Source organism: Paenibacillus thiaminolyticus, from assembly GCF_003591545.1.
In the GTDB taxonomy this organism is placed as follows: Bacteria; Bacillota; Bacilli; order Paenibacillales; family Paenibacillaceae; genus Paenibacillus_B; species Paenibacillus_B thiaminolyticus_A.
Genome location: NZ_QYZD01000038.1, coordinates 1 through 51,430, shown reverse-complemented (window position 1 = coordinate 51,430; position 51,430 = coordinate 1). Strand labels below are relative to the sequence as shown.

66 protein-coding genes, 1 pseudogene and 1 other annotated feature are annotated in these 51,430 nt (G+C 52.6%); of the genes and pseudogenes, 2 read left to right on the top strand and 65 right to left on the bottom strand.

What is annotated here, in order from left to right:
- Positions 1–340 precede the first annotated feature (340 nt).
- Both DQX05_RS25950 and DQX05_RS25945 read right to left on the bottom strand, forming a co-directional pair.
- Positions 341–565, bottom strand: a complete 225-nt coding sequence (locus DQX05_RS25950) for a hypothetical protein (protein WP_119796211.1) — start codon at positions 563–565, stop codon at positions 341–343.
- Between the two features lie 200 nt (positions 566–765).
- Complete coding sequence (locus tag DQX05_RS25945) at positions 766–1,371, bottom strand: stage II sporulation protein M (protein ID WP_182914904.1); 606 nt, start codon at positions 1,369–1,371, stop codon at positions 766–768.
- A 176-nt stretch (positions 1,372–1,547) separates the two neighbouring features.
- Here DQX05_RS25945 and pdaB point away from each other — a divergent pair, with 176 nt between their 5' ends.
- Positions 1,548–2,351 (top strand): polysaccharide deacetylase family sporulation protein PdaB, encoded by an 804-nt coding sequence (pdaB, locus tag DQX05_RS25940; protein WP_119796209.1) that lies wholly within the window; start codon positions 1,548–1,550, stop codon positions 2,349–2,351.
- A 48-nt stretch (positions 2,352–2,399) separates the two neighbouring features.
- On the opposite strand, the gene DQX05_RS25935 is transcribed toward pdaB, so the two are convergent.
- Positions 2,400–3,002: a KinB-signaling pathway activation protein gene (locus DQX05_RS25935; protein ID WP_119796208.1), complete on the bottom strand. Its 603-nt coding sequence runs from the start codon at positions 3,000–3,002 to the stop codon at positions 2,400–2,402.
- Positions 3,003–3,137: 135 nt separating this feature from the next.
- On the opposite strand from DQX05_RS25935, the gene gerD reads away from it, so the two are divergent.
- Positions 3,138–3,833 carry a spore germination lipoprotein GerD gene (gene gerD, locus DQX05_RS25930; RefSeq protein WP_119796207.1) on the top strand — a complete coding sequence of 232 codons (696 nt, stop codon included), beginning with the start codon at positions 3,138–3,140 and terminating at the stop codon, positions 3,831–3,833.
- A 68-nt stretch (positions 3,834–3,901) separates the two neighbouring features.
- On the opposite strand, the gene DQX05_RS25925 is transcribed toward gerD, so the two are convergent.
- The 62 genes and pseudogenes from DQX05_RS25925 to cysE all read right to left on the bottom strand — a co-directional run bounded on the left by DQX05_RS25925 (position 3,902) and on the right by cysE (position 51,133).
- A complete protein-coding gene (locus tag DQX05_RS25925; protein ID WP_119796206.1) occupies positions 3,902–5,008 on the bottom strand; it encodes an Mrp/NBP35 family ATP-binding protein in 1,107 nt (368 codons plus the stop codon).
- 76 nt (positions 5,009–5,084) lie between these two features.
- On the bottom strand, positions 5,085–5,855 hold the full coding sequence (gene cwlD, locus DQX05_RS25920) for an N-acetylmuramoyl-L-alanine amidase CwlD (protein ID WP_119796205.1): 771 nt from the start codon (positions 5,853–5,855) through the stop codon (positions 5,085–5,087).
- 108 nt (positions 5,856–5,963) lie between these two features.
- Entirely contained in the window at positions 5,964–7,139 is a 1,176-nt protein-coding gene (gene sat, locus DQX05_RS25915; protein WP_119796204.1) for a sulfate adenylyltransferase, read from the bottom strand.
- A gap of 18 nt (positions 7,140–7,157) precedes the next feature.
- Positions 7,158–7,853 (bottom strand): phosphoadenylyl-sulfate reductase, encoded by a 696-nt coding sequence (locus DQX05_RS25910; protein WP_119796203.1) that lies wholly within the window; start codon positions 7,851–7,853, stop codon positions 7,158–7,160.
- A gap of 240 nt (positions 7,854–8,093) precedes the next feature.
- A pseudogene (locus DQX05_RS25905) lies at positions 8,094–9,333 on the bottom strand (DUF2264 domain-containing protein).
- A 156-nt stretch (positions 9,334–9,489) separates the two neighbouring features.
- Positions 9,490–10,071, bottom strand: coding sequence for a cupin domain-containing protein (locus DQX05_RS25900; protein WP_397336068.1), 582 nt, complete (start codon positions 10,069–10,071; stop codon positions 9,490–9,492).
- A 145-nt stretch (positions 10,072–10,216) separates the two neighbouring features.
- Positions 10,217–10,609 carry a 30S ribosomal protein S9 gene (gene rpsI, locus DQX05_RS25895; protein WP_087444246.1) on the bottom strand — a complete coding sequence of 131 codons (393 nt, stop codon included), beginning with the start codon at positions 10,607–10,609 and terminating at the stop codon, positions 10,217–10,219.
- A 21-nt stretch (positions 10,610–10,630) separates the two neighbouring features.
- On the bottom strand, positions 10,631–11,068 hold the full coding sequence (gene rplM / locus DQX05_RS25890; protein WP_006676520.1) for a 50S ribosomal protein L13: 438 nt from the start codon (positions 11,066–11,068) through the stop codon (positions 10,631–10,633).
- A gap of 236 nt (positions 11,069–11,304) precedes the next feature.
- A complete protein-coding gene (gene truA / locus DQX05_RS25885; RefSeq protein WP_119796201.1) occupies positions 11,305–12,126 on the bottom strand; it encodes a tRNA pseudouridine(38-40) synthase TruA in 822 nt (273 codons plus the stop codon).
- A 154-nt stretch (positions 12,127–12,280) separates the two neighbouring features.
- The gene (gene rplQ / locus DQX05_RS25880) at positions 12,281–12,646 is read right to left on the bottom strand and encodes a 50S ribosomal protein L17 (RefSeq protein ID WP_119796200.1); all 366 of its coding nucleotides are present in this window, start codon (positions 12,644–12,646) and stop codon (positions 12,281–12,283) included.
- A 33-nt stretch (positions 12,647–12,679) separates the two neighbouring features.
- Positions 12,680–13,624 carry a DNA-directed RNA polymerase subunit alpha gene (locus DQX05_RS25875; protein ID WP_006676517.1) on the bottom strand — a complete coding sequence of 315 codons (945 nt, stop codon included), beginning with the start codon at positions 13,622–13,624 and terminating at the stop codon, positions 12,680–12,682.
- 137 nt (positions 13,625–13,761) lie between these two features.
- Positions 13,762–14,157 (bottom strand): 30S ribosomal protein S11, encoded by a 396-nt coding sequence (gene rpsK, locus DQX05_RS25870; protein WP_087444243.1) that lies wholly within the window; start codon positions 14,155–14,157, stop codon positions 13,762–13,764.
- Positions 14,158–14,176: 19 nt separating this feature from the next.
- Positions 14,177–14,545, bottom strand: a complete 369-nt coding sequence (gene rpsM / locus DQX05_RS25865; protein ID WP_087444242.1) for a 30S ribosomal protein S13 — start codon at positions 14,543–14,545, stop codon at positions 14,177–14,179.
- 20 nt (positions 14,546–14,565) lie between these two features.
- A complete protein-coding gene (gene rpmJ, locus DQX05_RS25860) occupies positions 14,566–14,679 on the bottom strand; it encodes a 50S ribosomal protein L36 (RefSeq protein ID WP_003333770.1) in 114 nt (37 codons plus the stop codon).
- An 87-nt stretch (positions 14,680–14,766) separates the two neighbouring features.
- Positions 14,767–14,982 carry a translation initiation factor IF-1 gene (infA, locus tag DQX05_RS25855; RefSeq protein ID WP_006676514.1) on the bottom strand — a complete coding sequence of 72 codons (216 nt, stop codon included), beginning with the start codon at positions 14,980–14,982 and terminating at the stop codon, positions 14,767–14,769.
- Between the two features lie 2 nt (positions 14,983–14,984).
- Positions 14,985–15,296 (bottom strand): KOW domain-containing RNA-binding protein, encoded by a 312-nt coding sequence (locus tag DQX05_RS25850; protein WP_119796199.1) that lies wholly within the window; start codon positions 15,294–15,296, stop codon positions 14,985–14,987.
- 10 nt (positions 15,297–15,306) lie between these two features.
- Positions 15,307–16,059 (bottom strand): type I methionyl aminopeptidase, encoded by a 753-nt coding sequence (map, locus tag DQX05_RS25845; RefSeq protein WP_119796198.1) that lies wholly within the window; start codon positions 16,057–16,059, stop codon positions 15,307–15,309.
- Positions 16,060–16,064: 5 nt separating this feature from the next.
- On the bottom strand, positions 16,065–16,709 hold the full coding sequence (locus tag DQX05_RS25840) for an adenylate kinase (RefSeq protein ID WP_119796197.1): 645 nt from the start codon (positions 16,707–16,709) through the stop codon (positions 16,065–16,067).
- Positions 16,710–16,850: 141 nt separating this feature from the next.
- Positions 16,851–18,146: a preprotein translocase subunit SecY gene (gene secY / locus DQX05_RS25835; RefSeq protein ID WP_119796196.1), complete on the bottom strand. Its 1,296-nt coding sequence runs from the start codon at positions 18,144–18,146 to the stop codon at positions 16,851–16,853.
- A complete protein-coding gene (gene rplO / locus DQX05_RS25830; RefSeq protein ID WP_119796195.1) occupies positions 18,146–18,589 on the bottom strand; it encodes a 50S ribosomal protein L15 in 444 nt (147 codons plus the stop codon). Before rplO ends, secY begins: the two co-directional genes overlap by 1 nt.
- A gap of 89 nt (positions 18,590–18,678) precedes the next feature.
- Positions 18,679–18,864, bottom strand: a complete 186-nt coding sequence (gene rpmD / locus DQX05_RS25825; RefSeq protein ID WP_006676507.1) for a 50S ribosomal protein L30 — start codon at positions 18,862–18,864, stop codon at positions 18,679–18,681.
- Positions 18,865–18,877: 13 nt separating this feature from the next.
- Positions 18,878–19,375, bottom strand: a complete 498-nt coding sequence (gene rpsE / locus DQX05_RS25820; protein WP_006284361.1) for a 30S ribosomal protein S5 — start codon at positions 19,373–19,375, stop codon at positions 18,878–18,880.
- Between the two features lie 26 nt (positions 19,376–19,401).
- Positions 19,402–19,770 (bottom strand): 50S ribosomal protein L18, encoded by a 369-nt coding sequence (rplR, locus tag DQX05_RS25815; protein ID WP_119796194.1) that lies wholly within the window; start codon positions 19,768–19,770, stop codon positions 19,402–19,404.
- A 64-nt stretch (positions 19,771–19,834) separates the two neighbouring features.
- Positions 19,835–20,377 carry a 50S ribosomal protein L6 gene (rplF, locus tag DQX05_RS25810; RefSeq protein ID WP_087444237.1) on the bottom strand — a complete coding sequence of 181 codons (543 nt, stop codon included), beginning with the start codon at positions 20,375–20,377 and terminating at the stop codon, positions 19,835–19,837.
- A gap of 33 nt (positions 20,378–20,410) precedes the next feature.
- A complete protein-coding gene (gene rpsH, locus DQX05_RS25805; protein ID WP_006676504.1) occupies positions 20,411–20,809 on the bottom strand; it encodes a 30S ribosomal protein S8 in 399 nt (132 codons plus the stop codon).
- Between the two features lie 32 nt (positions 20,810–20,841).
- Positions 20,842–21,027 carry a type Z 30S ribosomal protein S14 gene (locus tag DQX05_RS25800; protein ID WP_006676503.1) on the bottom strand — a complete coding sequence of 62 codons (186 nt, stop codon included), beginning with the start codon at positions 21,025–21,027 and terminating at the stop codon, positions 20,842–20,844.
- 86 nt (positions 21,028–21,113) lie between these two features.
- On the bottom strand, positions 21,114–21,656 hold the full coding sequence (gene rplE / locus DQX05_RS25795; protein ID WP_111154672.1) for a 50S ribosomal protein L5: 543 nt from the start codon (positions 21,654–21,656) through the stop codon (positions 21,114–21,116).
- 26 nt (positions 21,657–21,682) lie between these two features.
- Positions 21,683–22,033, bottom strand: coding sequence for a 50S ribosomal protein L24 (gene rplX / locus DQX05_RS25790; RefSeq protein WP_087444235.1), 351 nt, complete (start codon positions 22,031–22,033; stop codon positions 21,683–21,685).
- Positions 22,034–22,072: 39 nt separating this feature from the next.
- Positions 22,073–22,441: a 50S ribosomal protein L14 gene (gene rplN, locus DQX05_RS25785; RefSeq protein ID WP_006284354.1), complete on the bottom strand. Its 369-nt coding sequence runs from the start codon at positions 22,439–22,441 to the stop codon at positions 22,073–22,075.
- Positions 22,442–22,476: 35 nt separating this feature from the next.
- Complete coding sequence (rpsQ, locus tag DQX05_RS25780; protein WP_006676499.1) at positions 22,477–22,743, bottom strand: 30S ribosomal protein S17; 267 nt, start codon at positions 22,741–22,743, stop codon at positions 22,477–22,479.
- 61 nt (positions 22,744–22,804) lie between these two features.
- Positions 22,805–23,005, bottom strand: coding sequence for a 50S ribosomal protein L29 (rpmC, locus tag DQX05_RS25775; RefSeq protein WP_119796193.1), 201 nt, complete (start codon positions 23,003–23,005; stop codon positions 22,805–22,807).
- On the bottom strand, positions 23,005–23,430 hold the full coding sequence (rplP, locus tag DQX05_RS25770) for a 50S ribosomal protein L16 (protein WP_006676497.1): 426 nt from the start codon (positions 23,428–23,430) through the stop codon (positions 23,005–23,007). The genes rpmC and rplP overlap by 1 nt, the downstream gene beginning before the upstream one ends.
- Positions 23,431–23,432: 2 nt before the next feature.
- A complete protein-coding gene (gene rpsC, locus DQX05_RS25765) occupies positions 23,433–24,098 on the bottom strand; it encodes a 30S ribosomal protein S3 (protein ID WP_006676496.1) in 666 nt (221 codons plus the stop codon).
- 13 nt (positions 24,099–24,111) lie between these two features.
- On the bottom strand, positions 24,112–24,444 hold the full coding sequence (gene rplV, locus DQX05_RS25760) for a 50S ribosomal protein L22 (RefSeq protein WP_087444234.1): 333 nt from the start codon (positions 24,442–24,444) through the stop codon (positions 24,112–24,114).
- Between the two features lie 35 nt (positions 24,445–24,479).
- Positions 24,480–24,758, bottom strand: coding sequence for a 30S ribosomal protein S19 (rpsS, locus tag DQX05_RS25755; protein ID WP_006284347.1), 279 nt, complete (start codon positions 24,756–24,758; stop codon positions 24,480–24,482).
- Between the two features lie 71 nt (positions 24,759–24,829).
- Complete coding sequence (gene rplB / locus DQX05_RS25750; RefSeq protein ID WP_119796192.1) at positions 24,830–25,660, bottom strand: 50S ribosomal protein L2; 831 nt, start codon at positions 25,658–25,660, stop codon at positions 24,830–24,832.
- Positions 25,661–25,692: 32 nt separating this feature from the next.
- A complete protein-coding gene (rplW, locus tag DQX05_RS25745) occupies positions 25,693–25,983 on the bottom strand; it encodes a 50S ribosomal protein L23 (protein ID WP_006676493.1) in 291 nt (96 codons plus the stop codon).
- Complete coding sequence (gene rplD / locus DQX05_RS25740; protein ID WP_006676492.1) at positions 25,983–26,606, bottom strand: 50S ribosomal protein L4; 624 nt, start codon at positions 26,604–26,606, stop codon at positions 25,983–25,985. The genes rplW and rplD overlap by 1 nt, the downstream gene beginning before the upstream one ends.
- 25 nt (positions 26,607–26,631) lie before the next feature.
- Positions 26,632–27,255, bottom strand: coding sequence for a 50S ribosomal protein L3 (gene rplC, locus DQX05_RS25735; protein WP_087444233.1), 624 nt, complete (start codon positions 27,253–27,255; stop codon positions 26,632–26,634).
- Positions 27,256–27,303: 48 nt separating this feature from the next.
- On the bottom strand, positions 27,304–27,612 hold the full coding sequence (rpsJ, locus tag DQX05_RS25730) for a 30S ribosomal protein S10 (RefSeq protein ID WP_006676490.1): 309 nt from the start codon (positions 27,610–27,612) through the stop codon (positions 27,304–27,306).
- A 314-nt stretch (positions 27,613–27,926) separates the two neighbouring features.
- Positions 27,927–28,481: a methyl-accepting chemotaxis protein gene (locus DQX05_RS25725; RefSeq protein ID WP_259392230.1), complete on the bottom strand. Its 555-nt coding sequence runs from the start codon at positions 28,479–28,481 to the stop codon at positions 27,927–27,929.
- A 61-nt stretch (positions 28,482–28,542) separates the two neighbouring features.
- On the bottom strand, positions 28,543–29,736 hold the full coding sequence (gene tuf / locus DQX05_RS25720; RefSeq protein WP_119796191.1) for an elongation factor Tu: 1,194 nt from the start codon (positions 29,734–29,736) through the stop codon (positions 28,543–28,545).
- Positions 29,737–29,832: 96 nt separating this feature from the next.
- Positions 29,833–31,908, bottom strand: coding sequence for an elongation factor G (gene fusA, locus DQX05_RS25715; protein ID WP_119796190.1), 2,076 nt, complete (start codon positions 31,906–31,908; stop codon positions 29,833–29,835).
- A 62-nt stretch (positions 31,909–31,970) separates the two neighbouring features.
- Positions 31,971–32,441 (bottom strand): 30S ribosomal protein S7, encoded by a 471-nt coding sequence (gene rpsG, locus DQX05_RS25710; protein ID WP_087444229.1) that lies wholly within the window; start codon positions 32,439–32,441, stop codon positions 31,971–31,973.
- Positions 32,442–32,563: 122 nt separating this feature from the next.
- Positions 32,564–32,986 (bottom strand): 30S ribosomal protein S12, encoded by a 423-nt coding sequence (gene rpsL, locus DQX05_RS25705; RefSeq protein WP_006676485.1) that lies wholly within the window; start codon positions 32,984–32,986, stop codon positions 32,564–32,566.
- Positions 32,987–33,122: 136 nt separating this feature from the next.
- A complete protein-coding gene (locus tag DQX05_RS25700) occupies positions 33,123–33,383 on the bottom strand; it encodes a ribosomal L7Ae/L30e/S12e/Gadd45 family protein (RefSeq protein ID WP_119796189.1) in 261 nt (86 codons plus the stop codon).
- Positions 33,384–33,563: 180 nt separating this feature from the next.
- Positions 33,564–37,187 carry a DNA-directed RNA polymerase subunit beta' gene (rpoC, locus tag DQX05_RS25695; RefSeq protein ID WP_119796188.1) on the bottom strand — a complete coding sequence of 1,208 codons (3,624 nt, stop codon included), beginning with the start codon at positions 37,185–37,187 and terminating at the stop codon, positions 33,564–33,566.
- 168 nt (positions 37,188–37,355) lie between these two features.
- Positions 37,356–40,898 (bottom strand): DNA-directed RNA polymerase subunit beta, encoded by a 3,543-nt coding sequence (gene rpoB, locus DQX05_RS25690; RefSeq protein WP_119796187.1) that lies wholly within the window; start codon positions 40,896–40,898, stop codon positions 37,356–37,358.
- 379 nt (positions 40,899–41,277) lie between these two features.
- Positions 41,278–41,883 (bottom strand): class I SAM-dependent methyltransferase, encoded by a 606-nt coding sequence (locus DQX05_RS25685; RefSeq protein WP_119796186.1) that lies wholly within the window; start codon positions 41,881–41,883, stop codon positions 41,278–41,280.
- Between the two features lie 196 nt (positions 41,884–42,079).
- On the bottom strand, positions 42,080–42,445 hold the full coding sequence (rplL, locus tag DQX05_RS25680) for a 50S ribosomal protein L7/L12 (protein WP_119796185.1): 366 nt from the start codon (positions 42,443–42,445) through the stop codon (positions 42,080–42,082).
- Between the two features lie 69 nt (positions 42,446–42,514).
- On the bottom strand, positions 42,515–43,018 hold the full coding sequence (gene rplJ, locus DQX05_RS25675) for a 50S ribosomal protein L10 (RefSeq protein WP_087444223.1): 504 nt from the start codon (positions 43,016–43,018) through the stop codon (positions 42,515–42,517).
- Between the two features lie 60 nt (positions 43,019–43,078).
- Positions 43,079–43,243: a sequence feature (ribosomal protein L10 leader region), on the bottom strand.
- Between the two features lie 104 nt (positions 43,244–43,347).
- On the bottom strand, positions 43,348–44,040 hold the full coding sequence (gene rplA / locus DQX05_RS25670) for a 50S ribosomal protein L1 (protein WP_006676478.1): 693 nt from the start codon (positions 44,038–44,040) through the stop codon (positions 43,348–43,350).
- A 62-nt stretch (positions 44,041–44,102) separates the two neighbouring features.
- Positions 44,103–44,528 carry a 50S ribosomal protein L11 gene (gene rplK, locus DQX05_RS25665; protein ID WP_006676477.1) on the bottom strand — a complete coding sequence of 142 codons (426 nt, stop codon included), beginning with the start codon at positions 44,526–44,528 and terminating at the stop codon, positions 44,103–44,105.
- Between the two features lie 79 nt (positions 44,529–44,607).
- Positions 44,608–45,141, bottom strand: coding sequence for a transcription termination/antitermination protein NusG (nusG, locus tag DQX05_RS25660; protein WP_119796184.1), 534 nt, complete (start codon positions 45,139–45,141; stop codon positions 44,608–44,610).
- A gap of 23 nt (positions 45,142–45,164) precedes the next feature.
- Complete coding sequence (gene secE / locus DQX05_RS25655) at positions 45,165–45,374, bottom strand: preprotein translocase subunit SecE (RefSeq protein ID WP_119796183.1); 210 nt, start codon at positions 45,372–45,374, stop codon at positions 45,165–45,167.
- Between the two features lie 20 nt (positions 45,375–45,394).
- Positions 45,395–45,544, bottom strand: a complete 150-nt coding sequence (rpmG, locus tag DQX05_RS25650) for a 50S ribosomal protein L33 (protein WP_119796182.1) — start codon at positions 45,542–45,544, stop codon at positions 45,395–45,397.
- A 673-nt stretch (positions 45,545–46,217) separates the two neighbouring features.
- A complete protein-coding gene (gene sigH / locus DQX05_RS25645) occupies positions 46,218–46,877 on the bottom strand; it encodes an RNA polymerase sporulation sigma factor SigH (RefSeq protein WP_087444219.1) in 660 nt (219 codons plus the stop codon).
- Positions 46,878–47,013: 136 nt separating this feature from the next.
- Positions 47,014–47,553: an NYN domain-containing protein gene (locus DQX05_RS25640; RefSeq protein WP_119796181.1), complete on the bottom strand. Its 540-nt coding sequence runs from the start codon at positions 47,551–47,553 to the stop codon at positions 47,014–47,016.
- A gap of 2 nt (positions 47,554–47,555) precedes the next feature.
- Positions 47,556–48,293, bottom strand: coding sequence for a 23S rRNA (guanosine(2251)-2'-O)-methyltransferase RlmB (rlmB, locus tag DQX05_RS25635; RefSeq protein WP_119796180.1), 738 nt, complete (start codon positions 48,291–48,293; stop codon positions 47,556–47,558).
- A gap of 105 nt (positions 48,294–48,398) precedes the next feature.
- Positions 48,399–48,917: a Mini-ribonuclease 3 gene (locus tag DQX05_RS25630; RefSeq protein WP_119796212.1), complete on the bottom strand. Its 519-nt coding sequence runs from the start codon at positions 48,915–48,917 to the stop codon at positions 48,399–48,401.
- Positions 48,918–48,988: 71 nt separating this feature from the next.
- Positions 48,989–50,407 (bottom strand): cysteine--tRNA ligase, encoded by a 1,419-nt coding sequence (gene cysS / locus DQX05_RS25625; RefSeq protein WP_119796179.1) that lies wholly within the window; start codon positions 50,405–50,407, stop codon positions 48,989–48,991.
- Positions 50,408–50,443: 36 nt separating this feature from the next.
- Positions 50,444–51,133: a serine O-acetyltransferase gene (gene cysE / locus DQX05_RS25620; protein WP_119796178.1), complete on the bottom strand. Its 690-nt coding sequence runs from the start codon at positions 51,131–51,133 to the stop codon at positions 50,444–50,446.
- Positions 51,134–51,430: the final 297 nt, after the last annotated feature.

Sequence of the window (51,430 nt, the reverse complement as noted above, 5' to 3'; positions counted from 1 at the left end):
TCTTGCACAAACATCACTCGTTGTTCAGTTTTCAAAGAACAATCCGGCAACCAACTTCATCAGTAAGTTGCTTTCTTTTTTTCACCGCCGTTCAGCGGCGACTTTTATAATATATCATACTCTCGAACCGAACGCAATACCTTTTTTTTAAAAAAGTTTTTCGATTCATGTTTTCACCTTATCTATCATGCGATACCACGCATAAAACGACAGGGGAACGAAAAATAATTTATCATATTTCCGCTGTCCAGTCAACACTTTTCCTGGCTTTTTGTCCGATGCGGCCGGATGCTTCCCTTTCCTCTCGGCCAAGCCTCCCCTACTCGGGGCGGCATCACGGTCACATCGGAACGATCCGGTGATTGCGTGCGTATTTCGACAAGTCCTTCGGCGACGCTATGCGCGCATACATGCGGAATACCGTGCGATACCGGCGGGAAATCGCCTGGCGCACCTCCGAATCCAAGCGGTTATCACTCAAATCGAACAACATCTCATCCAATTCCTTGCGAAGCATATATTCTAATTCTCGGCATTCATTATCATTAAACAGGAAACCCAACATCGCAACAAAACCTCCCTCACCGACAGTTCAACGCTTATCCTGCAGCAGTGTAACAGCGGTCCATTCCTCAATGGCATATCCTTCCCCGGAAGCCAAAGGATGCCGCTTTACTGTTATGCTCAAATTTGCGAAGTTTTATCACAAGTCGATGCGAACTCTCGCTGCCGATGCATGTCTCCTACTCTGCCCGTCATCTGTTGCTACGGGGACATCAACCATAACGTAACGGTGCTCTCGATAATAGCCGCGATCAACAAGACAACCGTCACCCATACCGCTCCCGCTCCGGTCCGCTTTGCCCATTCAATGAGAGAGATGTTCGACCGTCGAAGCCTTGAACCGAACAGCTTCTGCATTACGAGAACGCCGAACTTCAATCCATAGGCCGCAGCGATAAGGATAGCCGGGATTTCCAATATCCCATGCGGAAGCAGTCCTTTGAACACCATCTCCGTGATATTCTGCCCCATCACATCCATCATGCGCAGGAGAAAACCGATAACCATCCCGTTGACCACAAGGAAGAAAGCAGGAAGCAATCCGAACAGAAATCCGGCAAACATGATCATAACCGCTTTGATCGCATTATTGTAAAAGATGAATACGAAGAACGACAGCTCCTGATTGTCAGACTTCATCAGCTGCTCCTTCACCTGTCCGAGTCCAGCCAGTTGATCAGTTACGAACTTCTGTAGAACATCAAGCCGGTTCCCGAGCACATAGCCAACTGCGAACAGCAACACGGACGCTAGCAAATACCAGCGCAATTCGGCCAATGTCTTCCACCATGAACGCAATGACAACATAAGTTCTATCCTTTCCCGCTCCGCGCCAGACCGTTGCACCCGATCGAATTCGGGTTGCTGCCCGGTAAGAGCTGTCATATTTTAATACCCCAAGCATACAGTGTACTAAACAAGCGTGACAAGCTTGCAGCTTATGATCCGTATCCTATTCATCGTAACGAGAGGAGCGCACTTGCATGAGTTCTTTTTACGTATTTAGCGGCAAAAAAATCAAACGCGTCTTTTTCATCATTGCTGCTGCACTGCTGGCCGCCGGTGTGGTATATGTGGAAAGCGACAACATTACCGTCTTCTCCGAATCCAACCCTTCCGCGATTTACAGTGTGCCGACTGACAAAAAAGTCATTGCTCTGACCTTCGATATCAGCTGGGGCGATAAGCGTGCTGAGCCGATCCTTCAGATACTAAAGGAAAAGGGCGTGAACAAAGCGACATTCTTCCTGTCCTCCCCATGGAGCAAGACGCATCCCGATATTGTGAAAAAAATGGTGAGCGCCGGTTATGAAATCGGAAGTCACGGCCATAAGCATGTCAACTACAGCAGCCTAAGCGATGAGGAGATTCGCAAGCAAATCACGACCGCCCATCATCATCTCAAGGAGGTTACTGGTCAGGATGCCAATCTGATCCGGATGCCGAACGGCGATTTCGACAAGCGGGTGCTCCGGATCGCCGACAAGCTGAACTACAAAGTCATTCAATGGGATACCGACTCATTGGATTGGAAAAACCCGGGCGTCGATACGATCGTCAAGCGCGTCGTCGGCAAAGCCCACCCCGGAGATATCGTCTTGCTCCATGCCAGCGATTCATGCAAGCAGACCCATCTCGCTCTTCCCAACATCATCGACAGTCTGCGGGCCAAAGGATATGAATTCGTCACCGTATCGGAGCTGATTCAGCAGACCGACATGAAGAGCAAGCCGATCGAGGACAAGACGACGATGAGCGAGCACCTGCATAAGGCTGTTGGAATGTAGCATATGCACCTTTGCCTTGCCGCATGAAAAAAAGCTGACGGAATTCCGTCAGCTTTTTGGTGTTCCCAGTATCCGGTTCAGCATCAGCACCTGATAGGCGTTGCATGCCGCGAGCGGCAGATAGACGTACCAGGTCGCAATCCCGCTAATATTCAAGGCAGACAGCGTCTCGACCGTCGTAATGGCGATCATGAAGAATAAGGTAGGAATGAATGCGGTCCTGTTGGTTGCCTTGACTTTAAAATAACCGACGATCAGGGCAACTGCGAGCACGGCCAGACCAAGCAAAATATCGTTCATCGCGTCTCCGCCCCGCTGCGATCCATTATCCGCAAGCAGCATGCGCAGGAACATCAAATCGAGCAGAGCAATGACGGTGAGCACCACTTGTATGTACGGCCAAGCTTTTTTGAACAACCCGATGGCAATGAAATTCAACGTAAGATACGCGAAAAAACCCATCTGCGAGTATACGCTTACAGTAAAGCCGCTCAAAATCAGCTGCACTACATTCAATACCCCGTCCATCGGGCCAGTGAAATTTTGGAACTCCCCCTGAATGATTTGCAGGGACAGACCCATCACTAATGTGATTCCGCCTCCGATAAGGAGCGTGGTCCAAAACAAATAAAACCATTTTTTCAACGTCAAGGCACTGCACCTCCGCAATGTTCATTATTTTACCAAGGTTCTCAGCAAAAAACTATAACTGTCAAACATAATTCACAATTCGTCCTGCCATACTACGCGTGAAGGCATGAATGGGACAGAAAGGAGTGCCGTGCCATGAAGACATCATTTATCCGTCTCGCAATGGTTGGCGCCATGATGATGCTGCTCCTTACCAGCTGCGGGGCCGAACAGCCCGCTGCTCAGAGCACCATGGATTATAAAGAAATAAAAAGCATGGTTATCGATATTCTCAAGAGCGAAGAAGGCCAAAAAGCCGTGCAATCGGCATCATCCGGAGGATCTGGCGGCGGCATGCAGATGCAGGCGATGACGATGCAACAGCAGGAGCAGATTCGTACGGCAGTGAAGGATACGCTCGTATCTCCCGAGTATGAGAAGGTGATCGAGGAGGTTATGAAGGATCCCAAATTCGCCGGAGAATTCGCCAAAGCCGTCAATAAAGAAAATAAGGAGCTCCATAAAGCGTTAATTAAAGATCCGACATACCAGCAGTCGTTCGGCGAAATGCTGAAATCTCCCGATATGACGAAGGCTTACCTTGAGATGATGAAGACCCCGGAATATCGCAAGCAGATGATGACGCTTGTCAAGGATGCCATGGGCAGCCCGCTGTTCAAGCTTGAAGTCATGGATTTATTAAGCAAAGTCGTCAAGGAAGAGCTTCAGCCGGAAGAAAAGAAAAAGCAGGAAGGTGAAGGCGGCAAGGGTGGTCAAGAAGGCGGAGGTGGAGGCGGAGGCGGAAAAGAAGAGGGCGGAGGCGAATCCGGCGGCGGCAGCTCCGGTTCATAGGCTTCCCCTCCCCTGTAAATGCAAAGGACTCCACACGGGAGTCCTTTTGTATGCAGCGATGATGCCGTTCAGGACAAGCGCCGAACGACTTCTTCGGCTAGCTCGGTATACAGCTTCCCGATAGCCGAATCCGCCTTGTATACCGAAGGCGAGAAGTCCGGCTCTGCCGGGTGATTGTCCGGCGAACCGAGCGGAATCTGGGCCAGCAGATCGGCGTGAAGCGCTTCCGCGAGCTTGCCCCCGCCTCCGCGGCCGAATACGTACTGCTTGTCTCCGCATTGCCCGCACTCGACGTAAGCCATATTTTCCACGACGCCGAGGATGTCATGCTTCGTATGGAGCGCCATCGAACCGGCCCGGGCTGCGACGAAGGCAGCTGTCGAATGAGGGGTCGTGACGATAATCTCCTTGCTGTGAGGAATCATCTGGTGAATGTCCAGCGCAATATCTCCAGTTCCCGGAGGGAGATCAAGCAGCACGATATCAAGCTCGCCCCACTCCACCTCCTGGAAGAAATTGCGAAGCATTTTGCCCAGCATCGGGCCGCGCCATACAACCGGACTATTGTCTTCCACGAAAAAGCCCATCGACATCACTTTGACGCCGAACCGTTCAATCGGGATCACCATGTTGTCCTGGACGATCGGGCGGTCTTCAATCCCCATCATATCAGGGACACTGAAGCCATAGATGTCGGCATCGATGAGTCCGACCCGCTTGCCCAGCCGGGCCAGAGCAACCGCCAGATTGACGGTGACGGTCGATTTGCCGACGCCGCCCTTGCCGCTGGCGACGGCGATGAATTGTACGCCTGAAGCCGGATTGAGCAGCGGATGCCGCTCCATCCCCGCTCCATGCCCTGCGGGCTCTGCGCCTGATCCCTGTGTTTCTTCGGCTGGCTGCACGCCGATGGCTTGCAGCTCCGCCGCCGTCGCCAGGCGGATGCGGACATGGACATCGTCCAGGCCAAGTGATGACAAACGTGTCTTAATCTCGCGGGTAAGCCGCTCTCGCGCTTCTGCATCCGCAGCCTGGGGAGCGATCAGGGCGGTTAGCTTCACCTCTCCCGGCTTGATCATCAGATCGCGAATCCATTGAATATGAGTCAATTCCTGGCCTGTCACGGGCTCTGTTAATCCATGCAGCGCTTGCAAAATATCTTCTTTCGTGATCATGATGGCACCTCGTCTCTATCAAGGTCAGCAGGCGGACATGCTGCTTCGTTACGCAGTCTATTATATCATAGGAACTCTATTTACCAATGTTTTCCCCCGCCATAAAGCGGAGTATTCCTTTGTAGACCGAGGCTGCGACCTTGCGCTGATACTGTTCGTCGGCCAGCTTCCGGGATTCTTCCAGATTCGAGAGGAATCCCACCTCCACGAGCGCCGACGGAATCTCGATGTGATCCATCAGATATAAGCGCCGATCTACCGGCTTGGCCACCCGATCCGTATTTTCGAGATTGTTCCGGATCTCGGACTGGATCCATTTGGCCAGACGCTCGCTCTCCGGGTGCCGCTTCGTATAGAACGATTGGGCGCCGCTCCACTTGCCCGACGGGATGCTATTCATATGCAGACTAATCAGAATGTCTGCTTTCCTTTCCTGAACGAAGCTGACGCGCCGCTTCAAGTCTTCTGCCTTGCGCTTCGAATATCCTTTTGTGTCCGGGGCAGCCAGATCGTAGTCCCCTTCCCGGGTCATAAAGACGACTGCTCCCGCCTGCTGCAAATAATCGCGCAAATATAAAGCGATAGAGAGATTAATATCTTTCTCAATCACCCCTTGTTTGCTGACCGCGCCGCCATCCGGACCTCCATGACCCGCATCAATGATGACGACCTTGCCGGATAACGGAATCGTCCAATAGGTCCATGTCTTCGTGGCCGGCATTTCGGCGGTCATGATGGCGATGACAGCCAGCACAAGGCAGATGCTGACGAGCCATTTACGCACGCTTCCCAGCGGTATCCATAGAATTGTTGTTTTTTTGCTTCGCTTTTCATTCCATTTGATCATACAAAAAGTCCACCTCCGTTCCCATACAGACACTAATCATCTATATGGGACAAGGTGGACAAATATACATCGATTTATACTAACCATAGCTAGGTGGAGGGATCGGGTCTACGCCTTCAGATTGGCCGGTTCCGACATGCCTTCGATCAGGATCCGGGCCACTTCCGGACGCGAAAATTCAGGCGGCGGGCAAATGCCGTTCCGCAGCATCTCGCGTACCTTCGTCCCGGACAAGGCGACATGCCGCTCCTTCGGATGTGGGCATGTCTTGCTGGATGCCATATTGCCGCAAGCGGTGCAATAGAAGCTGTGCTCGAAGAAGAGCGGCATGATGCCGAGCTCTTCCGGCTCGAATTCACGGAAAATATGCTGCGCTTCATAAGTTCCGTAATAATCGCCTACGCCGGCGTGATCGCGGCCGACGATGAAGTGGGTACAGCCGTAATTTTTGCGGACAATGGCGTGAAAAATCGCCTCTCTCGGGCCCGCGTACCGCATCGCGGCGGGGAAGACGCCGAGAAAGACCCGATCTCTCGGATAGTAATGCTCCAGCAGACTAACATAACTGAGCATACGTACATCCGCAGGCACATCGTCGGACTTCGTCTCGCCTACGAGCGGATTGAGGAACAGCGCATCGACAATCTCCATCGCACTCTTCTGGATATACTCGTGAGCCCGATGAACCGGATTGCGGGTCTGGAAGCCGACGACGGTTCGCCAGCCGCGTTCCCGGAAGATCTGTCGCGTCTCGGCCGGATCGAAGTAATACTCGCCGAAGCGTTCTGGCTTCGGCCTGCGCAGCAAGCGAATGCTTCCGCCGACACAGAACGTCGGGCGCTCCAGCAGCTTCTGGACGCCGGGATGAGCGGTATCGGTCGTGCGGAACACCTGCTCCGCCTCTTGATATGGATCGATCTCGAAGATGCTCTGCACCTCGATCGTTCCGTACAATACGTCATCCTCTTCACCAATGAGGGCGGCTTCTTCGCCGATGCGCAAGGCGTGTGCGGTCTCCGCCTGGACCGGGAGCGTAATCGGAAGGCTCCACATTGTACCGTCCGCGAGTCTCATCCGTTCCACGACATGACGGTAATCTTCTTCGTTCATGAAGCCCTGTAAGGGAGAAAATGCCCCTATGGCAATGAGATCGGCATCGGACAGCGTTCGTCGGTTGATTCGTATGGCGGGAAGCCCCGCAGCCTCCTGCTCGATTCGCCCGGCCTCCGCTTCCGGGACGAGTCTGGAGATGAGTTGTCCGCCATGCGGCAGGATTGTAGTCATTATTCGTTCTCCCTTCGCTTATTGCTGATGAAGCCCGCATTCCACCTTCCCGGTTCCGGACCAGCGACCGGCGCGCGGATCTTCTCCAGGCAGCACCTGACGCGTGCAGTAGCTGCAGCCGATGCTGGGGTAATTCAGGTCATGCAGCGGATTGTAGACGACGTCATGCGAATGAATGTAGTTCCACACGTCTTCGGAGGTCCACGCGGCAAGCGGATTGAACTTCATCAGGCCGAACTTCGTATCATACTCGACCTTCTTGGCATTGGCCCGGGTTGGTGCCTGTTCGCGGCGAATTCCGGTAATCCAGGCATCATATTGCCCGAGAATGCCGGTCAACGGCTCGACCTTCCGTATACTGCAGCATAGATTCGGCTCTCGCTCCCATAGCGCATCCCCATGCAGTTCGACCTGCTCCTCCGGCGAGATCGCCGAAGCAACGCGGACGAACTCCAGATTGTAACGCTCGCTCAGCCGGTCGCGCGTCTCATAAGTCTCCCGGAAGTGAAAGTCAGTATCCAAATAGAATATATCGGTTGACGGGCTGATGCGCTGCAGCATATCCACCAGGACAACGTCTTCCGCGCCGAAGCTGCATGCGAAGGTCAATTTCGGAAATGTCTCGACCGCCCAGGCAATCAGTTCTTCCGGAGCTGTATGCTCGAATTGCTCTGCTTTTTCCTGCGCCAACGCTTCCTTTTCCAACAGATTCATGTGTCGCTCCTCCACTTATGAATTATTCCGAGTTTTTCAATGTGTTTTGTTTATTTAATTATAATTACTTTCCTATCTTTGTCAATTTATTTTTCCGCATCGATATGCAACGTCTCGATGTTACAGCATATACCGGGACATTGCCCCAGGTGAATGTTTACAGACAACAAAAATCGGGCTTGCCGTTCAAGCCCGATCCCCAATGCTGATTCTATTCTGTAAGACGACTGCTTCTGCTTGCTAATCCGCTATTGCCTCATCCATGGGGAACGCTTCTCCGGACCATGCCTTGCGCGAGGTCCAAGCTCCCTCCCCTTGCCAGAATGAATGAACGGGAGAGAGACCGAGCGGCAGCAAGACCGTCGAGCATAAATAAAGACTGCCCGGCGATATGTAGGCTTCTCCGATACTTGGCTGATGGCCGCAGAAGCCGATGGTCAGCCACCCATCCGCAGTGAAGGTTCCTTCCGCCTCCAGCATGCGCCTCATGACGGCTGTCAAGCCGCAGCGCACCTGCGCCGGCGACAATGAGGGCGGCAGCCGATCCAGCCAGGTCAGCTGTGTCAACAACTGGAACACGCCGCAGCGGTAAGCGAGCGATCGTCCGAGAGACGGGAAGGTCCCTCCGGCGAGATCATTCGTTCCAATTACCCGGCATGCCGCTTGGCGCGCTTCCATACCGCCGCCTTCATACGTTCCCAGTCCGGGTAGCGATGGCCGACCGCCGTCAAGATGTCCACCAGCATCGGCTGGATGACAAAGCTGTTGTAATAGTCGGCGTGATAGGCCGGACCGTCTCCATAGGCGCCATCGCCCGCATACCATGACTCGTGCTGCTTCAAGGCGTAATCGATCCGCATCGCATCCCAATCGGCTTCACCCGCTTGGTGCAGGAACGCCTCGATAGCCCCAGAGAACAGCAGCCAATTGTTATAGTGCGGCCGGATGCGCCGCGTCTCTCGCAATGCATGAATGAGCTGGTGGCGGACTCTATCGCCCAGCGGAAGCCACAGTGCTTCCGGGGCCCTTAGCAGCGCCTGAGCCAGAAAAGCCGCATCCACAGCGGTTGATACCCTTCGCTGAAGTTCAGCCGGTCCGGTGAATCCGGCGCGGTGCCCGCATCGATCGCCTGCATATACCATCCCTTCATCCGCTCCCGCAGTGCCGCCTCCTCCGGGAGACCGTCCGTCAGCGCCAGCCAAGGCGAGATGCCGGCCATCAAGCGGCCGAACACCTCCAGCCCGGCGAACTGGCCGCGACCGTCACCGCTGCTCTCCAGCGGCATATCCCGTTGCAAGCGCCGCTCTGCAAGCGCCTTCAAGACTGGCGTCGCCAATCGCTCCAGCGAATGCAGCCAATAGGCCCGATCCCGAACGCCCGGATCGAAGACAGATCCGCTCGTGCCACTCGTCTCCTCGTTCCGCTGACAATTCTCGCTTGCGGAGAGCAAGCGCTGCTCCGTCCTCTTTTGTGATCTCATCGCCTTTCCTCCTGTCCCACCATTGCAAGACTTGAATTGAGAACTTCTCATTATAACGGATGCAACCGTCCGCATATATAACAAAACCCCTGTTTCCCTGTGCGGAAAGAGGGGGAGTCGGGAATATAGGGTTCCGGCGGCAGGCACAAGGAGGGTTCAATAATAGGGCCTTGCGTCGTGATGCATGCCCGTCGGATCATACGATCGCTGCATACACCCGGGAGGAGGGCCGAGAATCAGCGATTCCGTAATCGGAGCGACCGCTTTTGCATAGTCCTCTGCGTTCACGCAATAGGCGCGCTGCATCACTTCCTTGGGCACGGCCCGCAGGAAATCCGATCCAAACACAATATCCGGAGTTGGATGATCGAAAATTGTAAGGATATGAGCTTGGTTGGATTCGGCAATAATCCAATGAAACCAGCCTTTCGGGAAGATGGAGATTTGGCCTGGCCTCAGATGATAGACCATCAGCTTACGCGCAAACGGGTTAAACACCGCCGTAATGACTTCACCGCTAATAACAAACACCGTTTCCGTCACATTCGTATGCCAATGCGGCTGTATAATAATGCCCCTGGTCATATGGACATTGAAAAGTCCATTTCTTATCGCAGGGAGCTGTTCCCCGAACAGCTGCGTAATGTAATTGTACGGATCACGCTTATAAGTGAGTACCTGATTGGAATCGGCGGCCAACGTCACATCCGCTGCTTGCAGCACGGTATCGTTCATCATGGCTTCCTCCTTCTTGGGTAAACATCTATACACTGTATGCCCGGAAGAAAGGTTGGTGACGAACGGTTCTTGAGGCCTCTGGAACAAATGAAAAGCCCCTGACCAGCAAGGGCCAAGGGCGATAATCGTTGATATAACAGGCTTCTTAACGCTTCGAGAACTGAGGCGCGCGGCGAGCCGCTTTGAGGCCGTATTTTTTACGCTCTTTCATGCGTGGATCACGAGTCAGGAATCCTGCTTTCTTCAAGGAAGAACGCAGTTCCGGATCTGCCTTAAGGAGCGCACGGGAAATCCCGTGACGGATAGCTCCTGCTTGTCCGGAGGTTCCACCTCCGTGAGCCAATACGATTACATCATATTTGCCAAGAGTCTCAGTAAGGTTCAGCGGCTGCTTTACAATCAGCTTCAACGTTTCCAAACCGAAGTATTCGTTAATGTCACGTTTATTAATCACGATGCGGCCTTCGCCCGGTACGAGACGAACACGTGCTACCGAGTGCTTGCGACGACCTGTCCCATAGTATTGTACTTGTGCCATGAAACTGTCCTCCCCTTTCTATTATCCGCGAAGTTCGTAAACTTCAGGTTGTTGTGCTTGATGCGGGTGTTCTGCGCCGGCATATGCTTTGATGCGAAGCTTCATTTTGTTGCCCATGCGCGTTTTTGGCAGCATGCCTTGAACCGCAAGTTCAATCATACGCTCAGGCTTCTTGTTCAGCATTTCCTGTGCGCTTGTCACTTTCAGACCGCCTGGATAGAGGGAGTGACGATAGTATTTCTTGTCTTGCAACTTGTTGCCGGACAAGACGATTTTCTCTGCGTTGATAACAACGACGAAGTCGCCGCCGTCAACATGTGGTGTAAATGTCGGCTTGTGCTTGCCGCGGATAAGAGCCGCTGCTTCAGAAGCAAGGCGACCGAGTGTCTTGCCAGTTGCGTCGATAACGAACCATTTGCGCTCAACTTCAGCTGGCTTCGCCATATATGTGGTACGCATGAAACATCCTCCTCTGATGACCTTCGATACAGTGTGAACGGCACACTGCGTCGCATATCACAATCTTTATTCATTACCATCGTTACGATAGTTCGTGTGTATATTCGTTCAGTACGTTCTTTCTCTTGATCTGTCACAAAATCTGTCAAAAACTGCCCATAGGCAGCGTGATTTCTTTGCGGGGCCGTGGGAAAGCCTAAAGAAACACAGATGTTATTTTACCGTATTCGGTGCTATTATGCAAGGTCTTTTTTCCCTTCGGCAAGAACCGGGACGGCCTGAACCAACCGGTCTTCTCCGTCATATTCAACACTCCACAGCGTCAGGCCGTGAGGCACTGCCGTCGGTCCTGCGGACTCCCGGTTTTTCGCTGCAAGAATGGGTACAATATCATCAGGAGAGAACTTACCCTCGCCCACCCAGATCAAGGTACCCGCAATGATGCGTACCATGTTGTACAAGAAGCCGTTCCCCGTCACGAACACATGAATCCGGCCCCGGCCAGGCTCATGGTTCGCGTTCGGTTCATGCTCCAAGCGCACCTCGTAAATCATGCGCACATTGGTTAGTTTCGGTGATTTGGGCGATGCGACTGACGTAAAGTCATGCTCTCCAACGAAGTGCTGAAGCGCCTGCCGCATCGCCTCAATATCAAGCGGTGCGGGATGATGGAATTCCACATTGCGCCGGAAAACATCACGCGTCCGCTCCGCCAGGATTGAATAACGATACGTCTTGCGCTTCGCTGAGAATCGGGCATGGAACGATTCGGGAGCTTCCCATGCATCCCGGATGACAATGTCATCGGGCAGACGCGAATTCATCGCGGCGCACCAACGTTCGATGGGTATCGATGACTCGGTCGCGAAGTTAACCACTTGCCCGAGCGCATGCACGCCGGCATCCGTACGCCCGGAAGCCGTAACGGCCGCATGCTCCTTCGTCAACATGTGAATCGCTTCTTCGATACGTCCTTGTATCGTATCCCGACCCGGCTGCGTCTGGTAACCGCTGTATCCCGTGCCGTCATAGCTCAACAGCATTCCAATGTTACGCATATAGCACCTCCGTGGTGAACCGCATGCATGGCATCGGGGTGCCTGGTCCGCTGACGACCGCGTCCCGAGGCGATTAAAAAGAAAAGCTCCTCATGGGAGCCTTCTTTCACGCCGCTGCTGCGTCGTTATCGTATCGCTAAACAGGACCGCGAACTTACGCGCGGTCAACCAGTTCCAAGTACACCATAGGCGCAGAATCGCCGCGGCGCGGTCCCAATTTCATGATGCGGGTGTATCCGCCTGGACGTTCTGCGTAGCGTGGAGCAATATCCGAGAACAACTTCTGGATTGCATCCTGTTCTCCGTTCAGAGTCTCGCGACGAACGAATGCAGCCACCTGACGGCGAGCATGCAGATCACCACGTTTCGCCAGCGTAATGAGCTTCTCCGCGATGGAGCGAACTTCTTTCGCTTTCGCTTCCGTCGTCTGAATGCGCTCATACAAGAACAAATCAGTTACCAAGTCGCGGAACAATGCTTTACGGGCACTGGAATCACGACCCAACTTTTGGTATGCCATTGCTATTTCCCCTCCTTCTAAGCCAAGTTCCTGTTAGTCTTCCATGCGAAGGCCCAAGCCGAGTTCTTCGAGCTTCTCTTGAACTTCCTCCAAAGATTTGCGGCCCAGGTTCCGGACCTTCATCATATCTTCTTCGGTCTTCGTAATCAGCTCTTGAACCGTATTGATGCCTGCACGCTTCAAGCAGTTGTAGGAACGAACGGAGAGATCGAGCTCTTCGATTGTCATCTCAAGCACTTTCTCTTTTTTGTCTTCCTCTTTTTCAACCATAATTTCCGCGTCTTTCGCTTCATCCGTCAATCCTACGAACAGCATCAAGTGCTCCGTCAAAATCTTCGCACCGAGGCTCACCGCTTCTTCCGGTCGAATGCTTCCATCCGTCCACACTTCAAGGGTTAACTTGTCGTAGTTCGTCACTTGGCCGACACGCGTATTCTCCACGTTGTAATTCACGCGGGAGATCGGCGTGTATATCGAGTCAACCGGGATCACACCAATCGGTTGGTCTTCCCGTTTGTTCCCGTCAGCCTGCACATACCCACGACCACGATTTGCGAAGATTCGCATATGGAGTCTGGAACCTTGCGCTAAAGTTGCAATGCGGAGATCCGGGTTCAAAATTTCCACATCGCTGTCCGCTCGAATATCGCCAGCCGTTACAATCCCTTCGCCATCCGCATCGATTTCGAGAACTTTCTCTTCATCGGAGTGGATTTTGAGCGACAGGGCCTTCAAGTTCAAGATGATTTCCGTTACGTCTTCATAGACGCCTGGAATTGTCGAGAACTCGTGCAGGACACCGTCGATTTGGACGGACGTCACCGCAGCACCGGGCAAGGAGGAGAGCAGAATACGGCGCAGGGAGTTACCTAGCGTCGTTCCGTATCCTCGCTCCAGCGGTTCTACGACAAATTTGCCGTATGTGCCTTCCTCATTGACGTCCACGGTCTCAATTTTCGGCTTTTCGATCTCAATCACTGTATAACCCTCCTTCAAACGTCGCTGGCGTTTATCAACGTCAAACACCTACGGTCGGTCGATTCATGCAGTATGCCTAAACAACCATTATTCCCAACAGGCGCTAGCTTAATACTACACGCATCGGTGTGCCATCATTATACGCGACGACGTTTTGGCGGGCGGCAGCCGTTATGCGGGATTGGCGTAACGTCTTTGATCATGCTGACTTCCAAGCCTGCAGCTTGCAGGGATCGGATGGCAGCTTCACGACCTGCGCCAGGGCCCTTAACCATTACCTCAACCGACTTCATGCCGTGTTCCATTGCCGTTTTGGCAGCGGACTCCGCAGCCATTTGCGCAGCGAACGGAGTCGATTTACGGGAACCTTTGTAGCCCAAATTCCCGGAGCTTGCCCAAGAGATTGCGTTGCCGTGCGGGTCAGTAATCGTCACGATCGTGTTGTTGAACGTAGAACGAATGTGAGCCACACCAGTCTCAATATTTTTACGATCACGACGTTTTGTGCGTACGACTTTTTTCGCTTTAGCCATTGCTAGTTATCCCCCCTTATTACTTCTTCTTGTTCGCTACAGTACGACGAGGGCCTTTACGCGTACGAGCATTTGTCTTCGTACGTTGCCCACGAACAGGCAATCCGCGGCGATGGCGGATTCCGCGATAGGATCCGATTTCGACCAAACGTTTGATGTTCAAAGAGATCTCGCGGCGGAGGTCACCTTCTACTTTTACATTTTTGTCAATCGCCTCACGGATTTTGTTCACTTCGTCTTCCGTCAAATCGCGAACGCGAGTATCCGGGTTCACACCAGCTTGCGCAATGACTTTCTGAGAAGTCGATTTTCCGATACCGAAAATGTATGTTAAGGCGATCTCAACGCGTTTATCACGTGGCAAGTCCACACCAGCTATACGAGCCATTAACGCTACACCCCCTTCTTTTATCCTTGTTTTTGTTTATGCTTCGGATTTTCACAGATTACCATAACGTTGCCTTTGCGTCGAATGACTTTGCATTTCTCGCAAATCGGCTTAACAGAAGGTCTTACCTTCATGCTGAATACCTCCTAGTTATCAAGTTGCACCCGTATCTCCAGCCCGCGTCTGACGGCCTGCAAGTGCTCCTCGGCGATAGCCGGGCGCTACTTCCGATATGTGATGCGACCTTTGCTCAAATCGTATGGCGAAAGTTGCACGACCACTTTGTCCCCTGTCAGTATACGGATGAAGTGCATCCGCAGCTTGCCGGAAACATGGGCTAAAATTTGATGACCGTTCTCCAACTCAACTCGAAACGTTGCATTCGGCAACGGCTCAATGACCGTGCCCTCCACCTCAATTACATCTTCCTTGGCCAACGTCATTCTCCTTTCTGTTCAACATCTGCAGCGGCTGACTCTTCCGCAAATTTCGTCAGGACGTACCGGAGCTTACTGTTCGTAACCCGGCCGCTCTCCTGTAAACTTCGGACAACTTCATGGCTAGTCTCGGGTAGCACCTCGAGATGAAGCAAGTTTTTTCGCTTAGGCTGGTCAAACTTCCGTTTGTCCCCATCCGCTATATTGACGTAGCGCGATTCTTCAATGCCGATGATGACTGCGAGCTTGCCCGCATCACGACCTCGAAGCACCTTGACGAATTGGCCGAGACGAGGGGTTGATTGTTCACTCATCGTCCATCACCTACTCAACCAGCTTCGTCAAAATTTCGCAACCTTCCGGCGTTACGGCTACCGTATGCTCGAAGTGAGCGCACAGCGTTCCGTCCGCCGTCACTACCGTCCAGTTGTCTGCGAGCGTCTTGACATACCGCTCACCGACAATGACCATCGGCTCTATCGCAAGCGTCATGCCCGGTTTGAGACGCGGGCCGCGGTCCGGAATCCCGTAGTTCGGGATTTGCGGTTCTTCGTGAAGATCCGTTCCAATCCCGTGCCCAACGTATTCTCGCACGACGGAAAAACCTGCATCCTCGATTACGCGCTGGATCGCATGGGATATCGTAAAAAGACGCGTATCCGGCTTGACCAGGGCGAGCCCTGCATAGAGCGATTGCTCCGTAACCTCGAGCAGCCGCTGGGCTGTCTCCGAGATCGTGCCGACGCCATAGGTCCAGGCCGAGTCTCCATGATATCCACGGTATTCCGCACCGATATCGATGCTGATGATGTCGCCTTCGTTTAACTTGCGTGTGCCGGGAATGCCGTGCACCAGTTCTTCGTTGACTGATACGCAGATGCTGCCGGGGAATCCGTTATACCCTTTGAACGAAGGTGTCGCCCCTTGGCTGCGAATGAACGTCTCTGCAATAGAATCGAGTTCACGAGTCGTGATCCCTGGCTTAATGGATTGGGCCAGAAGACGATGCGTTTCCGCAACAATTCGCCCAGCTTCTCTCATGAAGCCTAATTCTACCTCGGACTTACAGATGATCATCTTTTTTAACCTCGCAGTAAAGATACGATTTCAGACGTCACCGTATCGATTTCCTTCTCACCGTCAACCTCACGCAACAAGCCCTTGTTCCCATAGTATTCGAGTAAAGGAGCCGTTTTGTTGATATATTCGTCAAGGCGCGTGCCGACCTTCTCCTCGGTATCGTCCGAGCGCTGGTACAGCTCGCCTTGGCACTTATCGCAAACGCCTGCTTGTGTAGGCGGGTTAAATATGACATGGTACGTCGCGCCGCAAGACTTGCAGATACGTCGTCCCGTAAGACGAGCCAGCAATAAATCACGGTCAACGCTCAGATTAATGACGTGGTCCAGCTTGCGGTGGAGCTCCGTCAGGATGCCGTCCAGCGCCTCGGCTTGCGCCAACGTGCGCGGGAAGCCGTCCAGCAGGAAGCCGGCTTCGCAATCCGGCTGCGTGAGCCGTTCGCGAACGATGCCCACAGTCACGTCATCGGGAACGAGCAGACCTTGATCAATGTACTGCTTGGCTTTCAACCCGATAGGGGTGCCTTCGTTCATCGCTTTGCGGAACGCATCACCCGTAGAAATATGGGGGATACCGAACTCGGCAACAATGCGTTCGGCCTGCGTCCCTTTCCCTGCCCCAGGAGGCCCCATGAATAGAATGTTCATCGAATGTCACTCCCCTTTATGCAAGCACAGGCTTAACTTCGCCGGAAGTGGGGTGCTTCGATGCCATTCGTTAAGCCTCTGCTATACAAGAAACAGCACAATAGGTGCCGATGAGCACAAGGCTTCATCAGAACCTATTGCCTATTTATTGATGAAACCTTTGTAATGGCGTTTAATCAATTGGCTTTCAATTTGCTTCATCGTGTCAAGCGCGACGCCGACGACGATGAGAAGCGAAGTTCCGCCGATTTGAACGGAACGAGGCAATCCGGCGAGTGATCCGAAGAACACCGGTATAATGGATACCACCGCCAGGAAGATGGCGCCGGCCAGCGTGATGCGAGTCATGACTCGCGTCAAATATGTGGCTGTCGCTTTCCCTGGACGGATGCCCGGGATATAACCACCGTTCTTTTTCATTTGATCCGCCATTTGTTGCGGGTTCAACTGCACGAACGTGTAGAAGAACGTGAAGCCGATAATCATGAGCACGTACAATACCATGCCCAGCGGTTTATCGATCATCATATGGGTGATTATCCATTGAGCCCACGTTTTATCTGCCCAGAACTGGGCGATCGTAGCAGGGAACATCAGCAGCGATGACGCAAAGATGACCGGAATAACCCCTGCCCCGTTGACTTTCAACGGAATATGCGTATTTTGTCCGCCGTACATTTTGTTCCCGACCACACGCTTCGCGTATTGGACCGGAATTTTACGGTTACCTTGCTGAATGTAGATAACCCCGACGATGATGAGAACGATGAACAACGCAATGATGATCATCTTAATGATGTTTAAGAACAGCTGATTGCCATCAATGAACTGGCTCTGCGCGATCTCCTGGATATGCATTGGAATACCTGCCACGATACCCGCGAAGATGATAATGGAAATCCCGTTGCCAATTCCCTTCTCCGTAATCTGCTCACCAAGCCACATCAGGAACGCTGTACCCGCCGTCAATACGATGGCGATTAGGATGTAATCCGTGTACGTGGCGTTCGGAACGAGTTCCAAGCCATATAGCCGGTTAAAACCAATCGCTGTACCGAATGCTTGGATCAGACCCAGAACCACGGTGCCATAACGCGTCATTTGGGCAATTTTCTTCTTGCCCACTTCTCCCTCTTTCGCCCACTCGGCGAACTTCGGCACAACATCCATCGTCAGCAACTGCATAATGATGGAAGCTGTGATATAAGGAAATATACCAAGCGCAAAGATAGAGAATTTAAACAACGCGCCGCCGGAGAACGTGTTCAGGAAGCCAAACAGCTCCGTGCCCTGGTTGGCATTAGCAAAAACCGATGTATCCACACCGGGTACCGGGACAAAGGATCCGATGCGATAAACGATCAAGATCATAAGCGTAAAAAGGATTCGACGTCTCAGATCTTCGACTCGCCATATATTCGATACGGTCTTAAACATTAAATCACCTCGGATTTGCCGCCGGCAGCCTCGATCTTCTCCACCGCAGATTGAGAGAACTTGTTCGCTTTCACTGTCAGCTTGATAGTCAAGTCACCGTTGCCCAATACTTTGATTCCGCTCATTGGGTTTTTCACGATGCCTTGTTCCATCAACAGTTCCGGAGTAACTTCAGTACCAGCCTCGAAGCGGTTCAATTCTGTAACATTCACTACCGCATACTCTTTACGAGTTGGGTTGATGAATCCGCGTTTTGGCAAACGACGGTACAGTGGGTTTTGTCCGCCTTCGAAGCCTGGACGAACACCACCACCGGAACGAGCGTTTTGACCTTTGTGACCGCGGCCAGCTGTCTTCCCGTTACCAGTACCGATACCGCGTCCAAGGCGGCGCTTGCTGTCTTTACGGGAGCCAGGAGCCGGAGAAAGTTCATTCAACTTCATCGTTCGTCGCACCTCCTTAGTTATTTATGACTCTGCTATTTGTTGTCGCTATTTCGTGCGTTGCGTTATGAAGCATGCATGAAGGAAGCTTACGCTTCGACTTCTTTGACGTCAACCAAGTGCTTCACTTGGTTCACCATTCCGCGGATCGCTGCGTTGTCGTCATGAACAACCGTCTGATTGATTTTGCGTAGACCCAATGTGTTCACCGTTGTACGATGAGTTTCTGGGCGGCCGATCAGACTGCGAACGAGGGTAATTTGCAACTTCGCCATTGTCGTCCCCTCCTTATCCTAACAGTTCCTCAACGGATTTGCCGCGCAGTTTCGCTACTTGCTCTGCCGTCTTCAGACGGGACAGACCTTCGAGCGTCGCGTTGACCATGTTGATGGAGTTCGAGGAACCAAGCGATTTCGTCAAGATATCGCCTACTCCCGCCAATTCCAACACGGCACGTACAGGACCACCAGCGATAACCCCCGTACCTTCGGATGCTGGCTTCAAGAGAACTCTGCCTGCGCCGAAATGTCCGATGACTTGGTGAGGAATCGTCGTGTTCACGAACGGAACATGGATGAGATTCTTTTTCGCGTCTTCGATGCCTTTGCGGATTGCGTCAGGTACTTCGGATGCTTTACCGATGCCTGCACCAACCCAGCCTTTGCCATCGCCGACGACTACGAGTGCGCTAAAGCTAAAGCGGCGTCCGCCTTTAACGACTTTAGCAACACGGTTAATTTGCACAACTTTTTCAGAAAGTTCTAACGTGTTAGGATCAACTCGCAAGTCGTTTACCTCCTTCGATTGAATTCTTAGAATTCAAGGCCGGCTTCGCGTGCTGCTTCAGCCAATGCTTGAATTCGGCCATGATACAAGTAACCGCCGCGGTCGAATACGACATTGTCGTACCCTTGCGCCTTGGCGCGTTTTGCGATCAATTCGCCTACTTTACTTGCAGCTTCTACACTGCCGCCGTTCTTGATCTCTTCGCGAAGCTCTTTATCCATCGTCGATGCAGCTGCGATTGTTACGCCTTTTACATCATCGATAAGCTGAGCGTAGATGTGCTTGGAGGAACGGAATACGTTCAAACGCGGACGTGCTGTCGTACCTTCGATTTTCTTGCGTACACGAAGATGTCTTTTCAGACGCGCTTTATTTTTATTCGCCTTAGTAATCATCTGATTGATTCACTCCCTTCGGAATAACCGTTAAGCTGCTAAGACAAGCGAGCTAGGCAAGAGTTTATTTCTTCTTGCCTGCTTTACCTTCTTTGCGGAGAATGCGCTCGCCTTCGTACTTGATCCCTTTGCCTTTGTAAGGTTCTGGTTCACGTACGGAGCGGATTTTTGCCGCATATTCACCAACGCGCTCTTTGTCGATGCCTTTGACGATAATTTTCGTCTGAGCAGGCAATTCGAACTCGATGCCCTCTTCTGGTGTAATCTCAACCGGATGGGAGTATCCGACGTTCAACACGAGTTTGTTGCCGGTCTTGTTCGCACGATAACCAACACCAACGAGCTCCAATGTTTTGGAGAAACCTTCCGTTACTCCGTTAACCATGTTGCTGATGACGCTGCGAGTCGTGCCGTGCAAAGAACGGTGAAGTTTATTGTCAGAAGGACGCTCAACATGAATCACGTTCTCTTCAACGGACACTTTCATGTCCTTATGAATTTCACGGGATAAGCTTCCTTTTGGTCCTTTGATGGTAATCACGCTATTGTCCAGAGTGACAGTGACGCCGCCTGGAACTGTAATTGGCTTACGACCAATACGAGACATATGTTGTTGCACCTCCAATCTTATGCGAATGGTTTACCAAACGTAGCAGACAACCTCGCCGCCAGTTTTTGCTTGGCGAGCTTCTTTGTCAGTCATAACGCCCTTGGACGTCGAAATGATAGCAATCCCAAGGCCACCCAGAACACGTGGCACCTCAGTGGACTTCGTATACACGCGCAGTCCTGGCTTACTGATGCGCTTCAAGCCTGTGATGACACGCTCGTTGTCGGCACCATATTTCAGGAAAATGCGGATAAGCCCTTGTTTGTTGTCTTCGATATATTCTGCATCGCGGATAAATCCTTCGCGCTTCAAGATTTCAGCAATTTGCTTCTTCATCGTCGAAGCAGGCATCTCCACGGTCTCATGACGTACTGTGTTAGCATTGCGAATGCGTGTAAGCATATCAGCAATCGGATCGGACATAACCATTAGTGTAAACCTCCTTCCCGCAACAGGGTTGATTACCAGCTAGCTTTTTTAACGCCAGGAATCTGGCCTTTGTATGCCAATTCGCGGAAACAAATTCTGCAAATTTTGAACTTACGCAATACAGAGTGTGGACGGCCGCAGCGTTCACAGCGTGTGTATGCCCGTACTTGAAACTTCGGTTTGCGTTGTTGCTTGATTTTCATCGAAGTTTTTGCCACGTGAGTTGACACCTCCTAAATCGTGTCCAAGATATCGATTCATGGAATCGTTCCGTTCGTACTACCTTGTTCGCCTTCGACGCGAATTACTTCGCGAAAGGCATGCCGAGTTGCGTCAACAATTCGCGGGACTCTTCGTCCGTTTTCGCCGTCGTTACGACAACGATGTCCATACCGCGTACTTTATCTACTTGATCGTACTCGATCTCTGGGAAGATGATTTGCTCCTTCAGACCGAGCGTGTAGTTGCCGCGGCCGTCAAATGCTTTGTTCGAGATACCGTGGAAGTCACGGACACGAGGAAGCGTGACGTTGAACAATTTGTCCAGGAAGTGATACATGCGCTCACCGCGCAAAGTCACTTTCACACCAATCGGCATTCCTTCACGAAGCTTAAAGCCTGCGATAGACTTCTTCGCACGTGTAATTACTGGTTTTTGACCCGCGATCAATTGCAGTTCAGCAACAGCCGAATCCAATACTTTAGAGTTTTGAACAGCCTCACCCATACCCATGTTGATGACGACTTTCTCCACTTTTGGCACCTGCATAACGGTTGTATAATTGAACTTCTGCATCAGCGCAGGAGTAACTTCGTTCAAGTAACGTTCTTTCAGACGAGCTGCCATAAGGCACTGACCTCCTTTCTTAGCGATTAGTCGATGATTGCGCCAGAGCGCTTAGCGACGCGCACTTTTTTGCCGTTCTCCACTTTGTAACCGATGCGCGTTACTTTACCGGACTTCGGATCCACGTGCATGACGTTGGATACGTGGATAGGCGCTTCTTGCTCGATGATACCGCCTTGCGGATTCGCAGCGTTCGGCTTCTGGTGCTTCTTCACCATGTTGACTCCTTCAACGAGAACACGGTTCTCGCGCGGATACGCAGCAATAACGCGGCCTTTTTTACCTTTGTCCTTACCCGTGATGACGATGACTGTATCGTCTTTCTTCACGTGCAGTTTATTGTTATGCGACTCGAGAATTTTCTTCAGTCGTGGCATGTGTCACACCTCCTGCATCTTGCCTGGCTGGCAAGTTGATTAGATCACTTCCGGAGCCAGGGAAACGATTTTCATGAAGTCTTTCTCGCGAAGTTCACGAGCAACCGGTCCGAAAATACGAGTTCCGCGTGGGCCCTTGTCTTCTTTTACGATAACTGCCGCGTTTTCGTCAAACGAGATGTAAGAACCATCCTTCCGACGAACCGAGCGCTTCGTACGAACGATTACAGCTCTTACAACGTCGCCCTTTTTGACAACGCCGCCTGGTGTTGCTTGTTTTACAGAACATACGATCAAATCACCAATGTGAGCCGCTTTGCGTCCGGTTCCGCCCAACACGCGAATACACATCAATTCTTTCGCACCAGAGTTATCTGCGACCGCCAAACGTGTGAATGGTTGAATCATTCGATTGTCCTCCTTTCGTTGAAGCTATTCGCTGCTTAAACGATGACTGCTTTTTCTACGATTTCAACGAGTCTCCAGCGCTTGTCTTTCGACAACGGGCGAGTCTCCATGATTTTCACAGTATCGCCGATTTTTGCTTCGTTGTTCTCATCATGCGCTTTGAACTTCTTCGTATAACGGATGCGCTTGTGATACAGGTCATGCTTCTTGTATGTTTCGACCGCGACGACGACGGTTTTGTCCATTTTATCGCTGACGACTTTGCCGACTTGCACTTTACGAGCGTTACGTTGTTCACTCATGAGTGTTGGGCCTCCTTCCTGCATACAGGATCTCTATATTCCGATTCGACATCAAGGTCGATTAACTAGTAATCCCAAGTTCTCTTTCACGAAGAACCGTATGTGCGCGAGCAATCGCTTTGCGTACATCACGGATACGAGTCGGGTTGTCAAGCTGTCCGGTAGCCAATTGGAAACGGAGGTTGAAAAGTTCTTCCTTGAATCCGGCAATCTTTTGTTCAAGTTCAGCAGTGGTCAAGTTGCGGAATTCACTAGCTTTCATTATGCTTCACCACCCATTTCTTCACGTTTCACGAACTTCGTCTTGACTGGCAGCTTGTGAGCGGCAAGACGCATTGCTTCGCGAGCTACTTCCTCGGAGACACCAGAAAGTTCGAACATGATCTTGCCTGGTTTAACCACAGCTACCCATTTCTCAACGTTACCTTTACCGCTACCCATCCGAACCTCAAGCGGCTTCGCCGTGATTGGCTTGTCAGGGAAAATTTTAATCCATACTTTACCGCCACGCTTGATGTAACGAGTCATCGCGATACGGGCAGCCTCGATTTGACGGTTCGTGATCCACGTCGGTTCCAATGCTTGGAGACCGAAATCGCCAAAGTTAAGCGTTGTGCCGCCTTTCGCTTGACCTTTCAAGCGTCCTTTGAATTGCTTGCGGTGTTTTACACGTTTAGGTACCAACATGATTAGTTGCCTCCTTCCTGAGCAGCCTTTTTCTTAGCCGTAGGAAGTACCTCTCCACGATAGATCCATACTTTTACGCCCAGACGGCCGTAAGTTGTATGTGCTTCGGCTGTGCCGTAGTCAATGTCAGCGCGAAGCGTATGAAGTGGCACAGTCCCTTCGCTGTAACCTTCCGAACGAGCGATTTCTGCACCGCCCAGACGACCGCTAACTGCAGTTTTGATTCCTTTTGCACCAGCACGCATCGAGCGTTGGAGCGCTTGTTTCAGAGCGCGACGGAACGATACGCGGCGCTCCAGTTGTTGTGCAATGCTCTCAGCGACGAGGATTGCATCCAAGTCTGGAGTTTTGATTTCCGAAATGTTGATGTGCACTTTTTTGCCGCCAGCGATAGTTGTTACTTCGCGACGAAGGGCTTCAACTTCGGAACCGCCTTTACCGATGACCATACCCGGCTTGGCTGTGTGGATCGTCACGTTCACGCGGTTAGCCGCGCGTTCGATTTCGATGCGGGATACGGCTGCATCCTTCAATTTGTTTTTCAAATACTCACGAATCTTTACGTCTTCGATAAGCAAGGTACCGAAGTCTTTTTCCGCGTACCATTTGGATTCCCAATCACGGATGATACCAACTCGAAGTCCGACTGGATTTACCTTTTGACCCACTCGTTATCCCTCCTTATTTTTCAGATACCACGATTGAAATGTGGCTGGTTCTCTTATTGATACGGCTTGCACGTCCCATAGCGCGCGGACGGAATCGTTTCAAAGTAGGACCTTGGTTCACGTACACTTGCTCGATTACGAGCTTGTTCACGTCCATTTGATAGTTATGTTCTGCATTGGCAATCGCCGAGTTGAGCAGCTTCTCCACTACTGGAGATGCCGATTTAGGCGTGTGGCGCAGAATCGCAATCGCTTCGCCCACTTGCTTACCGCGGATCAAGTCAATCACCAGCTTGACCTTGCGCGGAGAAATGCGAACATTATTCGCATGTGCCTTCGCTTGCATGGAAGTACCTCCCCTCAAATGCTATATAGTCAAAATTAGCGTCTTGTTTTTTTGTCGTCGTTCGTGTGGCCTTTGTACGTGCGCGTCGGCGCGAATTCGCCGAGCTTGTGTCCGACCATATCTTCCGTCACGTACACTGGCACGTGCTTGCGTCCATCATAGACACCGAACGTATGACCGATGAATTGAGGGAAAATTGTAGAGCGGCGCGACCAAGTCTTAACGACAGCCTTCTTGTTGGACTCGTTCATCTGCTCGACTTTTTTCATCAAATGACCATCGACGAATGGTCCTTTTTTCAAACTGCGACCCATGTGTGAATCCTCCCTTCACAAAACCTTATGCTTGCGTGCGTTACGCCGCAGAGTATGCAGTCGGGTAAATATTATTTCGTGCGATGACGTACGATATATTTATCGGAATGCTTACCTTTTTTACGCGTTTTGTAACCGAGCGTCGGCTTGCCCCATGGAGACATAGGCGTTTTGCGGCCGATAGGAGCTTTACCTTCACCACCACCGTGAGGGTGATCAACCGGGTTCATGACGACACCGCGGACGGTAGGACGCTTGCCCAACCAGCGGTTGCGGCCAGCTTTACCGATTTTGATAAGCTCGTGGTCGCCGTTACCTACGGAACCAATTGTCGCGCGGCACACTTTGAGGACCTTGCGAACCTCGCCAGAGGACAGGCGAACCGTTACATATTTATCTTCTTTACCGAGCAATTGAGCTTCCGTGCCCGCTGCGCGAACCAACTGGCCGCCCTTGCCTGGCTTCAACTCGATGTTGTGGATAACTGTACCTACTGGAATGTTCTCAAGCGGCATTGCATTGCCTGTCTTGATGTCCGCTCCAGGACCCGATACGATCACATCGTTCACTTTCAGACCCTTTGGCGCGAGGATGTAACGCTTCTCACCATCTGCATAATGAATCAACGCGATGTTGGACGTACGGTTCGGATCGTACTCAATCGTAGCAACGCGGCCTGGAATGCCATCCTTGTTGCGTTTGAAGTCGATGATCCGGTAATTACGCTTATGTCCGCCGCCACGGTGACGAACCGTAATTTTCCCTTGGCTGTTACGTCCTGCTTTTTTGCTCAAAGGAGCAAGCAGGGACTTCTCTGGCACATTCGTTGTGATCTCTTCGAACGTAGATGCGCTCATACCACGACGAGCCGGAGATGTCGGTTTGTACTTTTTGATAGGCACTGGTTTTCCCTCCTAACTTTACGAGTGTGTCATTATACCGTTTCGAAGAACTCAAGCGGCTTGCTGTCTTTCGCCAGCGTGACGAATGCTTTCTTCCATTCGGTTGTATATCCGGAGTAGCGGCCATAGCGCTTCGGCTTGGCTGGCACGCGAAGCGTGTTCACGTTCGCTACCTTAACTTTGAAAATCGACTCAACGGCTTGCTTGATTTCCGTCTTATTCGCACGGATATCGACTTCAAATACATATTTCAGGTCGTTCATCATGTCGGCTGTGCGTTCAGTGATGATAGGACGCTTAATGATATCGCGAGGGTCTTTCATTATGCGAACACCTCCTCTACCTTCTGAACCGCATCCTTCGTAATGATGAGCTTCTCATGGCGAAGCACGTCATATACGTTCACACCGTCTGCTGCAACTAGCTTCACAGAAGGAATGTTGCGAGCGGAGAGTGCCACATTGTCATTGTACTCAGGCACAACGACCAACGCTTTGCGGTCCACTTTCAGATTGTTCAAGATTGCAGCGAATTCCTTCGTCTTCGGCGCATTCATCGTCAATTGATCCAAGACGATGATTTGCTCTGCCAGAACTTTGGAAGACAGTGCGGATTTGATTGCCAGACGGCGAACTTTCTTAGGAAGCTTATACGCATAGCTGCGTGGTGTCGGACCGAATACCGTACCGCCGCCTTTCCATTGTGGCGAACGAATGGATCCTTGACGCGCGCGTCCAGTTCCTTTTTGTTTCCAAGGCTTGCGGCCACCACCGCTAACTTCAGAACGGGTTTTTACTTTGTGCGTACCTTGACGCATCGATGCAAGCTGCATAACAACCGCATCATGAAGCACGTGCTTGTTCGGTTCAATGCCGAATACCGTGTCAGCCAATTCGATCTCGCCGACTTGCGCACCGCTGATGTTGTATACTGCTACTTTTGGCATTCTGAGCTCCTCCTTTCCTTACGGATTACTTTTTGATAGCTTGCTTAACGTTAACGAAGCTGTTTCTCGGACCCGGAATGGAACCTTTGACGAGGATGACATTGCGTTCTGCATCCACTTTAACAACTTCGAGGTTTTGAATCGTTACGGTTTCGCTTCCCATGTGGCCTGGCAGGCGTTTGCCTTTAGGCACGCGGTTCGCTTGGATGGAACCCATGGAACCAGGACCGCGGTGATAACGGGAGCCGTGAGACATTGGTCCGCGGCTTTGTCCCCAGCGCTTGATTACGCCTGCGAATCCTTTACCTTTGGAGATACCTGTAACGTCAACGAATTCACCTTCTGCAAAGATGTCGGCCTTCAACTCCTGGCCAACTTCGAATTGAGAAAGATCCACACCACGAAGTTCTTTTACGTAGCGCTTAGGCGTTGTGTTAGCTTTCTTCGCGTGGCCGACTTCCGGCTTCGTCGATCTTTTTTCTTTTTTATCAGCATAGCCGATTTGGATAGCTTCATAACCGTCGTTCTCGACGTCTTTCTTTTGAAGAACGACGCAAGGACCTGCTTCGATAACAGTTACCGGCACTACGTTACCTTCTGGGGTAAACACTTGAGTCATGCCGAGCTTTTTACCTAAGATACCTTTCATGTTGACACCTCTTTTCGTTCCTTAATCCGAATCAATGTAATGCAAAGCTTACAGCTTAATTTCGATATCTACACCGGACGGCAAGTCCAGACGCATCAGCGCATCCACCGTTTGCGGCGTTGGATTCACGATGTCGATCAGACGCTTATGCGTGCGCATTTCGAACTGCTCGCGGGAATCCTTGTACTTGTGCACCGCACGAAGAATCGTGATAACTTGCTTCTCCGTTGGCAACGGGATTGGCCCGGATACTCCTGCACCGGAACGTTTTGCCGTCTCAACGATTTTCTCAGCGGATTGATCAAGAATTCTGTGATCGTATGCTTTCAAGCGGATACGAATTTTTTGCTTTGCCATTTTAGTCCCTCCTTTTATCGCCCAATTTTGCATCGGACATACTCCGTGAAAATTTTCCGACCGCACCGCCATGGCAAAGGGGCCGGGTGTGTCGGTAACCTCTCACTTCATCGCAACGTCGACGAACAACATTCACTATTATAAATAAATGTCCCGGCTTTTGCAAGCTTTTTTCATAACTGTTTTCGTAACCGTCCTTGCCATGCCAGAACAGCGTCCTCATCGGGTATTTTCAGACCCCCGTTACGCCAATTAGCTCGTTCAATATATGGATTCTCTCTATATAATAGGAGGACCTATGAAGGTAGATTCAATTACACACGAAGCGCGGTCTCATTCAGCCTCTCCGCCGAAGCAGCCACTTCGTTCGTAGCTTGTCCGATGCTCTCCGTCATCTCAAGCAGCGATTGCATTTCCGCCATGAAGCGCTCCAGCTCCTGCACGCTCTGAACGACCTTCCCCACAATGTCGACGAAGGCCTCCTTCGTTCCATCTGCCTGCTCATGCACGGCCGCGACGCTATCCTTCACCAGCCGGATACGGTGAACGACCGCGTTCGCCGCCAGCGTGGAGTTGCCGATAAGCTCCTTGATGTCAGCCACCGTATCCTTCGTATGAGCAGCCAACTTGCTTACTTCCTTCGCTACGATCGCAAATCCGGCGCCCTGCTCTCCCGCCCTTGCGGCCTCAATGGAGGCATTCAGCGCCAGCAGCCCCGTCTGGTCGGCGATCTCCTTCACGGCGCCTACAATCGAGCGGATGCGGAGCGATGTATTCTTCAATTCCGTGATCTGAGACTGCATCTCCTGCGCATTGAGATCGATATCACGAATCCCGTCCGAATTGTGGGAAAAGTCGGCCGATCGCATGAAAAAGCCCTTCATTCCGAAGAATGAAGGGCCAGGACCGCCGGCTCACGCCGGCAGTTCATTATTTAATGATGGATGCAACCGCACCAGCACCTACTGTACGGCCACCTTCGCGGATAGCGAAGCGAGTACCTTCTTCGATCGCGATTGGAGCGATCAGATTAACAGTAACGGTGATGTTGTCGCCAGGCATAACCATTTCAGTGCCTTCTGGCAGGTCAATGATACCTGTTACGTCCGTTGTACGGAAGTAGAATTGTGGACGGTAGCCAGTGAAGAAAGGCTTATGACGGCCACCTTCTTCTTTGGTCAATACGTACACTTGAGCAGTGAACTCTGTGTGCGGCTTAACGGAGCCTGGCTTAGCCAAGACTTGACCGCGCTCGATTTGATTACGGTCTACACCACGGAGCAATGCGCCGATGTTGTCACCCGCTTGAGCGGAATCCAGAAGCTTACGGAACATTTCAACGCCCGTAACAACGGATTTTTTCGTTTCTTCTTGGATACCAACGATTTCGATCTCGTCGCCGACTTTAACCGTACCACGCTCAACACGGCCAGTAGCAACCGTACCGCGGCCTGTGATGGAGAATACGTCCTCGACAGGCATCAGGAAAGGCTTCTCTGTGTCGCGCTCTGGAGTTGGGATATAAGTGTCGATTTGTTCGAACAGCTCGACGATTTTTTCAGCCCAAGGGCCGTCTGGGTTTTGCAGTGCTTCACGTGCAGAACCGCGAATAATTGGAGTGTCGTCGCCTGGGAATTCATATTCGCTCAGAAGGTCGCGAATTTCCATTTCTACCAGTTCGAGCAACTCTTCGTCTTCAACCATGTCGCATTTGTTCATGAATACGACAATGTAAGGTACGCCTACTTGGCGGGAGAGCAAGATGTGCTCACGAGTTTGCGGCATTGGGCCGTCAGCTGCGGATACGACGAGAATCGCGCCGTCCATTTGTGCAGCACCCGTGATCATGTTCTTAACGTAGTCGGCGTGACCTGGGCAGTCTACGTGTGCGTAGTGACGATTAGCGGACTCATACTCAACGTGGGACGTCGAGATCGTGATACCGCGCTCGCGCTCTTCTGGAGCTTTGTCGATATTCTCGAAGGCGATTGCCTCGCCACCGCCATACTTTTTCGTCAATACTGACGTAATTGCAGCTGTCAAAGTTGTTTTACCATGGTCAACGTGACCGATCGTACCGATGTTAACGTGCGGTTTCGTACGTTCAAACTTAGCCTTTGCCATTGGAAACAGTTCCTCCTTAATAAGTGGAATAAGTATGTTGTGGCGGGCACATGACGTGTCATGTGCGCCAGCCGTTGCAAACATCAGGTCGGCGAATTATACGCCTTTGCTCTTCGAAATGATCTCTTCCGAGATATTCCGTGGAACTTCTTCATAGTGAGAGAGTTCCATCGAGAATACGCCACGGCCTTGTGTACCGGAACGGAGCGTTGTGGAATATCCGAACATCTCTGCGAGAGGTACCTTGGCACGGATAATCTGTGCGCCTGCACGGGAATCCATACCTTCGATACGACCGCGGCGGGAGTTCAGCATGCCCATTACGTCGCCCATGTACTCTTCAGGCACGGTAACTTCGACCTTCATGATTGGCTCGAGAAGAACTGGATTACATTTGTCCTTCGCGGCTTTAAGCGCCATAGAACCGGCAATCTTAAACGCCATCTCACTGGAGTCAACATCGTGATACGAACCGTCGACGATCGTTGCTTTGATGTCTACGAGCGGATAACCGGCCAAGACACCATTCTGCATCGATTCTTCGATTCCCGCTTGTACCGGCGCGATGTATTCGCGTGGCACAACCCCACCGACGATCTTGTTCTCGAATGCAAATCCTGCGCCTGGTTCTTGTGGTGCGAACTCGATCCATACGTGACCGTATTGACCGCGACCACCGGACTGACGCACGAACTTACCTTCAACTCGTGCAGGTGTACGGAATGTTTCACGATAAGCAACTTGCGGATTACCGATATTCGTTTCCACTTTGAACTCGCGGCGCATACGGTCGATGATGACGTCAAGGTGAAGCTCACCCATACCGCCCAGGATCGTTTGACCTGTCTCTTCGTCCGTGTGAGCGCGGAGCGTTGGATCCTCTTCCGTCAGCTTCGCCAAGGCGACGCCAAGTTTGTCTTGGTCTGCTTTGGTCTTCGGCTCAACGGCGATATGGATAACCGGCTCAGGGAAGTTCATGGATTCCAGAATAATCGGGTGTTTCTCGTCGCACAGCGTGTCGCCTGTGCCCGTATCTTTCAAGCCAACGGCAGCCGCGATGTCGCCGGAGTAGACGATATCGATCTCTTCACGGCTGTTCGCGTGCATTTGAAGAATACGGCCGATGCGCTCGCGCTTGCCCTTCGTCGCATTCAATACGTAAGAACCGGAGTTCAATACGCCAGAGTATACGCGGAAGAATGTCAGCTTACCAACGTAAGGGTCTGTCATAATCTTGAACGCAAGTGCCGAGAACGGCTCTTCGTCCGAAGAATGACGAACCGATTCCGTTCCGTCTTCGAGATGGCCTTGAATATCAGGCACATCCAATGGAGACGGCAGGTAATCGACGACAGCGTCGATCATCATCTGAACGCCTTTGTTGCGGTAGGAAGATCCGCAGACAACCGGGAAGATTTGAACATTGCATACCCCTTTGCGGAGAGCGGCTTTCAGTTCAGGAACTGTAATCTCTTCGCCTTCGAGGTATTTCATCATCAAGTCTTCGTCGAGCTCTGCAATCTTCTCAACCATTTCCAGACGGAGTTCTTCAGCTTTGTCTTTCAACTCGGCCGGAATTTCCGTCTCTTCCATTTCTTTTCCGAGATCGTCTTTGAAGATGTAGGCTTTTTCCTCCATCAGGTCGACGATACCTACAAATTCATTCTCTGCGCCGATAGGCAATTGAATCGCTACAGCATTCGCTTGCAGGCGGTCTTTCATGGACTGAATGACGTTGAGGAAATCAGCGCCGATAATGTCCATTTTGTTGACGTAAGCCATACGAGGCACACCGTAACGGTCAGCTTGACGCCATACCGTCTCGGATTGTGGCTCTACACCTTCTTTTGCAGAGAAAACGCCTACGGCTCCATCCAATACGCGAAGGGAACGCTCAACCTCTACCGTAAAGTCAACGTGGCCCGGAGTATCGATAATGTTGACGCGGTGACCTTTCCATTGTGCGGTCGTTGCCGCCGATGTAATCGTGATACCGCGCTCTTGTTCTTGCTCCATCCAGTCCATTGTTGCGGCACCTTCATGAACTTCACCGATCTTATGGGTACGACCGGTGTAGAACAAAATACGCTCCGTTGTCGTTGTTTTACCGGCATCGATGTGAGCCATAATCCCGATATTACGCGTATTTGCCAAGGAGAACTGTCTTGCCATGGAGTGATCTCCCTTCAAATTGGATTAGGTAACTCAATAATCGAGACCCGCTTAGCTGAATCCTACCAGCGGTAGTGAGCGTACGCTTTGTTCGCTTCAGCCATTTTATGCGTATCTTCGCGCTTCTTAACAGCAGCGCCTGTATTGTTGGAAGCATCGATAATCTCTGCTGCCAGACGTTCTTGCATGGTCTTCTCACCGCGGTTGCGAGAGTAGTTGACCAACCAGCGCAATCCCAACGAAGTGCGGCGCTCTGGCTTCACTTCGATAGGCACTTGATAGTTCGAACCGCCGACACGGCGAGCCTTAACTTCAAGGACCGGCATGATATTCTTCAATGCTGCTTCAAACACTTCCATAGGATCTTTCCCCGTGCGTTCTTGAATGAGCGTGAAAGAATCATATAGAATAGTTTGAGCAACACCACGTTTACCGTCGATCATGATGCGGTTAATCAGGCGAGTAACCAACTTGCTGTTATACACCGGATCCGGCAGCACGTCGCGCTTAGGAACTGGACCTTTGCGTGGCATGTGAATCCCCCTTTCCAAATAACTTCACAAGCAGAAGCGAGTCCGTCTTCCTCTCCCGAGGAATGCGTCTCTCTCTGTAACGGAATATGATAGGTGCACTATCCTATTCCAGGTGATCGCGATTAGGATTTCTTCGCTTTCGGACGCTTCGTACCGTACTTGGAACGAGCTTGCATGCGGTTGTTCACCCCAGCAGTATCCAATGCACCGCGAACGATGTGGTAACGAACCCCCGGAAGGTCCTTAACCCGGCCCCCGCGCACGAGAACAACGCTGTGCTCCTGCAGGTTGTGGCCGATACCTCCGATGTAAGCAGTAACCTCAACACGGTTCGTCAAGCGAACACGGGCATACTTACGAAGTGCAGAGTTCGGTTTTTTCGGTGTCATCGTACCCACACGAGTGCAGACACCGCGTTTTTGAGGCGCGCTCAAATCCGTTTCTTCGCGCTTCAGCGCGTTGTATCCTCTTTGCAAAGCTGGGGACTTGGATTTAGTTACTTTGTCTTTGCGGCCTTTACGTACCAATTGGTTAATTGTTGGCATGTTGGCACCCCCTTCCTATAAGTTTCAACACCTTTTACAATTCATTCATTTAAGCCCACAGATCCAGGTGGTTCATAAATGAACAAATGAAATGTTTTTGCCATAGGACTTCCCCCGACAAAAACAATAGGTTTGCTTATGAATCTGTGTTGACGACAGCCACTGCAGCTGCGCCGACCTCGATGCCGCACGCCTTGCCAAGCTCGCGCATCGTCTCGACATATGTCAGCTTGATGCCCTGCTTCTCGCACAGTGCGATAATCTTCGAAGTCACTCGCGCATCGGCGTCTTCCGCCACATATACCTCGGCGGCTAAGCCTTGCTCAACCACCTTCAGTGTCTGCTTGGTCCCAATCTTAATCTTCTTCTCATCCTGTAACCCTTTATCATAAGACATGAATCATGTTCCTCCAAAAGTACAGGTCATTGCCTTGGGCACACTACGATATAGTAGCACTTTCGATTTCATGTGTCAAGATATTATTTTTAGCTAAAAGAGAGCTTCCAAACGGCACCGTGAAGCATGCCGCCAGGCCGTTCCTTAAGCGGGCGGCAGGCGGCATGTTGCACGATTCTATTATTCGGCGACGCCGACACCGGCGGTGTCAGGCGCTTCTTCCGTCTCTTCTTCCATCAACGGGTTGATCAGCTTCACGCTGCGGTAGCGGTTCATGCCGGTACCAGCCGGGATCAGCTTCCCGATGATGACATTCTCCTTCAGGCCGAGCAGCTGGTCGACCTTGCCCTTGATGGCGGCGTCGGTCAGGACACGTGTCGTCTCCTGGAACGATGCAGCCGACAGGAAGGAATCGGTCTCCAACGACGCCTTCGTAATACCGAGCAGGACCGGCTTGGCGACAGCCGGTTCTTTGCCGGACAGGATCGCTTCCTTGTTCGCTGCTTCGTATTCATGAAGGTCGACATACGAGCCTGGAAGAAGCGTCGTGTCTCCCGCGTCGACGATGCGGATCTTCCGCAGCATCTGCTTAATCATAACCTCAACGTGCTTGTCGTTGATTTCTACCCCTTGGTTCCGGTATACGCGCTGAACTTCCTGAAGGATGTAGTTCTGCACGCCACGGATACCTTTGATGCGCAGCATCTCTTTCGGGTCGATGGAGCCGTCCGTAATCTCGTCCCCGGCTTCGATAGCCATGCCTTCGGTGACACGGATACGGGAGCCGTAAGTAACGGGGTATACTTTGGTCTCCGCTTCGCCTTGAACCTCTACCTCGCGGCGGTCCTTCGCTTCGCGGATCTCTTTGACGACACCGTCGATCTCGGAAATGATCGCTTGCCCCTTCGGATTGCGCGCCTCGAACAACTCCTGGATACGCGGCAAACCTTGGGTAATATCGTCCCCGGCGACGCCCCCGGTATGGAACGTACGCATCGTGAGCTGGGTTCCCGGCTCACCGATCGATTGCGCGGCGATGATGCCGACCGCTTCCCCGATCTCCACGTGCTTGCCTGTCGCCAGGTTGCGGCCGTAGCAGATTTTGCAGACGCCGTGACGAGCGCGGCAGCTGAGAACGGAGCGAATCATAAGCTTCTTCACACCCGCATTGACAATCGCTTCTGCCTTGTCGGTATCGATGAGCTCGTTCCGGTTGACCAGCACTTCGCCCGTCTCCGGATGACGCACCGTCTCGAACGAATAACGTCCCTCGATCCGGTCGTACAAGCCTTCGATAACTTCCTTGCCATCGGAGATGTTACTGACGAGGAAGCCTTTGTCCGTGCCGCAATCGTCCTCGCGCACGATGACATCCTGCGCGACGTCGACCAGACGGCGGGTCAAGTAACCCGAGTCCGCCGTACGAAGCGCGGTGTCGGCGAGACCTTTCCGCGCACCGTGCGTCGAGATGAAGTACTCCAAGACGGTCAGGCCTTCGCGGAAGTTCGATTTGATTGGCAATTCAATAATCCGTCCGGACGGGTTCGCCATGAGACCGCGCATCCCGCCGAGCTGGGTAATCTGCGATTTGTTACCCCGCGCCTTGGAATCGACCATGAGCATGATGGAGTTGTAGCGGTCCATCGATTTCATGAGGATCTCCGTGATGCGGTCCTTCGTATCCGACCAGATCTCGATGACACGGTCATACCGCTCGTCGTTCGTAATCAGACCGCGACGGTATTGATTCGTAATCACCTTGACCTTCTCTTCGGACTCCTTGAGGATCTCCACCTTCTCCTGCGGCACGATAACGTCCGCGACCGCGATAGTAATCCCTGCACGGGTGGAGTACGTGAATCCAATCTGCTTGATGCGGTCCAGGATGACCGAAGTAAGCGTCGTATGGAATATATCGAAGCAGCGGGCAATAATTTGACCGAGATAGTCTTTGCCTACCGCGCCCGATTGCGGAATGCTCTGGAGTATCTCCTGAATATTCGCGCCTTTTTCATGAATAAAGTAGAGATCCGGCGTTCCCTCGAACAAGTTCCGCTTAGTAGGCTCGTTGATATAAGGGAATTCCGCCGGGAATATTTCATTGAAAATGATACGTCCCACCGTCGTCACGAGCAGCGCTTCCTGCTGCTTATCCGTAAACGAGGTCTTCTTCAGCGCCTTGGCCGGAATGACAACACGCGCATGCAAGGAGGCCGTTCCGCGCTGGTAGGCGGATACCGCTTCATTGACAGAGGCGAAGATCATGCCGGAGCCTTTGGCTTCCTTGTTGTCCATCGTCAGGTAGAACGATCCGAGAACCATATCCTGAGATGGCGTAACGACCGGCTTGCCGTCTTTCGGGTTCAAGATGTTGCCGGACGCCAGCATGAGCAGGCGGGCTTCCGCTTGCGCTTCCGCAGACAACGGCACGTGAACCGCCATCTGGTCGCCGTCGAAGTCGGCGTTGTACGCCGTACAGACGAGCGGGTGAAGACGGATCGCGCGGCCTTCGACAAGGATTGGCTCGAACGCCTGGATGCCGAGACGGTGAAGCGTCGGAGCGCGGTTCAACAGAACCGGATGCTCGCGGATCACTTCTTCAAGGACGTCCCATACTTCCGGACTGACGCGCTCGACTTTGCGCTTCGCGCTCTTGATGTTATGCGCCAAGCCCTTGTTCACGAGCTCTTTCATGACGAAAGGCTTGAACAGCTCCAGGGCCATTTCCTTCGGGAGACCGCATTGATACATCTTCAAATACGGGCCGACGACGATAACGGAACGTCCGGAATAGTCAACGCGCTTCCCGAGCAAGTTCTGACGGAAGCGGCCTTGCTTCCCTTTGAGCATATGGCTAAGCGACTTGAGCGGACGGTTCCCCGGTCCGGTAACCGGACGGCCGCGGCGCCCGTTGTCGATCAGAGCATCGACGGCTTCCTGCAGCATCCGCTTCTCGTTCTGCACGATGATGTCCGGTGCGCCCAGATCGAGCAGCCGCTTGAGGCGGTTGTTCCGGTTGATAACGCGGCGGTACAGATCGTTCAGGTCGGAGGTCGCGAAGCGTCCGCCGTCCAATTGGACCATCGGACGAAGCTCCGGCGGAATAACCGGAAGCACGTCGAGGATCATCCACTCAGGCGCATTGCCCGAATTGCGGAATGCTTCGATAACTTCCAGACGCTTAATCGCGCGGTTGCGGCGTTGGCCTTGAGCCGTGCGCAGTTCTTCCTTCAGCATCGTCAGCTCTTTTTCCACATCCAGATCCTGGAGCAGCTTCTTGACAGCTTCCGCGCCCATGCCGGCCTGGAATGCATGGCCGTACTTCTCGCGGTAGCTGCGGTATTCCTTCTCCGACAACAGCTGCTTCTTCTCCAGCGGCGTATCGCCCGGATCCGTCACAACATAGGAGGCGAAGTAAATAATCTCTTCCAGCGAACGGGGCGACATGTCGAGAGCCAAGCCCATGCGGCTTGGAATGCCCTTGAAATACCAGATATGCGAGACGGGAGCAGCCAATTCGATATGGCCCATCCGTTCGCGGCGCACCTTCTGGCGCGTAACTTCAACGCCGCATCGATCACAGACGACGCCTTTGTAGCGCACCCGCTTATATTTACCGCAGTGACATTCCCAGTCTTTCGTCGGTCCGAAGATCTTTTCGCAGAACAGGCCTTCTTTTTCAGGCTTGAGCGTGCGGTAGTTGATCGTCTCCGGCTTCTTGACTTCGCCACGGGACCAAGAACGAATCTTGTCGGGAGAGGCGAGCCCAATCTTCATATATTCAAAATTGTTGACGTCCATCAAGGAGCGACCCTCCTTAATTTGTACTAGAGTTCGCCGCTGTTGCACTTCTCACAGGAGCGGCAGACTGTGTTGCAATCTATAGGGGCTGACGGTGGCCAGCAGCCGCTGTATTCAGCACGGCTTCCGGCCACCGTCGATACCAACGTGTCCTGATGCAGTTGCGGCGGCTTATTCCGCCACGTATTCGTCATCCATGCCAAGATTCAGCTTGTCTTGCGGAATATCATCGTCATCGTCGAATTCGCGCATTTCGATTTCTTCCTCGTTCTCCGTCAAAATCTTGACATCCATACCTAAGCTTTGCAACTCTTTGATCAAGACCTTGAAGGACTCTGGAACACCTGGCTCCGGCACGTTCTCGCCCTTGACAATCGATTCATACGTCTTCACCCGGCCGACAACGTCGTCGGATTTGACGGTAAGAATCTCTTGCAGCGTATAGGCGGCGCCGTAAGCTTCAAGCGCCCACACCTCCATCTCCCCGAAGCGCTGGCCGCCGAACTGGGCTTTACCGCCGAGCGGCTGCTGCGTAACGAGCGAGTATGGACCTGTGGAACGGGCATGAATCTTGTCGTCAACCATGTGCGCGAGCTTAATCATGTACATGACGCCGACCGTAACTTCACGCTCGAACGGCTCGCCTGTGCGGCCATCGTACAGGATGGTTTTACCGTTGCGCTGCATGCCGGCTTCTTCCATTGTGTCGAATACGTCGTATTCGGTTGCGCCGTCGAAGACCGGCGTAGCCGTATGAATGCCGAGGTAACGGGCAGCCATGCCCAAGTGAACCTCGAGCACCTGGCCGATGTTCATCCGGGAAGGAACGCCCAGCGGGTTCAATACGACTTGAACCGGCGTGCCATCCGGCAGGAACGGCATATCCTCTTCCGGCAGAATGCGGGCGATGACCCCTTTGTTACCGTGGCGTCCCGCCATTTTATCGCCTTCGGATATTTTCCGTTTTTGGGCAATATAAGCACGTACCAGTTGGTTGACGCCTGGAGGCAGCTCATCGCCGTTCTCCCGCGTGAACACCTTAACGTCGACGACAATCCCGTCGGTTCCGTGCGGAACGCGCAGGGACGTGTCGCGCACCTCGCGCGCCTTTTCGCCGAAGATCGCGTGCAGGAGACGCTCCTCCGCCGTAAGCTCGGTAACCCCTTTTGGCGTTACTTTGCCGACGAGGATGTCGCCAGCCTTGATCTCAGCGCCGACACGGATAATGCCGCGCTCGTCAAGATTCTTCAGCGCTTCTTCCCCGACGTTCGGGATATCGCGTGTAATCTCTTCCGGCCCCAGCTTCGTGTCGCGGGCTTCCGACTCGTACTCCTCGATATGGATAGAGGTGTAGACGTCTTCTTTGACCAATTTCTCAGACAGCAGAATCGCATCCTCGTAGTTGTACCCTTCCCAAGTCATGAAGGCAACGACGACGTTGCGGCCCAGCGCCAGTTCGCCCACTTCCGTGGACGGACCGTCCGCCAAAATATCGCCCTTCTTGACGATATCGCCTTTCTTCGCCAGCGGGCGCTGGTTAATGCAGGTTCCTTGGTTGGAACGCATGAACTTCTGCAATTTATATTTGACGAGGTCACCCTTGACCTCTTTACCGTCAATCATTTCAATGCGGCGGACTTGAACCTCGTTCGCCGTAACGCGCTCCACGATCCCGTCCACTTTGGACACGATGCAGACGCCAGAGTCCTTCGCGGACTTGTGCTCCATTCCGGTTCCGACGAACGGCGATTCCGGCACCAGCAGAGGCACCGCTTGCCGCTGCATGTTGGAACCCATGAGCGCACGGTTGGAGTCGTCGTTCTCCAGGAACGGAATGAGCGCGGTCGCAACCGACACGACCTGCTTCGGCGAGACGTCCATATAATCAACGCGCTCGCTCGGCATCGTCAAAATATTGTCGGACTGCTTGTTGTAGCGGACGATAACCATATCATCCTGGAACGAGCCGTCTTCATTCAACAGCGCGTTCGCCTGAGCGATGACGTAGTTGTCTTCCTCATCCGCCGTCATATAATCAATCTGTTCCGTGACCTTGCCGTTCTTCGGATTCACCCAACGATACGGAGCTTCGATGAAGCCGTACTCGTTGACGCGAGCGAAGGTGGACAAGGAGTTGATCAGACCGATGTTCGGACCTTCCGGCGTCTCGATCGGACACATCCGCCCATAGTGCGAGTGGTGAACGTCACGGACTTCGAAGCCGGCGCGTTCCCGCGTCAGACCACCAGGTCCGAGCGCAGACAGACGGCGCTTGTGCGTCAATTCCGCCAGCGGGTTCGTCTGGTCCATGAACTGGGACAGCTGTGAGCTGCCGAAGAACTCCTTGATCGAGGCGATGACCGGACGGATGTTAATCAGCGCTTGCGGCGTAATGACGCTCGCATCCTGAATGGACATCCGTTCACGCACGACGCGTTCCATCCGGGACAGACCGATGCGGAACTGGTTCTGCAGCAATTCGCCAACCGAACGAAGACGACGGTTGCCCAGATGGTCGATATCATCCGTGCTGCCGATGCCATGCAGCAGGTTGATGAAATAGTTGATCGACGAGATGATATCGGCTGGCGTAATGTTCTTCACCGATTTGTCAATGTGGCCGTTGGAAATGACCTTGATGACCTTGCCTTCCTCCAGCGGCGAGAATACGTCGACGACCTGCATCGGAATATCATCCGACTCCATTACTCCGCCTGCGACGTGATACGTCTTGAATCCGACGCCGCTCTCCAGGCGTGGCATGATCTCATCCAGCAGACGGCGATCGATCATCTGTCCTGCTTCGGCTACGATCTCGCCCGTCTCCACATCGACAAGAGTCTCGGCGAGGCGCTGGTTGAAGAGACGGTTCTTGATATGAAGCTTTTTATTAATCTTGTAACGGCCCACGTTGGCCAAATCATAACGTTTAGGATCGAAGAAACGTGCGATGAGCAAGCTTCTCGCATTATCCAATGTCGGCGGTTCACCCGGACGCAGGCGCTCATAGATTTCAATCAGCGCTTTTTCCGTAGAATCGGTATTGTCTTTATCCAGGGTGTTCCGGATGTATTCGTCCTGGCCTAGCAGCTCCAGAATCTGCTCGTCCGTACCGAAGCCCAAGGCGCGAAGAAGGACGGTGACCGGAATCTTCCGCGTACGGTCAATCCGGACATAAATGATATCCTTGGCGTCCGTCTCTAGCTCAAGCCATGCTCCACGGTTCGGGATGACGGTTGCCGTATATGTCTTCTTCCCGTTCTTGTCGACTTTCGTACTGAAATAGACACTTGGGGAGCGAACCAACTGGCTGACAATAACACGTTCCGCACCATTGATGATGAACGTGCCTGTCTCCGTCATGAGCGGGAAATCACCCATAAACACTTCTTGCTCTTTGACTTCTCCGGTCTCTTTATTGAGGAGACGCACTTTGACCCGGAGCGGTGCTGCATACGTTACATCGCGTTCCTTCGATTCATCGACCGAATACTTAGGCTCGCCCAAGCTGTAATCGATAAACTCCAGAACCAAGTTACCCGTGAAATCCTGAATCGGCGAAATGTCTTGGAACATCTCACGCAATCCTTCGTCCAAAAACCATTCGTACGATTTCTGTTGGATTTCAATCAAGTTCGGGACTTCGAGTACCTCTTTGATGCGCGCGTAGCTGCGCCGAGTGCGTCGACCATACTGAACAAGATGTCCTGCCAACTTTAACTCACCCCTCATGTCTACTCACAAAAATTGGATTGCGAATCCTTTTCGGTATCCTTTATAATAAAGTCCACGAAAGAGACTCTGAAAACGAGAAAATGGGTTGAACAAACAAAAAGAAAAACGTCCGTTCACGATAAAACGCCTTTTCCGATGGACGCCGTTTCTCCGTGCCGTCGTTTCCTGTTGTAGAACATCCTTCATATCCGATAGACTTGCCCAAAATGTAAACATTATACTTCATTTCACGAAAATGTATTCGTCTTTTCAAAAAAAAGCTTGACATTTTGGTCATGTAAAGACATGAAGGCCATCCTAATACTGACATTTTATAATAATACCACAACGGGCATGCCGAGTCAACTTCGATTTTAAACTATTCTTTGACAGCCCGATAGATGCGGTACCCCTTCTCTTTGGTTACCAACTCCACTTGCTCCTCGCCGAACAGCTCCCGAAGCTTGGCTTCCGCAGAAGGTGCCCCCTGCTTCTTCTGAATGACGATCCACAACGCTCCTCTATCATTCAAATGAGCATATGATTGTTCAAAAATCCGATGTACGACTTCTTTGCCGGCTCGTATCGGCGGGTTCGTCAAAATGACGTCGAAGGTTGACGAGTCGATGTCGTCCAATCCGTCGCTTTTCCGCACGGTCACATTGGATATTCCGTTGCGCTTCGCATTTTCCTGGGCCAGTTCCAGCGCCCGCTCATTCACATCCACCATCGTCACATGCCCACGCGGAGCGAGTCTGGCCGCCGTCAGGCCGATAGGACCGTAGCCGCAGCCGACGTCAAGCACCTGCGCGCTATCCGGAATGTCCATGTTCTCAATCAGCACACGGCTTCCGAAGTCAACACCGCCCTTCGAGAACACACCGGCATCCGACACGAACTGCAGCGCATGCCCGCGCAGTTCCGCCTTCCAGTATTGCCGATCATGGGGCGTATCCTGCCGGTGACTGTAATAATGTCCCGTCAACTTCTACCCTCCTTCCTCTACGTTCAAAGTGCTGCTGTTCATTGGCTAAGATGCGCTAGCCTCTGTGATGCTCCAACCCTGTTCTTTGTCCTGCGCCCGAATGATGCGTCAAGGACAAGCGCGTTATGACGTCGTATCCTAGACAACGAACCCCTTGAATGTTCTTCAAGGGGTTCCGCACTTCAGCAAGCAAATACTATTTCAGTTCTACAGTTGCGCCAGCTTCTTCGAGCTTCGCTTTTACTGCTTCTGCTTCGTCCTTGCTTACTTTTTCTTTCAATGGTTTTGGTGCGTTGTCTACGAGATCTTTCGCTTCTTTCAGGCCGAGACCTGTGATTTCGCGAACGACTTTGATGACGTTGATTTTGCCAGCGCCTGGGCTCGTCAGAATTACGTCGAATTCTGTTTGCTCAGCTGCACCAGCATCGCCAGCGCCGCCAGCCATAACTGCTACAGGAGCTGCAGCTGTTACGCCGAATTCTTCTTCGATTGCTTTAACCAGGTCGTTCAGTTCCAATACGGACATGCCTTTGATGGCTTCCAAGATTTGCTCTTTGCTCATGGTTAAACCTCCATATTCATAGTAAGTTATAGTAGAAAATGTTCACGTTCCCGCATGGGTACGAGTCTCTTACGCTTCTGCTTCTTGCTTCTCTGCGACCGCCTTGACGGCGAGTGCGAAGTTGCGCACAGGCGCTTGGAGCACGCTGAGCAACATGGACAGCAAGCCTTCGCGGGAAGGCAGCTCGGCCAGTGCTTTGATTTGAGCTACATCGACAACGCGGCCTTCGACCACGCCACCTTTGATCTCAAGAGCGTCATTTTTCTTCGCAAAATCGTTCAAAATCTTCGCAGGAGCTACTGCGTCTTCCGGGCTGAAAGCGATAGCCGTCGGTCCGGACAACACTTGATCCAGCTCGGACAATTCTGCTTCCGCTGTCGCACGGCGAACCAACGTGTTCTTCAACACTTGGAACTCAATGCCTGCTTCGCGCAGTTGCTTACGAAGTTCAGTCACTTGAGACACGTTCAAACCGCGATAGTCGGCAACAACCGTCGTTACGCTGCCACGCAATTTCTCTGCGATTACTTGTACTTCTTGCTGTTTCGCTTCGATAACTTTTGCGTTTGCCACTCGATCCACCTCCTACAAGTTCTTATCTAACCGCATCCTGGACTATTATGTTCTTCCTACACGAGCATAAGAAAAGCCTCTGCAGTAATCTACAGAGGCATCACGAATGCAGCGGCGCCTGATCACGCATGTTCCCATGCGCCACCGCATCTTCTATTCCGAACACCTCGGTAGGAGATTAAGCCTTACGGCACCTACTGTCTATGGTACGATTATTCATTTTCAATACACACGCGAATCTCACAACCTCATTAGGATACCATAGCCGGCCAACTTGTGTCAACCTTAACTATACTATAGCAAACGAAGAATGCGAGATGCTGCCGAACTTAGCGATAGTTCGCCGTGTTCACGCGTGCGGCAGGTCCCATCGTGGAAGATACCGCGATGTTCTTCATGTATACACCTTTAGCCGCTGCCGGCTTCGCACGGTTCAATGCGTCGATGAGTGCTTTCAGGTTTTCATTCAACTGTTCAGCACTGAAGGACGCTTTCCCGATAGGCGCATGAATTTGTCCTGCTCTGTCCAGACGGTATTCGATTTTACCCGCTTTGATCTCTTGGATCGCTTTGGCAACGTCGAATGTAACCGTGCCGGCTTTCGGGTTAGGCATCAGGCCTTTACCACCGAGGATACGGCCCAATTTACCTACTTCGCTCATCATGTCCGGTGTTGCCACGCAGACATCGAAGTCGAACCAGCCTTGCTGGATTTTGTTGATCATGTCCTGATCGCCTACAAAATCAGCACCAGCTGCTTCTGCTTCTTTCGCTTTTTCGCCTTTTGCAAAGACGAGAACGCGCTTCGTCTTACCTGTTCCGTGAGGAAGGACGACTACCCCACGCACGTTTTGGTCCTGTTTGCGCGGGTCAACGCCCAAGCGCACAGCAACTTCGATCGTTTCGTCAAATTTAGCCGTAGCCGACTTTTTCACCAATTCAATGGCTTCCGCCGGCTCGTAAGTTGCATCTCTATCGATCAACTTCGCGGCTTCTTCATACTTCTTGCCACGTTTTGCCATGATTTTGTTCCTCCTTTGTGGTAATAGCGGTTGAACCTCCCACATCTGTCACGCAGACCCGATTAGTCTTCGATGACGATACCCATGCTGCGGGCTGTGCCTTCAACCATGCGCATAGCCGATTCTACGGATGCCGCATTCAGGTCTGGCATTTTTTGCTCAGCGATCTGGCGAACGGTGTCGCGCTTCACTGTAGCCACTTTCTTTTTGTTCGGCTCGCCGGAACCTTTCTCGATCTTGGAAGCCACTTTCAGCAATACTGCCGCTGGAGGCGTCTTCGTGATGAACGTAAAGGAGCGATCCTCGAATACTGTGATTTCAACAGGAATGATAAGGCCTGCTTGATCTGCAGTCTTCGCGTTGAATTCCTTACAGAACGCCATAATGTTCACGCCTGCTTGACCCAGTGCTGGACCAACCGGCGGCGCAGGATTCGCTTTCCCTGCAGGAATCTGCAATTTTACCACTTTGATGACTTTTTTTGCCATTGTCGTACACCTCCTTGCGCTAATATGTGAGTCCGGAGCAAACTCCCCTCACATCAGAAGAAAACCTGTCAAAGATGTATTAAATCTTCTCCACCTGATGGTAATCCAGTTCAAGCGGGGTTTCCCTTCCAAACATGTTAACATGGACCTTCAACTTCGCTTTATCGAGAAGGATCTCTTCGACCGTGCCGACAAAGTTAGCGAAAGGCCCTACCTTAATGCGTACCGATTCCTTCAATTCGAAATCGACCTTCGGCTTCGGCTCTTCCATTCCCATCTGCCGCAAAATCTGTTCAACCTCTTCCGGCATCAGAGGAATCGGCTTGGAGCCGGATCCTGTGGAACCGACAAATCCAGTGACGCCCGGCGTATTGCGAACAACATACCAGGATTCATCCGTCTGGACCATCTCAACCATAACATAGCCAGGGTAAACTTTGCGCATGACGGTTTTTTTCTTGCCGTCTTTGTTCACCAATTCTTCTTCCATCGGAACAAGAACCCGGAATATCTTGTCTTCCATTCCCATGGATTCGACGCGCTTTTCCAGATTGGCCTTCACTTTGTTCTCATACCCGGAATAGGTATGAACAACGTACCATCTCTTTTCCATAACCAAGCCACCTTGGGACTTTATTAAATAATCGCTTCGACGATCGCAGAAATACCGATGTCAAGGACCCAGAAATAAAGCGTCATAAAGAAAACCGTTCCCAATACGACCAGCGTATAGCTTGTCAGCTCTTTACGATTGGGCCAGCGAACTTTTTTTAATTCACCCCAGCTGTCGGCAAAGAAGGAAAACATTGAACTGAAACGTTGTTTCAGTTTTCCGAAGAAAGCCACGGACTACACCTCCATCAGACTTATCTTGTTTCGCGATGAGAAGTATGCTCGTTGCAGAACTTGCAGAATTTCTTCAACTCAATGCGGTCTGGGTGATTGCGCTTGTTCTTTGTCGTCGCGTAGTTGCGTTGTTTGCAGCTCGTGCAAGCCATCGTAATAATTACCCGCATGTAGTACACCTCCTGAAGACACCTTATTGTGATAAGAAGCGTCGAAATTATAGTCTAACGAATACGGATACGCCCTCCTGCCCGATGACAGGGAGCTTCCGTTCCCGCAAGCTGAATAAGCCAAGCTTACTCAGTAATACGTACGCATATTTAGGCCTACCTAAAACACTTTATCACAAGGGTCAATTGAAGTCAATGAAAAGATAGCGCTGCTGTGGGGTTTGCAGGGCTTCCTTGCTATGCCGTAGAACAGCTGCTTGCCGGTAAATCCGCTCTCTCGAAATCGACTATTATTCATTATTGTGGAATTTCTGCAAATCTAAACCTGTGACGATGAGGCAATCGACAGACATGCGATAGGGGCGTTCAGCAGAAGGGGCAGATTGGGCAAAAAAGAAAGCGTCCGTCCTTCTCCTCTTCGAGGTTGTTCAAAAAGTCCGCTTAGGATCACGAAGTACTCAGGCAGGTAACTTGATGTCAAATCTCGCACTCACTCTCGAAGAGTGTATGCTTTCGAAGTATGTTTCCTGCTTAATTCCCTGCGGGAATATTAATAACTGCTCATGCAGCCTCACCTGCATCCCGCTGTTCTGTCTTCGAGTTCAAGCAACCTTCACGGCGCTGAAAACCAGCCTTTTTGAACACTGTCTTAGGCATTCCACGGACACTTCTTCTACTCTTCTCCGTCGCCGTCCCGCAGTTCCAGATAGCGCTCCAGCTTGCGCTTGACGCGCTGGAGGGCGTTGTCTATCGACTTGACATGGCGATCCAGATCAACAGCAATCTCCTGGTAGGATCGTCCATCCAAATACAACATTAGCACTCTGCGCTCAAGATCGCTCAAAATCTCGGCCATCTTGTCTTCCAGTCCGACGAATTCTTCCTGATTGATAATCAGTTCTTCGGGATCCGACACACGGGAGCCTCCAATAATATCAAGAAGCGTCCGGTCCGAATCCTCATCATAGATCGGCTTGTCCAAGGATACATAGGAGTTCAATGGAATGTGCTTCTGGCGCGTTGCCGTCTTGATTGCGGTAATGATCTGCCTCGTGATGCACAGTTCGGCAAAGGCCTTGAATGAAGCCAACTTATCGCCCTTGAAATCCCGGATTGACTTATATAATCCGATCATACCTTCTTGTACGATATCTTCGCGATCGGCTCCTATCAAAAAATAAGAGCGTGCCTTCGCACGTACGAAATTACGGTACTTGTTAATTAAATATTCTAGCGCTTCGCTGTCTCCCTCACGAACTGCGTCGACGAGATGTTCATCCGACAACCGTTCGTACGGACAGGGGGTGCTCAATGCTCTGAGGTCAACACTCACTAGCAATCCCTCCGGCCTGCAACGCAATTCACCGTTACATCACAAATGATAGATTCAGTATATATGAATCTATCTCACACCGTCAACCAAGGAAAGCCTTATCCGGCGCGGAATTCCAGCTATTCGACAAAATATCCTAATCTTCTTCCCCCCGGCGCATCCGTTCGAGCTTCAGCAATTGGTCCAGGCTGAGCTTCCCTTCCAGCGGATTGCGCTTCACCGGCTGCGAGGCATGCTCGCGAATCCGGCTCTCCACCTCCCGCCTCGATTGCTCCACGATGAGCCGAAGCTCGCGGGCCGACAGGCGCAGCGCGCCGAGGCCGAGAACGACGCGCTGCTCGGTCATATCCGAGGTCGCCACATAGATCTGGCGCCGGCGATGGGAGAGCTCCTTGACGAGACGCTCGATGCATTCGTCCGCCGTTTCCTTCTCCTTCGTGAAGTAGACTTCGAGCTTGCCCTGCGTGTAGGTGGCTCCCAGACCAGGGACGCGGTAGGCGTCAAACACAGCGATGACCCGCCGGCCGGAATACGCCTGGTACTCCCCCAGGTTGTCCAGCAGGCGCTCACGCGCATCCTCGAGCCTCCGGTCGGCCAACTGCTTCAGTTCATGCCATGCGCCGATCATATTGTAGCCATCCACCAGCAGCACGTCGCGCCAATCTTGCTGCCGCATTCTCAGCCGCGGCGCCGGCGCACGACCTCATACATAAATATCCCGGCGGCGACCGACGCATTTAACGAATTGATCTGTCCGGCCATCGGAAGCTTCAGCAACGCATCGCAGGTCTGCTTGACGAGGCGGCCCATGCCCTTGCTCTCGTTCCCGATAACCAGCGCAAGCGGCATCGTGAACAGATCGGTCTCATACAGGTCCTGGGTCGCGGACACATCCGTTCCGACGAGCCAGATGCCCCGCTCCTTCAGTTGCTCCATCGTCTGTGCCAGATTCGTTACCCGTGCAACCGGCACATACTCTACGGCGCCGGCGGATGTCTTGGATACGGTGGCGGTCAAGCCAACGGAACGGCGCTTCGGAATGATGACGCCGTGCACTCCCGTACAGTCTGCGGTCCGCAGAATCGATCCGAGATTATGCGGGTCCTCGATCTCGTCGAGGATCAGGAGGAACGGCGTCTCCCCCTTCGCTTCCGCCCGGGCGAGAATATCGTCCACCTCCACATAGCCATAAGCAGCCGCCTGGGCGACGACCCCTTGATGCTGCACCCCTTCCGCCATCTGATCCAGCTTGCGCTTGTCCGCGGTCTGAACGATAACGCCCGCCTTCTTCGCCTCGGCGATAATCGGCTGCGTCAGATGCTTCTGCGCATTGTCCGCAATCCATATTTTATGAATGGTACGGCCGGAGCGGAGCGCCTCGGTGACCGAGTGCTTCCCGGCAATGTATTCTTCCATATCTATGCTGCCTCCCTATTGTTGCTTCCTCTTGCCGTTCAATCTGCTTCTCCGCTTGGCCCCGATTGTCCGGGCTTAGGCGTATGATGCCTGTGTCCGGATCCGTCACGACCGCTTCTCCGGCCGCTCAGCCGGTGCCAGTGCTTCCGGCTTCCCCGGCTGATCCGTCTGTGCCGGCGCTTGCTCCTCTTCCGGCACCTGCACGACAATCTCGGCCAACTCCCGAATGCGGTCGCCCCGGCCGCTCAAGTACAAGTAGCCGAACAGCGCCTCCAGCGCCGTCGCCTGGCGGTACTCATTCACATTGGCGCTCTTCGGCACCGCAGACTTGGCATTGCGCCCCTGGCGGACGATGTCCGCCTCCTCCTGCGTCAGCTGCAGCACCAGGCGCCCAAGCGCCCGCGCCTGCGACTTGGCCGACACATAACGTGTCGCCTGCCGGTGCAGCACATGCGGCCGATGGTTCGGCAGCGAGATGAGATACTGCCGAATCGCCATCTCATAGACCGCATCGCCCATATACGCCAAAGCGATCGGCGGCAGCAGCTTCGGCTCCTTCGCCGGCGGGTAAGGGAACAGCCACGTCCCCCCCGTCTCTGCGCCGTCCGGGCGCTCTATCTCCATTCCCTGTTCCTCATTATCATTTATCACGTCTGTTGCTCCGTTCTTCGCATCCGGCTGCACCCGCGGCTCCCTCATTTGCGGCGCCAACGGATGCCTTGCGGCGTATCTTCCAGGATAATCCCCTGAGCGGTCAGCATATCGCGAATCTCATCCGCGCGCGCCCAGTTCTTCGCCTTGCGCGCGTCCGTGCGCTCTTGAATCAGGCGGTCGATCTCCTCGTCAAGCAGATCCTCTTCCTCCTGCTCCGGGACGAGCCCGAGCACGTTGTTCATCGCCTCGACCGCATCGAGCAGCGCTTGCAGATTCGCCGTCTGCAGCTCGTCCTGGGTTCCCTGCTGCATCGTGCTGTTCGCCAGGGTAACCCAATCGAACACGGCCGTAATCGCATCAGCCGTATTGAAATCGTCCTGCATCTTCGCGTCGAACGTATCGAGGATGTCGGCCAGCTTCTGCTGCAAAGCTTCGTCCGGCTCCCGCTCCGCCGCGTCTTCCGCCGACTTGAGCAGATGGTGAAGATTCTGCACCGCATTGACGATGCGGCCTACACTCTTCTCGGCCTGCATCATCGCTTCCTCGCTGAAATTCAGCGGATTGCGGTAATGAGTGGCGAGGATGAAGTAGCGAATCGCCTCCATCTTGTAGCGCGCGCGGAGTTCCTTGACGATCACGCCATTGCCGAGCGATTTCGACATTTTTTCGTTGTTGATATGAATGTACCCGTTATGCATCCAAATATTCGCGAGCGGCTTGCCGGTCAGCGATTCGGATTGCGCCACTTCGCATTCATGATGCGGGAACTGCAGATCCTGGCCCCCGCCGTGAATGTCCAGCGTATCTCCCAAAAATTTGCGCGCCATGGCAGAGCATTCGATATGCCAGCCCGGACGGCCCTCGCCCCACGGGCTCGCCCACGAGATCTCCCCCGGCTTCGCCGCCTTCCAGAGCACGAAGTCTTCCGGATTCTCCTTCCGCTCGTCGACCTCGACCCGGATGCCGTGCTGCAGCTCCTCCAGGTTCTGATGGGATAGCTTGCCGTATTCAGCGAAGCGGTTCGTGCGGAAATAGACATCCTTGCCGGATTCATACGCATAGCCTTCCTCCACCAGATTGGCGATGAAGGCGATAATTTCCTCGATATGATCAAGCACGCGCGGGTTGTGCGTCGCCCGGCGGACACCGATGCCGTCGATATCCTCGTAGAACGCCTGGATGAACTTTTCCGCGATGACAGGCACGGGCTCGCCCATCTCAATCGACTTGCGGATGAGGCGATCATCGACATCGGTGAAGTTCACGACATAGTTCACCTCATAACCGATCTGTTCCAAATAGCGCCGCATCACATCGAATACGATTTGGGGCCTGGCATTTCCGATATGAATATAATCGTACACGGTCGGACCGCACACATACATGTTCACCTTATCCGGATGGAGCGGCACGAATGTTTCTTTGCGGCGCGTCATCGTGTTGTAAATCTGAAGCGTCATGTTGAATTAACCTCCCTGTTCATATACCCCTACGGGCTATTGACGTTTCGCAAGCTCCGCGGAGCCCTCGCGAAGGGCTGCCGTCTCCTGCTTGTGTTGCTCGAGCTCGGTGCGCAGGGCATCGATCTCCCGCTGCATCCCGCGCAGCATGTCGATGACCGGATCCGGCAGCTGGGCATGGTTGAGCCGGTCGACACGGACGCCGTCCTGCTTCACGATCCGTCCCGGGATGCCGACGACCGTACAGTTGGCCGGCACCTCCCGCAGGACGACGGAGTTGGCACCGATGTTCGAATTATCGCCCACCTTGAACGAACCAAGCACCTTGGCCCCGGAGGCAATGACGACGTTGTTCCCGATCGTCGGGTGGCGTTTGCCCTTCTCTTTTCCGGTTCCGCCGAGCGTGACCCCTTGATAGATGACGACATCGTTCCCGATCTCGCAGGTCTCACCAATAACGACGCCCATGCCGTGGTCGATGAACAGCCGTTCCCCGATTCGGGCGCCGGGATGAATCTCGATGCCCGTTATGAAGCGGCTCACCTGGGAGATGATGCGGGCGAGCGTGAACCAACGGTGTTTGTAGAACCAATGCGCCACCAGATGCGCCCAGATTGCGTGCAGGCCGGAGTACGTAAAGATGACTTCAAATCGGCTGCGTGCCGCCGGGTCGTTCTCGAATACGGCCCGGATGTCGGATTGCATTCTTCGGTAGATGCGTCGCATGACCCGTCCCCCTTTTCTCAGTCGGCTTGATTCGCTCATAAATGCGGTGGCCGGAGAACACGGTTTTCAAGATTCCCGCATCCGTGTACTTCAAACGCGGACTTCAAACGTGTTCTCCAATCGTGTAGTTCACTCGTGCAGGTCAATCATGTACTCCATCGTGTAACGTATAGTTCAATCATGTACTTCAATCGCGTCTTTAATCGTGTACGGCAAACATGCACTTCAAGCGCATCTTCAATCGTCTACTACAAACATGTACTTCAAGCGCGTCTTCAATCGTCTACTACAAACATG

Excerpts from the sequence above, each read along its gene's own strand:
- DQX05_RS25950 (WP_119796211.1), bottom strand. The coding sequence starts at position 565 with ATGTTGGGTTTCCTGTTTAATGATAATGAATGCCGAGAATTAGAATAT.
- DQX05_RS25945 (WP_182914904.1), bottom strand. The coding sequence starts at position 1,371 with ATGTTGTCATTGCGTTCATGGTGGAAGACATTGGCCGAATTGCGCTGG.
- pdaB (WP_119796209.1), top strand. The coding sequence starts at position 1,548 with ATGAGTTCTTTTTACGTATTTAGCGGCAAAAAAATCAAACGCGTCTTT.
- gerD (WP_119796207.1), top strand. The coding sequence starts at position 3,138 with ATGAAGACATCATTTATCCGTCTCGCAATGGTTGGCGCCATGATGATG.
- DQX05_RS25925 (WP_119796206.1), bottom strand. The coding sequence starts at position 5,008 with ATGATCACGAAAGAAGATATTTTGCAAGCGCTGCATGGATTAACAGAG.
- cwlD (WP_119796205.1), bottom strand. The coding sequence starts at position 5,855 with ATGATCAAATGGAATGAAAAGCGAAGCAAAAAAACAACAATTCTATGG.
- sat (WP_119796204.1), bottom strand. The coding sequence starts at position 7,139 with ATGACTACAATCCTGCCGCATGGCGGACAACTCATCTCCAGACTCGTC.
- DQX05_RS25910 (WP_119796203.1), bottom strand. The coding sequence starts at position 7,853 with ATGAATCTGTTGGAAAAGGAAGCGTTGGCGCAGGAAAAAGCAGAGCAA.
- DQX05_RS25900 (WP_397336068.1), bottom strand. The coding sequence starts at position 10,071 with ATGATGAACGATACCGTGCTGCAAGCAGCGGATGTGACGTTGGCCGCC.
- rpsI (WP_087444246.1), bottom strand. The coding sequence starts at position 10,609 with ATGGCACAAGTACAATACTATGGGACAGGTCGTCGCAAGCACTCGGTA.
- rplM (WP_006676520.1), bottom strand. The coding sequence starts at position 11,068 with ATGCGTACCACATATATGGCGAAGCCAGCTGAAGTTGAGCGCAAATGG.
- truA (WP_119796201.1), bottom strand. The coding sequence starts at position 12,126 with ATGCGTAACATTGGAATGCTGTTGAGCTATGACGGCACGGGATACAGC.
- rplQ (WP_119796200.1), bottom strand. The coding sequence starts at position 12,646 with ATGGCATACCAAAAGTTGGGTCGTGATTCCAGTGCCCGTAAAGCATTG.
- rpsK (WP_087444243.1), bottom strand. The coding sequence starts at position 14,157 with ATGGCTAAAGCGAAAAAAGTCGTACGCACAAAACGTCGTGATCGTAAA.
- rpsM (WP_087444242.1), bottom strand. The coding sequence starts at position 14,545 with ATGGCTCGTATAGCTGGTGTGGACTTGCCACGTGATAAACGCGTTGAG.
- rpmJ (WP_003333770.1), bottom strand. The coding sequence starts at position 14,679 with ATGAAGGTAAGACCTTCTGTTAAGCCGATTTGCGAGAAATGCAAAGTC.
- DQX05_RS25850 (WP_119796199.1), bottom strand. The coding sequence starts at position 15,296 with ATGAGTGAACAATCAACCCCTCGTCTCGGCCAATTCGTCAAGGTGCTT.
- map (WP_119796198.1), bottom strand. The coding sequence starts at position 16,059 with ATGATCATCTGTAAGTCCGAGGTAGAATTAGGCTTCATGAGAGAAGCT.
- DQX05_RS25840 (WP_119796197.1), bottom strand. The coding sequence starts at position 16,709 with ATGAACATTCTATTCATGGGGCCTCCTGGGGCAGGGAAAGGGACGCAG.
- secY (WP_119796196.1), bottom strand. The coding sequence starts at position 18,146 with ATGTTTAAGACCGTATCGAATATATGGCGAGTCGAAGATCTGAGACGT.
- rplO (WP_119796195.1), bottom strand. The coding sequence starts at position 18,589 with ATGAAGTTGAATGAACTTTCTCCGGCTCCTGGCTCCCGTAAAGACAGC.
- rpmD (WP_006676507.1), bottom strand. The coding sequence starts at position 18,864 with ATGGCGAAGTTGCAAATTACCCTCGTTCGCAGTCTGATCGGCCGCCCA.
- rplR (WP_119796194.1), bottom strand. The coding sequence starts at position 19,770 with ATGATTACTAAGGCGAATAAAAATAAAGCGCGTCTGAAAAGACATCTT.
- rplF (WP_087444237.1), bottom strand. The coding sequence starts at position 20,377 with ATGTCTCGTATTGGTCGTAAGCCAATTACAGTTCCAGGCGGCGTCACT.
- rpsH (WP_006676504.1), bottom strand. The coding sequence starts at position 20,809 with ATGGTTATGTCCGATCCGATTGCTGATATGCTTACACGCATTCGCAAT.
- rplE (WP_111154672.1), bottom strand. The coding sequence starts at position 21,656 with ATGGCAGCTCGTCTGAAAGAACGTTACTTGAACGAAGTTACTCCTGCG.
- rplX (WP_087444235.1), bottom strand. The coding sequence starts at position 22,033 with ATGCCACGACTGAAGAAAATTCTCGAGTCGCATAACAATAAACTGCAC.
- rplN (WP_006284354.1), bottom strand. The coding sequence starts at position 22,441 with ATGATTCAACCATTCACACGTTTGGCGGTCGCAGATAACTCTGGTGCG.
- rpsQ (WP_006676499.1), bottom strand. The coding sequence starts at position 22,743 with ATGAGTGAACAACGTAACGCTCGTAAAGTGCAAGTCGGCAAAGTCGTC.
- rpmC (WP_119796193.1), bottom strand. The coding sequence starts at position 23,005 with ATGAAAGCTAGTGAATTCCGCAACTTGACCACTGCTGAACTTGAACAA.
- rplP (WP_006676497.1), bottom strand. The coding sequence starts at position 23,430 with ATGTTGGTACCTAAACGTGTAAAACACCGCAAGCAATTCAAAGGACGC.
- rplV (WP_087444234.1), bottom strand. The coding sequence starts at position 24,444 with ATGCAAGCGAAGGCACATGCGAATAATGTTCGCATTTCTCCGCGCAAG.
- rpsS (WP_006284347.1), bottom strand. The coding sequence starts at position 24,758 with ATGGGTCGCAGTTTGAAAAAAGGACCATTCGTCGATGGTCATTTGATG.
- rplW (WP_006676493.1), bottom strand. The coding sequence starts at position 25,983 with ATGAAAGACCCTCGCGATATCATTAAGCGTCCTATCATCACTGAACGC.
- rplD (WP_006676492.1), bottom strand. The coding sequence starts at position 26,606 with ATGCCAAAAGTAGCAGTATACAACATCAGCGGTGCGCAAGTCGGCGAG.
- rplC (WP_087444233.1), bottom strand. The coding sequence starts at position 27,255 with ATGAAAGGTATCTTAGGTAAAAAGCTCGGCATGACTCAAGTGTTTACC.
- rpsJ (WP_006676490.1), bottom strand. The coding sequence starts at position 27,612 with ATGGCAAAGCAAAAAATTCGTATCCGCTTGAAAGCATACGATCACAGA.
- DQX05_RS25725 (WP_259392230.1), bottom strand. The coding sequence starts at position 28,481 with ATGCGATCGGCCGACTTTTCCCACAATTCGGACGGGATTCGTGATATC.
- tuf (WP_119796191.1), bottom strand. The coding sequence starts at position 29,736 with ATGGCAAAGGCTAAGTTTGAACGTACGAAACCGCACGTTAACATCGGT.
- fusA (WP_119796190.1), bottom strand. The coding sequence starts at position 31,908 with ATGGCAAGACAGTTCTCCTTGGCAAATACGCGTAATATCGGGATTATG.
- rpsG (WP_087444229.1), bottom strand. The coding sequence starts at position 32,441 with ATGCCACGCAAAGGTCCAGTTCCTAAGCGCGACGTGCTGCCGGATCCG.
- rpsL (WP_006676485.1), bottom strand. The coding sequence starts at position 32,986 with ATGCCAACAATTAACCAATTGGTACGTAAAGGCCGCAAAGACAAAGTA.
- DQX05_RS25700 (WP_119796189.1), bottom strand. The coding sequence starts at position 33,383 with ATGTCTTATGATAAAGGGTTACAGGATGAGAAGAAGATTAAGATTGGG.
- rplL (WP_119796185.1), bottom strand. The coding sequence starts at position 42,445 with ATGAGCAAAGAGCAAATCTTGGAAGCCATCAAAGGCATGTCCGTATTG.
- rplA (WP_006676478.1), bottom strand. The coding sequence starts at position 44,040 with ATGGCAAAACGTGGCAAGAAGTATGAAGAAGCCGCGAAGTTGATCGAT.
- rplK (WP_006676477.1), bottom strand. The coding sequence starts at position 44,528 with ATGGCAAAAAAAGTCATCAAAGTGGTAAAATTGCAGATTCCTGCAGGG.
- nusG (WP_119796184.1), bottom strand. The coding sequence starts at position 45,141 with ATGGAAAAGAGATGGTACGTTGTTCATACCTATTCCGGGTATGAGAAC.
- rpmG (WP_119796182.1), bottom strand. The coding sequence starts at position 45,544 with ATGCGGGTAATTATTACGATGGCTTGCACGAGCTGCAAACAACGCAAC.
- DQX05_RS25640 (WP_119796181.1), bottom strand. The coding sequence starts at position 47,553 with ATGCGGCAGCAAGATTGGCGCGACGTGCTGCTGGTGGATGGCTACAAT.
- rlmB (WP_119796180.1), bottom strand. The coding sequence starts at position 48,293 with ATGGAAGAATACATTGCCGGGAAGCACTCGGTCACCGAGGCGCTCCGC.
- DQX05_RS25630 (WP_119796212.1), bottom strand. The coding sequence starts at position 48,917 with ATGGAGATAGAGCGCCCGGACGGCGCAGAGACGGGGGGGACGTGGCTG.
- cysS (WP_119796179.1), bottom strand. The coding sequence starts at position 50,407 with ATGACGCTTCAGATTTACAACACGATGACGCGCCGCAAAGAAACATTC.
- cysE (WP_119796178.1), bottom strand. The coding sequence starts at position 51,133 with ATGCGACGCATCTACCGAAGAATGCAATCCGACATCCGGGCCGTATTC.